The sequence below is a fragment of the Paenisporosarcina sp. genome, from assembly GCF_057785155.1.
Window position 1 is genome coordinate 115,343 of sequence record NZ_JBYNRN010000012.1, and the last position, 57,671, is coordinate 173,013.

57 protein-coding genes, 1 riboswitch and 2 other annotated features (2 of these 60 running past the window's edge) are annotated in these 57,671 nt (G+C 36.7%); of the genes, 53 read left to right on the plus strand and 4 right to left on the minus strand.

All coding sequences use genetic code 11. From position 1 onward, the window contains the following. The 23 genes from icd to AC3EA5_RS03930 all read left to right on the plus strand — a co-directional run. Positions 1–1,106: the 3' portion of an NADP-dependent isocitrate dehydrogenase gene (icd, locus tag AC3EA5_RS03820; RefSeq protein ID WP_394188430.1), read on the plus strand. It extends 163 nt beyond the left edge of the window; the window shows 1,106 of its 1,269 coding nt (coding positions 164–1,269); its start codon lies off the left edge, out of view; its stop codon occupies positions 1,104–1,106. A 161-nt stretch (positions 1,107–1,267) separates the two neighbouring features. Next, positions 1,268–2,206: a malate dehydrogenase gene (gene mdh, locus AC3EA5_RS03825; protein WP_488607141.1), complete on the plus strand. Its 939-nt coding sequence runs from the start codon at positions 1,268–1,270 to the stop codon at positions 2,204–2,206. 161 nt (positions 2,207–2,367) lie between these two features. Continuing rightward, positions 2,368–2,844 (plus strand): MaoC/PaaZ C-terminal domain-containing protein, encoded by a 477-nt coding sequence (locus tag AC3EA5_RS03830; protein WP_488607142.1) that lies wholly within the window; start codon positions 2,368–2,370, stop codon positions 2,842–2,844. Between the two features lie 54 nt (positions 2,845–2,898). After that, positions 2,899–3,612, plus strand: coding sequence for a response regulator transcription factor (locus AC3EA5_RS03835; protein ID WP_488607143.1), 714 nt, complete (start codon positions 2,899–2,901; stop codon positions 3,610–3,612). Next, positions 3,609–5,153 (plus strand): two-component system histidine kinase PnpS, encoded by a 1,545-nt coding sequence (gene pnpS / locus AC3EA5_RS03840; protein WP_488607144.1) that lies wholly within the window; start codon positions 3,609–3,611, stop codon positions 5,151–5,153. Before AC3EA5_RS03835 ends, pnpS begins: the two co-directional genes overlap by 4 nt. Before the next feature lie 396 nt (positions 5,154–5,549). Beyond that, positions 5,550–6,506, plus strand: coding sequence for an FtsH protease activity modulator HflK (gene hflK / locus AC3EA5_RS03845; RefSeq protein ID WP_488607145.1), 957 nt, complete (start codon positions 5,550–5,552; stop codon positions 6,504–6,506). Continuing rightward, positions 6,506–7,489: a protease modulator HflC gene (gene hflC / locus AC3EA5_RS03850; protein WP_488607146.1), complete on the plus strand. Its 984-nt coding sequence runs from the start codon at positions 6,506–6,508 to the stop codon at positions 7,487–7,489. Before hflK ends, hflC begins: the two co-directional genes overlap by 1 nt. Before the next feature lie 162 nt (positions 7,490–7,651). Next, positions 7,652–10,276, plus strand: coding sequence for a DNA polymerase I (polA, locus tag AC3EA5_RS03855; protein WP_488607147.1), 2,625 nt, complete (start codon positions 7,652–7,654; stop codon positions 10,274–10,276). Positions 10,277–10,289: 13 nt separating this feature from the next. Then, positions 10,290–11,162, plus strand: coding sequence for a bifunctional DNA-formamidopyrimidine glycosylase/DNA-(apurinic or apyrimidinic site) lyase (gene mutM / locus AC3EA5_RS03860; RefSeq protein ID WP_488607148.1), 873 nt, complete (start codon positions 10,290–10,292; stop codon positions 11,160–11,162). A 15-nt stretch (positions 11,163–11,177) separates the two neighbouring features. After that, entirely contained in the window at positions 11,178–11,789 is a 612-nt protein-coding gene (gene coaE / locus AC3EA5_RS03865; protein ID WP_488607149.1) for a dephospho-CoA kinase, read from the plus strand. Positions 11,790–11,894: 105 nt separating this feature from the next. Beyond that, positions 11,895–12,917, plus strand: coding sequence for a glyceraldehyde-3-phosphate dehydrogenase (locus AC3EA5_RS03870; RefSeq protein ID WP_488607150.1), 1,023 nt, complete (start codon positions 11,895–11,897; stop codon positions 12,915–12,917). Between the two features lie 771 nt (positions 12,918–13,688). Continuing rightward, positions 13,689–14,072: an adenosylmethionine decarboxylase gene (speD, locus tag AC3EA5_RS03875; protein WP_394188441.1), complete on the plus strand. Its 384-nt coding sequence runs from the start codon at positions 13,689–13,691 to the stop codon at positions 14,070–14,072. Between the two features lie 118 nt (positions 14,073–14,190). Then, positions 14,191–14,661, plus strand: coding sequence for a transcriptional regulator NrdR (gene nrdR, locus AC3EA5_RS03880; protein ID WP_488607151.1), 471 nt, complete (start codon positions 14,191–14,193; stop codon positions 14,659–14,661). Between the two features lie 20 nt (positions 14,662–14,681). Then, positions 14,682–16,061 (plus strand): replication initiation and membrane attachment family protein, encoded by a 1,380-nt coding sequence (locus tag AC3EA5_RS03885; RefSeq protein ID WP_488607152.1) that lies wholly within the window; start codon positions 14,682–14,684, stop codon positions 16,059–16,061. Between the two features lies 1 nt (position 16,062). Continuing rightward, complete coding sequence (gene dnaI, locus AC3EA5_RS03890; RefSeq protein WP_488607153.1) at positions 16,063–17,004, plus strand: primosomal protein DnaI; 942 nt, start codon at positions 16,063–16,065, stop codon at positions 17,002–17,004. Positions 17,005–17,284: 280 nt separating this feature from the next. Next, positions 17,285–18,352 carry a Fe(3+) ABC transporter substrate-binding protein gene (locus AC3EA5_RS03895; RefSeq protein WP_488607154.1) on the plus strand — a complete coding sequence of 356 codons (1,068 nt, stop codon included), beginning with the start codon at positions 17,285–17,287 and terminating at the stop codon, positions 18,350–18,352. Between the two features lie 152 nt (positions 18,353–18,504). Next, positions 18,505–20,136, plus strand: a complete 1,632-nt coding sequence (locus AC3EA5_RS03900; protein WP_488607155.1) for an ABC transporter permease — start codon at positions 18,505–18,507, stop codon at positions 20,134–20,136. Position 20,137: 1 nt separating this feature from the next. After that, on the plus strand, positions 20,138–20,881 hold the full coding sequence (locus tag AC3EA5_RS03905) for an ABC transporter ATP-binding protein (protein WP_488607156.1): 744 nt from the start codon (positions 20,138–20,140) through the stop codon (positions 20,879–20,881). A 58-nt stretch (positions 20,882–20,939) separates the two neighbouring features. After that, positions 20,940–21,173 (plus strand) — a binding site (T-box leader). 64 nt (positions 21,174–21,237) lie between these two features. Next, entirely contained in the window at positions 21,238–23,160 is a 1,923-nt protein-coding gene (gene thrS / locus AC3EA5_RS03910) for a threonine--tRNA ligase (protein ID WP_488607157.1), read from the plus strand. Between the two features lie 312 nt (positions 23,161–23,472). Then, positions 23,473–23,979, plus strand: coding sequence for a translation initiation factor IF-3 (gene infC, locus AC3EA5_RS03915; RefSeq protein ID WP_394188475.1), 507 nt, complete (start codon positions 23,473–23,475; stop codon positions 23,977–23,979). A 30-nt stretch (positions 23,980–24,009) separates the two neighbouring features. Continuing rightward, entirely contained in the window at positions 24,010–24,210 is a 201-nt protein-coding gene (gene rpmI, locus AC3EA5_RS03920; protein WP_024534254.1) for a 50S ribosomal protein L35, read from the plus strand. Between the two features lie 45 nt (positions 24,211–24,255). Continuing rightward, a complete protein-coding gene (rplT, locus tag AC3EA5_RS03925; protein WP_394188449.1) occupies positions 24,256–24,615 on the plus strand; it encodes a 50S ribosomal protein L20 in 360 nt (119 codons plus the stop codon). Between the two features lie 338 nt (positions 24,616–24,953). Next, the gene (locus AC3EA5_RS03930) at positions 24,954–25,232 is read left to right on the plus strand and encodes a DUF1294 domain-containing protein (RefSeq protein WP_488607158.1); all 279 of its coding nucleotides are present in this window, start codon (positions 24,954–24,956) and stop codon (positions 25,230–25,232) included. A 60-nt stretch (positions 25,233–25,292) separates the two neighbouring features. On the opposite strand, the gene AC3EA5_RS03935 is transcribed toward AC3EA5_RS03930, so the two are convergent. Continuing rightward, complete coding sequence (locus tag AC3EA5_RS03935) at positions 25,293–25,676, minus strand: sigma-w pathway protein ysdB (RefSeq protein ID WP_488607159.1); 384 nt, start codon at positions 25,674–25,676, stop codon at positions 25,293–25,295. A 98-nt stretch (positions 25,677–25,774) separates the two neighbouring features. On the opposite strand from AC3EA5_RS03935, the gene AC3EA5_RS03940 reads away from it, so the two are divergent. From AC3EA5_RS03940 to AC3EA5_RS03965, 6 genes are all read left to right on the plus strand, one after another. After that, positions 25,775–26,260, plus strand: a complete 486-nt coding sequence (locus AC3EA5_RS03940) for a dUTP diphosphatase (RefSeq protein ID WP_488607160.1) — start codon at positions 25,775–25,777, stop codon at positions 26,258–26,260. Positions 26,261–26,329: 69 nt separating this feature from the next. After that, entirely contained in the window at positions 26,330–27,418 is a 1,089-nt protein-coding gene (locus AC3EA5_RS03945; protein ID WP_488607161.1) for a M42 family metallopeptidase, read from the plus strand. Positions 27,419–27,676: 258 nt separating this feature from the next. Beyond that, a complete protein-coding gene (locus AC3EA5_RS03950; RefSeq protein WP_488607162.1) occupies positions 27,677–28,324 on the plus strand; it encodes a hypothetical protein in 648 nt (215 codons plus the stop codon). Positions 28,325–28,480: 156 nt separating this feature from the next. Continuing rightward, positions 28,481–28,690: a helix-turn-helix transcriptional regulator gene (locus AC3EA5_RS03955; RefSeq protein ID WP_488607163.1), complete on the plus strand. Its 210-nt coding sequence runs from the start codon at positions 28,481–28,483 to the stop codon at positions 28,688–28,690. Further along, complete coding sequence (locus AC3EA5_RS03960) at positions 28,687–29,187, plus strand: hypothetical protein (protein WP_488607164.1); 501 nt, start codon at positions 28,687–28,689, stop codon at positions 29,185–29,187. Before AC3EA5_RS03955 ends, AC3EA5_RS03960 begins: the two co-directional genes overlap by 4 nt. Next, positions 29,187–29,633 carry a small multi-drug export protein gene (locus AC3EA5_RS03965; RefSeq protein WP_488607165.1) on the plus strand — a complete coding sequence of 149 codons (447 nt, stop codon included), beginning with the start codon at positions 29,187–29,189 and terminating at the stop codon, positions 29,631–29,633. Before AC3EA5_RS03960 ends, AC3EA5_RS03965 begins: the two co-directional genes overlap by 1 nt. Positions 29,634–29,672: 39 nt before the next feature. Here AC3EA5_RS03965 and sspI read toward each other — a convergent pair whose 3' ends face one another. Further along, entirely contained in the window at positions 29,673–29,882 is a 210-nt protein-coding gene (sspI, locus tag AC3EA5_RS03970; protein WP_488607166.1) for a small acid-soluble spore protein SspI, read from the minus strand. A gap of 91 nt (positions 29,883–29,973) precedes the next feature. Here sspI and AC3EA5_RS03975 point away from each other — a divergent pair, with 91 nt between their 5' ends. From AC3EA5_RS03975 to pheT, 3 genes are all read left to right on the plus strand, one after another. Further along, complete coding sequence (locus AC3EA5_RS03975; protein WP_488607167.1) at positions 29,974–30,744, plus strand: TrmH family RNA methyltransferase; 771 nt, start codon at positions 29,974–29,976, stop codon at positions 30,742–30,744. 49 nt (positions 30,745–30,793) lie between these two features. Continuing rightward, positions 30,794–31,027: a binding site (T-box leader), on the plus strand. A gap of 43 nt (positions 31,028–31,070) precedes the next feature. Continuing rightward, complete coding sequence (pheS, locus tag AC3EA5_RS03980) at positions 31,071–32,108, plus strand: phenylalanine--tRNA ligase subunit alpha (protein WP_488607168.1); 1,038 nt, start codon at positions 31,071–31,073, stop codon at positions 32,106–32,108. Positions 32,109–32,120: 12 nt separating this feature from the next. Next, complete coding sequence (gene pheT / locus AC3EA5_RS03985; RefSeq protein WP_488607169.1) at positions 32,121–34,532, plus strand: phenylalanine--tRNA ligase subunit beta; 2,412 nt, start codon at positions 32,121–32,123, stop codon at positions 34,530–34,532. A 367-nt stretch (positions 34,533–34,899) separates the two neighbouring features. Here the strand turns inward: pheT and rnhC are convergent, their stop codons facing one another. After that, entirely contained in the window at positions 34,900–35,832 is a 933-nt protein-coding gene (gene rnhC, locus AC3EA5_RS03990) for a ribonuclease HIII (RefSeq protein ID WP_488607170.1), read from the minus strand. 88 nt (positions 35,833–35,920) lie between these two features. Here rnhC and zapA point away from each other — a divergent pair, with 88 nt between their 5' ends. The 14 genes from zapA (at position 35,921) to AC3EA5_RS04060 (ending at position 51,446) form a co-directional block, all read left to right on the plus strand. Further along, the gene (gene zapA / locus AC3EA5_RS03995; protein ID WP_488607171.1) at positions 35,921–36,181 is read left to right on the plus strand and encodes a cell division protein ZapA; all 261 of its coding nucleotides are present in this window, start codon (positions 35,921–35,923) and stop codon (positions 36,179–36,181) included. 4 nt (positions 36,182–36,185) lie between these two features. Further along, positions 36,186–36,728: a CvpA family protein gene (locus AC3EA5_RS04000; RefSeq protein WP_488607172.1), complete on the plus strand. Its 543-nt coding sequence runs from the start codon at positions 36,186–36,188 to the stop codon at positions 36,726–36,728. A 180-nt stretch (positions 36,729–36,908) separates the two neighbouring features. Then, complete coding sequence (gene polX, locus AC3EA5_RS04005) at positions 36,909–38,609, plus strand: DNA polymerase/3'-5' exonuclease PolX (RefSeq protein WP_488607528.1); 1,701 nt, start codon at positions 36,909–36,911, stop codon at positions 38,607–38,609. A gap of 108 nt (positions 38,610–38,717) precedes the next feature. Then, positions 38,718–41,081 carry an endonuclease MutS2 gene (locus AC3EA5_RS04010; protein ID WP_488607173.1) on the plus strand — a complete coding sequence of 788 codons (2,364 nt, stop codon included), beginning with the start codon at positions 38,718–38,720 and terminating at the stop codon, positions 41,079–41,081. 58 nt (positions 41,082–41,139) lie between these two features. Then, positions 41,140–41,553 (plus strand): DUF350 domain-containing protein, encoded by a 414-nt coding sequence (locus AC3EA5_RS04015; protein ID WP_394188466.1) that lies wholly within the window; start codon positions 41,140–41,142, stop codon positions 41,551–41,553. Positions 41,554–41,767: 214 nt separating this feature from the next. After that, entirely contained in the window at positions 41,768–43,465 is a 1,698-nt protein-coding gene (locus AC3EA5_RS04020; protein WP_488607174.1) for a long-chain-fatty-acid--CoA ligase, read from the plus strand. Between the two features lie 91 nt (positions 43,466–43,556). Then, positions 43,557–44,138 (plus strand): fatty acid metabolism transcriptional regulator FadR, encoded by a 582-nt coding sequence (gene fadR / locus AC3EA5_RS04025; protein WP_394188468.1) that lies wholly within the window; start codon positions 43,557–43,559, stop codon positions 44,136–44,138. Between the two features lie 17 nt (positions 44,139–44,155). Beyond that, the gene (locus AC3EA5_RS04030) at positions 44,156–44,929 is read left to right on the plus strand and encodes an enoyl-CoA hydratase (protein ID WP_488607175.1); all 774 of its coding nucleotides are present in this window, start codon (positions 44,156–44,158) and stop codon (positions 44,927–44,929) included. Positions 44,930–44,954: 25 nt separating this feature from the next. Continuing rightward, positions 44,955–45,728 (plus strand): electron transfer flavoprotein subunit beta/FixA family protein, encoded by a 774-nt coding sequence (locus tag AC3EA5_RS04035; RefSeq protein ID WP_394188470.1) that lies wholly within the window; start codon positions 44,955–44,957, stop codon positions 45,726–45,728. A 37-nt stretch (positions 45,729–45,765) separates the two neighbouring features. Next, positions 45,766–46,740: an electron transfer flavoprotein subunit alpha/FixB family protein gene (locus AC3EA5_RS04040; RefSeq protein WP_488607176.1), complete on the plus strand. Its 975-nt coding sequence runs from the start codon at positions 45,766–45,768 to the stop codon at positions 46,738–46,740. A gap of 572 nt (positions 46,741–47,312) precedes the next feature. Continuing rightward, entirely contained in the window at positions 47,313–47,627 is a 315-nt protein-coding gene (trxA, locus tag AC3EA5_RS04045) for a thioredoxin (RefSeq protein ID WP_394187558.1), read from the plus strand. Positions 47,628–47,680: 53 nt separating this feature from the next. Further along, positions 47,681–49,471, plus strand: coding sequence for an excinuclease ABC subunit UvrC (gene uvrC / locus AC3EA5_RS04050; protein ID WP_488607529.1), 1,791 nt, complete (start codon positions 47,681–47,683; stop codon positions 49,469–49,471). A gap of 42 nt (positions 49,472–49,513) precedes the next feature. After that, positions 49,514–49,695: riboswitch (Lysine riboswitch) on the plus strand. 102 nt (positions 49,696–49,797) lie between these two features. Next, on the plus strand, positions 49,798–51,021 hold the full coding sequence (locus AC3EA5_RS04055) for an aspartate kinase (RefSeq protein WP_488607177.1): 1,224 nt from the start codon (positions 49,798–49,800) through the stop codon (positions 51,019–51,021). Between the two features lie 47 nt (positions 51,022–51,068). Beyond that, positions 51,069–51,446 (plus strand): DnaJ family domain-containing protein, encoded by a 378-nt coding sequence (locus tag AC3EA5_RS04060; RefSeq protein WP_488607178.1) that lies wholly within the window; start codon positions 51,069–51,071, stop codon positions 51,444–51,446. Positions 51,447–51,486: 40 nt separating this feature from the next. Here AC3EA5_RS04060 and AC3EA5_RS04065 read toward each other — a convergent pair whose 3' ends face one another. Next, entirely contained in the window at positions 51,487–51,903 is a 417-nt protein-coding gene (locus tag AC3EA5_RS04065; RefSeq protein WP_488607179.1) for a YslB family protein, read from the minus strand. 274 nt (positions 51,904–52,177) lie between these two features. On the opposite strand from AC3EA5_RS04065, the gene AC3EA5_RS04070 reads away from it, so the two are divergent. The 7 genes from AC3EA5_RS04070 to racE all read left to right on the plus strand — a co-directional run. Then, a complete protein-coding gene (locus AC3EA5_RS04070; protein ID WP_394187563.1) occupies positions 52,178–52,789 on the plus strand; it encodes a succinate dehydrogenase cytochrome b558 subunit in 612 nt (203 codons plus the stop codon). A 57-nt stretch (positions 52,790–52,846) separates the two neighbouring features. Then, positions 52,847–54,604 carry a succinate dehydrogenase flavoprotein subunit gene (sdhA, locus tag AC3EA5_RS04075; RefSeq protein ID WP_488607180.1) on the plus strand — a complete coding sequence of 586 codons (1,758 nt, stop codon included), beginning with the start codon at positions 52,847–52,849 and terminating at the stop codon, positions 54,602–54,604. Between the two features lie 2 nt (positions 54,605–54,606). Next, a complete protein-coding gene (gene sdhB / locus AC3EA5_RS04080) occupies positions 54,607–55,380 on the plus strand; it encodes a succinate dehydrogenase iron-sulfur subunit (protein WP_394187565.1) in 774 nt (257 codons plus the stop codon). 452 nt (positions 55,381–55,832) lie between these two features. Beyond that, a complete protein-coding gene (locus AC3EA5_RS04085) occupies positions 55,833–56,276 on the plus strand; it encodes an acyl-CoA thioesterase (protein WP_394187566.1) in 444 nt (147 codons plus the stop codon). A gap of 59 nt (positions 56,277–56,335) precedes the next feature. Further along, positions 56,336–56,563: a helix-turn-helix domain-containing protein gene (locus AC3EA5_RS04090; protein ID WP_394187567.1), complete on the plus strand. Its 228-nt coding sequence runs from the start codon at positions 56,336–56,338 to the stop codon at positions 56,561–56,563. Between the two features lie 76 nt (positions 56,564–56,639). Then, positions 56,640–57,098 carry a MarR family winged helix-turn-helix transcriptional regulator gene (locus AC3EA5_RS04095; protein WP_488607181.1) on the plus strand — a complete coding sequence of 153 codons (459 nt, stop codon included), beginning with the start codon at positions 56,640–56,642 and terminating at the stop codon, positions 57,096–57,098. 10 nt (positions 57,099–57,108) lie between these two features. Further along, on the plus strand, positions 57,109–57,671 hold the 5' portion of the coding sequence (gene racE, locus AC3EA5_RS04100) for a glutamate racemase (protein ID WP_488607182.1). The gene runs 235 nt beyond the window's last position; the window shows 563 of its 798 coding nt (coding positions 1–563); the start codon lies at positions 57,109–57,111; its stop codon lies off the right edge, out of view.

The window sequence follows — 57,671 nt, forward strand, 5'->3', positions numbered from 1 at the left end:
CAATCGTATGGAAAGAAGTTTTAGCTGGACAAAAAGCATTCGACAAAACTGGCGAATGGTTACCAGAAGAAACTTTAGAAGTTATTCGTGAGTATTTGATTGCAATTAAAGGACCTTTAACAACTCCTGTTGGAGGCGGAATCCGTTCTTTAAATGTTGCATTACGTCAAGAATTAGATTTATACACTTGTGTACGCCCAGTTCGTTACTTTGACGGAGTACCTTCACCGGTAAAACGTCCTGAAGATACGGATATGGTTATCTTCCGTGAAAACACTGAAGATATTTATGCAGGTATTGAATTTGCTAAAGGTTCTGATGAAGTGAAAAAAATCATCGAATTCTTACAAAATGAAATGGGTACAAAAAACATCCGTTTCCCTGAAACTTCTGGTATTGGTATCAAACCAATCTCTGAAGAAGGAACAAAACGTTTAGTACGTGCTGCTTTAAATTACATTATTAAAGAAGGCCGTGAATCACTAACTTTAGTTCACAAAGGAAACATCATGAAGTTCACTGAAGGAGCTTTCAAAACTTGGGGTTACGAAGTAGCTGAACAAGAATTTGCTGAGCAAACTTTCACATGGAACCAATACGATCAAATTAAAGCTGATAAAGGTGCAGAAGCTGCTGATAAAGCACAAGCAGACGCTTTAGCAGCAGGTAAAATTTTAGTAAAAGATTCGATTGCTGATATCTTCTTACAACAAATTTTAACTCGCCCAAGCGAATTTGATGTTGTTGCTACAATGAACTTAAACGGAGATTATATTTCTGATGCATTAGCTGCTCAAGTTGGTGGTATCGGGATTGCTCCAGGAGCTAACATTAACTACTTAACTGGACATGCAATTTTTGAAGCTACTCATGGTACAGCTCCTAAATATGCTGGATTAGATAAAGTAAATCCTTCTTCTGTCATCCTTTCAGGTGTATTAATGCTTGAACACCTTGGATGGAACGAAGCGGCTAAATTAGTAATGGACTCTATGGAGAAAACGATTTCTTCTAAAGTAGTAACATATGACTTTGCACGTTTAATGGATGGTGCTACAGAAGTTAAATGTTCTGAGTTCGCAGACGAATTAATCAAAAACCTATAAGAGTTGTTTGAAGGCGTTGTGTCCCAGTGGCACAACGCCTTTATTTTTTATGGCAATAAACTTAGGCATGCTAAAAGTAGGTAGAATTTATAATAATTAGGTATACTTTGTTAGAAGGGATTCTGTTATTCTCTTTACCTAAGTAAAAGGAGTGTATTCTGATGACAATGAAACGTAAAAAGATTTCAGTAATCGGTTCAGGATTTACAGGAGCTACTACAGCATTTTTACTTGCTCAAAAAGAATTGGGAGATGTTGTCTTAGTTGATATTCCGCAAATGGAAAACCCAACGAAAGGTAAAGCTCTTGATATGTTAGAAGCTGGTCCTGTTCAAGGTTTTGATGCTAATATTATTGGTACTTCTAACTACGAAGATACAAAGGATTCAGATATCGTAATCATTACAGCTGGAATTGCACGTAAACCAGGAATGAGCCGTGACGATTTAGTTCAAACAAACCAAAAAGTGATGAAAATTGTGACAGGTGAAATTGTTAAGCACTCTCCAAATACAACTATTATTGTATTAACCAATCCCGTTGATGCAATGACTTATACAGTTTATAAAGAATCAGGATTCCCTAAAGAACGTGTAATTGGACAATCTGGTGTACTTGATTCAGCACGTTTTAGAACTTTCGTAGCTCAAGAATTAAACTTATCAGTAAAAGACATTACTGGATTTGTTCTGGGTGGACATGGGGACGACATGGTTCCACTAGTACGTTATTCATATGCAGGAGGAATTCCTTTAGAAACATTGATCCCATCTGATCGTTTAGCTGCTATCGTGGAAAGAACTCGAAAAGGTGGCGCTGAAATTGTGAATCTTCTTGGAAATGGTTCAGCCTACTACGCGCCAGCAGCTTCAATTGTTGAAATGGCTGAAGCAATTCTTAAAGACCAACGTCGAGTGTTACCATCTATCGCATACTTGGAAGGTGAATATGAGTTAGAAGGTATTTACCTAGGGGTACCAACAATTCTTGGTGCAGGCGGAATTGAACAAATTATTGAGCTAGAGTTAACAGAAGAAGAAAAAGCTCAGTTAGATAAATCTGCTGCATCAGTCCGTAATGTAATGGAGATTTTAACTTAATTTCGCTGAAATCCTCTGAATGAATTCCAATGTTATGTAGAATAAATTCAAAATCTATTCCCTTCTTATCAATGAAATATCAATCGAGTAGGCAATCCCTGCTCGATTTTTTTTATACTTATTGATACTATGAAAGTAGAACTACTCAAGGGGGATTAAGAATGTTACTTGGAAAGAAACGTAAATTAGGACGTAAAGTTGAAAGTATGTCAGTAGGAGAAAAGTTAAAGCTGACTGAAAAAATTGAAGATAAAGACTTACTATTATATTTAGGTTTAACAAATGACGGAAATCCCTTATATATTCAACATGATTTTGCTTCACAAACTTCATATGAAAAACCAATTGTACCGGCTATTATGTTAACAGGTATTGTAACATCTGCGATTTCAAAATATTTACCTGGGCCAGGTTCTCATATTGTCGATCAACATATCTCTTTCCCAAAACCGGTGTATCATTACGCAACGATTGATTTTTTATTAACAGTAGTAGCTGTTGATGTAGAAAAGAATTTTGTTGAAATTGAAGTGGAAGCTACCAATGAAGAGGGAGAGGTCGTTATTACAGGGAAACTTGTTGCAACACCACCTCGTCTTGAGAATAAATTAACTTCGCACGCAATGGATAATTTCTAATACAGCTAAATGGGTTTGAAATGGGGGTTTCAAATCGATTGTGGAGGCTAAATCATGTCAAATAAAATTCTAGTGGTAGACGACGAATCGTCTATCGTCACGTTACTTCAATACAATTTAGAACAAGCTGGATTTGAAGTCATTACTGCAGCAGATGGTCAACAAGCTTTTGATTCTGTCATCGCAAACAAACCTGATTTAATTGTGCTTGATTTAATGTTGCCAAAAATGGACGGTATGGAAGTGTGCAAGGCACTGCGCCTTCAAAAAATTAGCACACCTATCATTATGTTAACCGCTAAAGATGATGAATTTGATAAAGTTTTGGGACTCGAACTCGGGGCAGATGACTATATGACAAAACCTTTTAGTCCTCGGGAAGTAACGGCTAGAGTTAAAGCTGTACTTAGAAGAACAAACACCATTTCGGATGAAGTTCAACCGTCAAAATCCGAGAACTCTTATGAATTTAATCATTTGCGCGTATATCCTGAGCGTTATGAAGTTTTCTTACATGATGAACAGCTCGAATTCACTCCGAAGGAATTTGAATTGCTCGTCTATCTTATGGATAATAAAAATCGAGTACTAACTCGCGATCAATTATTAAGTGCTGTGTGGAATTATGACTTTGCAGGAGATACACGTATCGTCGATGTGCATATAAGTCATTTACGTGAAAAAATTGAAGAAAGTAGTCGGAAACCTTTATTCATAAAGACGATTAGAGGATTAGGTTACAAATTCGAGGAGCCTAAAAAAGGATGAAGTCACTCCAAAAAAACTTAATAATGTCCTTTTCGTTATTAATGGCGTCAATTCTTGCTGGCTTAGGTATTATTTTAAGTCAGCTTTTTCCTGTATACGTTGAAGATGCAGTTCGGTCGAATACCATAAATACGGGGGAAGAAATTGCCCAAGTTTTAGAGAATTCAGGAGATGGACTTAGTGACGATCAATTAATTGAAGTGAATAAAATTCTTACTGACGTCGAACATGGCAATGAATTTAATGAAATTCGTCAAAAGTTATGGTTAATCATTGGAATCGTTTTAGTAGGGGCATTTCTTATGATGCTTCTTTTCACAGTACGCATGGCAAAAAAACATGCACAACCGATTGATAATGTAACGGAAGTTGCCATTGAGCTTGCAAAAGGCAATTATCGAGCTCGCGCATTTGAAGATGAAACGAGTAATTCTGTCCATTTAAGTACTTCGATTAATATTTTAGCTAGAAACTTACAAGATATTTCAAAAACACGTGAAATAGAAAAAGAGCGTTTAAAGACACTAATTGAGAATATGGGAAGTGCATTATTAATGATTGGTCGAGATGGCCAAGTTACAATTGTAAATAAATCATTTCTCACGCAGTTTTCAAGAAAGTTAATGGATGTTCAAGACCATTCTTTTAAAGGTGTCGGATTGCCTAAGGAATTAGAAGACTTAATTGATTTCGTATTCTTAACGGAATCATCCATTCGAAAGCAACTTCGATTAACACTTAAGCAAGACCAGAGACATATGGAAGTGTATGGCGCTCCTGTTATTGGTGAGTATGGTAGATGGCTAGGGGTAGTTATCGTTATGCATGACATTACGGATTTAGTGCGGTTGGAGCAAATACGGAAAGATTTTGTAGCGAATGTATCTCACGAACTTCGCACACCTGTTACATCGATCAAAGGATTTACCGAAACATTATTAGATGGCGCTTCAAACGATAAAAATACACTGAACACATTTTTAGAAATTATTCATCAAGAAAGCAATCGATTACAAGATTTAATTGAAGATTTATTGGAATTATCCAAGATAGAGCAACACGGTTTTTCAGTTGAGCATACAATCATCAATTTGAAAGAAGTGATGATGAGGGCAGCTGAAATGACTGGACCAAGATTAGATGAAAAAAATATGGTTTTGAAATACGATTTTGAACAAGATATTTTTGTAGAAGGCGATTTTAACCGATTAATTCAAGTGTTGATGAATTTATTAACAAATGCTATTACGTATTCACCTGAAAACACCACCATAACAATGGATTTATCAGAAACAGAGTCAAGTGGAATCATGCTTATTCAAGATGAAGGAATAGGCATAGAAGAAAGCGAAATTCCTCGTATCTTTGAAAGATTTTATCGCGTAGATCGTGCAAGGAGCCGGAATTCTGGTGGGACAGGTCTTGGTCTAGCGATTGTGAAACATTTAATCGAAGCACATCAAGGGAAAATAACAGTGAAAAGTTCCATTGGTAAAGGGACAAGATTTGAAATTTCAATCCCAAAGAAACAATCAACTTAACATGTTATTTACAATTTCTTCATAGGGAATTCACAATGCTTTGATAAGATACTTATGAAACCCCCCAATACCGCATTTGGCAAAAGGAAAAGCTCTCAATTGAGGGCTTTTTCTTTGTTTTCGCCGTTAATTACATAATATTTTAGGTCTTCCTTATTTTCCGGGAAATAAATTAATATCATAAATCCATATTTCATCAATTAACCGAAATTCTAATTGTTTTTTATTGTGTATCTTTTGAAATTTGACAGCTATGAGTTAATTAAATCCTATGAATCGCTTTGCTAATGAAATTGACTCAAAAGCAAATCAAATAAAATAATGTGGGTAAGTTTTTGAAACCTTAGTAAAAGTTAATCGTAAAACTATAGAAGAATAGAAATGAGGGGAATTACGATGAGTGTTAAACGAATATTATCTATTGTGTCTTTATCAATACTAGGAATTATTGCATTAATAGCTATTTTTACATCTTGGTATACCGTAGATGAGTCTGAGCAAGCAGTTGTTATTACATTTGGTAAAGCAGAAGCACCAATCCTTGACTCAGGTTTACATTTTAAACTACCTTGGCCAATGCAAAAAGTGAAAGTTCTTTCCAAGGAAACATTTAGTCTCCAGTTTGGTTATAAACAATCAGCTGATGGAGAAATCGTCTCGTTTGATAACGAAACAAAAATGATTACTGGTGATGAAAACATTGTTTTAACTGATTTAGTTGTGCAATGGAAAATTACCGATCCGGCTAAATATTTATTTAACGCTGAATCACCACAAGTCATATTACATGATGCAACGTCAGCATCCATTCGTTCAATCATTGGTAGTTCATTAATCGATGAGGCGCTAACTTCTGGTAAAGCAGAGATAGAAGCGGAAACTCGTGATTTACTTGCATCATTAATTGAGAAATACGATATTGGTATTACGATTCTTGGAGTTAAATTGCAAGATGTTGAGTTGCCAAATGCAGAAGTTCGTGCTGCCTTTACCGCAGTAACAGATGCACGTGAAACGAAAAACACGAAAACAAATGAAGCTGATAAATATAAAAACCAACGTGAAAGTGAAGCGATTGGAGAAATTTCTGCGATTAAATCTCGTGCAGAGGGACAACGTACAGCTCGTATTGAACAAGCAAAAGGTGAAATTGCTGTATTTGATAAGCTTTATACCGAATATAAAGACAATCAAGAGATAACGAGACAACGTTTAGTCATTGAAACACTAGAATCTGTCTTGCCGAATGCGCAAATTTATATCATGAATGATTCAGGAGAGACGGTAAAATATTTACCATTGCAACAACCAACGCAAGTGCCACCTGTTGCAACTGAAGGAGGCGGAAATTAATGGACCAAAATAAACAAAATCCATTTAGTTCTTTGGAACAAAAATTTAATGAACAATTTAATAAAAACAATAAAGTTCCAAAGACAAATGAACCCATTAATTTTAAAAAGCATATGAAGACTATTATCATTCTTACACTAATATTTGCTTCGTTCGTTATCTTACTTGCCAATATCTATGTCGTAAAAGAGAGCGAGTACCGTGTGGTTCGTCAATTTGGTGAAGTAAAAGAAATTCGTCATACACCAGGTATTTATATAAAGGTTCCATTTTTACAAAGTGTCACCTCGTTGCCTCGTTACCAAATGACATATAACGTGTCAGAAGCAGAGATTAATACGATGGATAAAAAACGTATTATTATAGACAACTATGCTGTATGGCGTATTACGAATCCAAAAATGATGATTACGAATGCCGGTAATATGCTGAATGCTGAAGGACGTATGGAAGAATTCATTTATTCAGTGGTTCGTACAGAGTTGGGTCAACTAGCATATGACGAGATTATTAATGATGAAAATACTTCTCGAGGGAGTTTAAACGATCGAGTAACTGAGAGAGTAAATGAATTATTAGCAAAAGACAAATATGGGATTGAAGTAGTTGACGTACGTATGAAACGTACAGATCTTCCACCTGAAAATGAACAATCGGTTTATACACGTATGATTTCAGAGCGTCAATCAATTGCTCAAAAGTATCTTTCTGAAGGGGATGCTGATAAACGAACGATTGAGTCTACAACAGATAAAAAAGTTCAAGAAATGATTGCGGTCGCACAAAAAGAAGCTGCCCTTATTACTGCAGAAGGCGAATCAGAAGCAGCGAAAATTTATAACCAATCGTTTTCTAAAGACCCTGAGTTTTATGCATTATACCGCACACTTGAATCTTATAAGAAAACCATTGGGGAAGACACAATGATTATTCTTCCATCCGATTCACCCTATGCAAAAATTCTCACAGGTTATTTAGAATAGCTTTTATTCGAATTTAAATGCAAATGATCTTCTTTGAATTTGAAGCGTCATTTTCCTTTCATCTACCCATCATGGTAAAATGAAGGAAGATGGCGTCTTTTTGCTTGGAAAATATATAACGGATAAATTTTAGGATTTCAATACATAGAGGAGTGGAATAGCTTGAGCAAAAATAAAGTGTTATTACTCGACGGAAACAGTTTGGCGTACCGTGCTTTTTTCGCACTTCCTTTACTGACAAATGAAAGCGGAATTCATACGAATGCAGTTTATGGTTTTACGATGATGCTACAAAAGATTTTAGATGAAGAAAATCCGACGCATATGTTGGTAGCATTTGATGCAGGGAAAACGACATTTAGACATTCTACTTTTGGAGAATACAAGGGAGGACGTCAAAAGACTCCACCAGAACTTTCAGAGCAATTTCCTTACTTGCGAAAATTGTTAACTGCATATCAAATCCCTCAATATGAACTCGAAATGTATGAGGCAGATGATATTATCGGAACACTTAGCAAACAATCAGAGTTAGCTGGTGATGAAGTTGTAATCGTTTCTGGTGATAAGGATTTAACGCAATTGTCTTCTCCTACGACAACTGTGTACATTACAAGAAAAGGTATGACAGATATTGAGAAATACACACCAGAACATATTAAAGAGAAATATGGCTTAACACCTGATCAAATTATCGATATGAAAGGATTAATGGGCGATTCATCCGATAACATACCGGGTGTTCCTGGAGTCGGAGAAAAAACGGCTATTAAATTATTGCTTGAACACAAAACTGTAGACGGAGTTTACCAAGGTTTAGAAAGTGTTAAAGGGAAGTTGAAAGAAAAGCTAGAAGCCAATGAAGAGCAAGCGAAAATGAGTAAAGTACTTGCCACGATTGAGACAAATGCACCCATAACTATTGGCTTCAAAGATCTTCAGTATGAGGGGCCAAACATGGAAGAAGTGTTGAATATTTGGCAAGAGCTTTCCTTTAAATCGCTACTTGAGAAAACTACTTACACCCAAAAAGAAGTCGCTCAAGAAGACATTGTATTTGAACACCTTACAGAAATAACATCGGAACATTTATCAGATGAGATGGCCGTCCATTTAGAGTTGTATGATGAACAATATCATACAGCGGATATGTTAGGTCTTGCATTAGTAGATGAACACAATGCCTATTTCATAAAAGTGGATGATGCGTTTAAATCATCAGATTTCCGTGCTTGGTTAATTGATGACACAAAGAAAAAGCGATTAGTTGATGCAAAAGCTGCACTTGCAGCATTCCATCGTAAAGATGTCTTGCTAGATGGTGTGGAATTTGATTTTGTATTAGCAGCCTATATTGTGAATCCTGCCATTACCTCAGATGATGTAGCTGTTTTATCGAGAGAGTTTGGCTACATGGAAGTCTCGACTAATGAACAAGTATATGGAAAAGGTGCTAAAAAATCCGTACCGGAAGTTGACATCCTCAGTGATCATATTGTTCGAAAAGCAATGGCTGTTTGGAAATTACGAAATACAATGGATGACAAACTAAAAGAAAACGAACAATATGAGCTATACCATGACCTTGAACTACCTCTTGCCACTATTCTTGGGAAGATGGAATCAGATGGCGTTAAAGTTGACAAACAAACACTTTTAGACATCGGTGAAGATTTAGCTGGCAAACTTACTGAAATTGAACAAGCGATTTATCATGCATCTGGTGAAAGCTTCAATATTAACTCACCTAAACAATTAGGCGTTATCTTATTTGAGAAACTTGGTCTTCCACCTTTAAAGAAAACGAAGACGGGTTATTCTACTGCAGCAGATGTTTTAGAAAAACTTGAAGGAAAACATGCGATTATTTCTCATATTTTACTTTACCGACAATTAGGTAAGCTTCAATCTACTTATATTGAAGGTCTTTTAAAAGAAATTCATGAAGACGATGGAAAAATCCATACTCGTTACCAACAAGCTCTGACTCAAACGGGTAGACTGAGTTCTACGAATCCAAATTTACAAAATATACCCGTTCGATTAGAAGAAGGGCGTAAAATCCGAAAAGCCTTTGTTCCTTCTCAACCTGACTGGGTTTTATTTGCAGCCGATTATTCGCAAATTGAACTACGTGTATTGGCTCATATGTCAGATGACGCTGAATTAATTGACGCATTCCGAAACGATCTTGATATCCATACAAAAACAGCAATGGATGTTTTCCATGTGGAAGTAGATGCAGTGACGTCAGATATGCGCCGTGCCGCCAAAGCAGTTAATTTTGGGATAGTTTATGGAATTAGTGATTATGGTCTATCTCAAAACTTGTCGATCACGCGTAAAGAAGCAGCAGAATTTATTGATCGCTATTTACAAAGTTTCCCGGGCGTTAAAGAATATATGGACAATATCGTTTATGAAGCGAAGCAAAAAGGATTTGTTACGACGATTTTAAATAGAAGAAGATATTTGCCAGATATTACGAGCTCGAACTTTAATTTACGTGGCTTTGCTGAACGCACAGCAATGAATACACCAATACAAGGTAGTGCTGCGGATATTATTAAGAAAGCAATGATTGATATGGCTGATCGTTTAGAGAAAGAAAATCTCCAAACCCGTATGCTACTTCAAGTTCATGATGAATTAATCTTTGAAGCACCACCTGAAGAAATTGCCATTTTAGAAAAAATCGTGCCTGAAGTGATGGAGCATGCAATCGAATTGAAAGTTCCTTTAAAAGTTGATTATGCATATGGTTCCACTTGGTACGAAACGAAATAAGGGGGCTGACTAAGTGCCTGAATTGCCAGAGGTGGAAGGAGTAGTAAACTCTTTAAAACCAGTTGCAACTGGAAAGACAATCAATGAAGTTAAGGTTTCTTCAGTCATTACCCATGCACATTCACAAGGAAGACAAGCCATCGTCAAAGGAAGTTCACTTCAACAGTTTTGTAGTGGTCTAGCAGGTGCCAAAATTGAACAAGTGGTTAGAAGATCTAAATACATTTATTTTCATTTAATAAAAAACAATGAACAAAAGTTACTGGTCACTCACTTAGGTATGACTGGCGCATGGTTTTATGTTCAGCATACCGAAGATGTGACGGAAGAAAAATTCAGGAAACATATTCATGTTCATTTTCAATTAGATGACGACATGATTTTAGTTTATGCTGACATTCGAAGATTTGGGGAAATGAGATTGCTCGATATGGAATCACAATTTCCACCTCTTTTATTAATGGCTCCAGAACCCTTTGAAGAAATTGCGCTGAATCATTTTTTGCAGATGTCTTTATTGCCCAAATACCAACAAAAATCGATTAAAGAAACAATTATGGACGGACAAGTCATTTCAGGCTGTGGAAATATATATGCAACTGAAGCATTGTTTCGAATGAAGATACATCCTGGTAGGACGGTCAAACGCATTAGTGAGAAAAGAAAAGTACAGTTGTTTAAAGAGATTGTAGATGTATTGAATGAAAGTATTTCTGCAGGAGGCAGTTCAATCTCTGATTACCGGAATATAAATGGTGAAGCGGGTAATATGCAAGACCGCTTACAAATGTATGGGAAGAAAATTTGTCCAACATGTCAGCAACCAGTTAAGCAGCGAGTGCTCGGAGGACGAAATTCTTGGTATTGTTCAACATGTCAACGATAAAGGATGAAGAGTTACATGATTATTGGTTTAACAGGAAGTATAGCGAGTGGGAAAAGTACGGTTTCCAAAATGCTTCAAGATATGGGATTCTCCATTATTGATGCAGATATTGTGGCGAGAGAAGTTGTCGAGCTAGGAAGTGATACACTTCAAGAAATACAAAACCAGTTTGGAAATGATGTACTTCATTCAGACGGAACACTTAATCGAGAAGTTCTTGGCTCCATGATTTTTCACCAACCGGGTAAGCGCAAACTATTAAACGACATCATGCATCCCGCTATTCGAAAAGAAATGTTAAAACAGCGTGATGATTTGACCAAAAAGGGAATTGAAACATTTTTCATGGATATTCCATTGCTTTTTGAAAGTCGTCTTCAACATTTGGTTGAGAAAATATTAGTTGTTTCGGTGACTGAGGACGTCCAATTAGAGCGTCTCATGAGTCGCAATAACTTATCCAAAGAAGAAGCAGAAGCACGAATTAAATCTCAGTTACCTTTATCCGAAAAAGAAAAAGGGGCTGATGCGGTTATCTATAACAATGGATCAATTGAGGAGTCTAAAAAGCAATTGGAAGGCATTTTAAAAATTTGGGATGTATCACCTTATAATTCAGAAAAGTAGAACTTCTTTAGGTTTAGTTGAAAGTGTTTACCCAAATTTTATATGTGTTATACTAATTACGGATAAAAGTTCAACAGTATAACATACATGTAGGAGGATTTTTCAATGTCAGCTTCTATTGCTATTAATGGTTTTGGCCGTATTGGCCGTATGGTATTCCGACAAGCTATTCTTGAAGATAATCTAGACGTAGTGGCAATTAATGCCAGCTATCCCGCTGAAACGTTAGCACATTTGATTAAGTATGACACAAATCATGGTACATTCTCTGGAACAGTAGAAATTGAAGAAGATGCGTTAATCGTTAATGGTAAAAGAGTTCAACTAGTTAGTGACCGTGATCCTCTAAATTTACCATGGAAAGAAATGAATATTGATATTGTTATTGAAGCTACAGGTAAATTTAATGCACGTGAGAAAGCAGCCTTGCATTTAGACGCAGGTGCAAAAAAAGTAATTTTGACGGCTCCTGGTAAAAATGAAGATGTAACAATCGTTATGGGTGTTAATGATGACAAATTAGACATTGAGGCACATGATGTTATCTCAAATGCTAGTTGTACAACGAATTGTCTTGCTCCAGTAGCGAAAGTATTGAATGATACTTTTGGTATTGAAAATGGATTAATGACCACTGTTCACGCATATACAAATGATCAGAAAAATTTAGATAATCCACATAAAGATTTACGTAGAGCTCGTGCATGTGCACAATCTATCATCCCAACATCTACAGGAGCAGCTAAAGCATTATCGTTAGTGTTGCCTGAATTGCAAGGGAAACTTCATGGATTGTCATTACGTGTACCAACACCAAACGTATCACTTGTAGATTTAGTTGTAGATCTTCAACAAGACGTAACAGTTGAAGATGTGAACAATGCTTTTATTAAAGCGTCTGAAGGAAGTATGAAAGGTGTACTTGGTTTCACAACTGAACCTTTAGTTTCAATTGATTTTAATACAAATCCACATTCTGCAATTATTGACGGTTTAACAACGATGGTTATGGGTTCAAGAAAAGTAAAAGTTCTTGCTTGGTATGACAATGAATGGGGTTATTCTGCTCGTGTCGTTGACTTGACGAAAAAAGTTGGCGCAGCACTTAAAGAAAAAGTTCAAGCTTAATATAAACATTCATTCTATCTTTTGATAGAGTGGATGTTTTTTATATACAAAAGATAACAATTTTTATTTTGCAATTTGATTCCTAATATTATGTACTTAACTGAACATGGATGTGGTCGGCTATTTCTTTCGCTTTCCGCGGACGAAACGCAAGCCTCCTCGGCTCATCTATCTCTGATAGCTGAATCTGTGGGGTCTTGCGTGTTTTGTTTTTCCGCTGGAGTCTTCAGAAATAGTCAACCACTTTCCTAGAAAATAGTTTGAGGAGTTATGAAACGCCTTGAAAATTGCAACTCATATAACAAGGATCCTCTTTTCTTAAGGTGTAATAAAATTAAAAGTATTAATTCACCCTGGAACATGAATGGAATTTTTTTAAGGATTCATGTTGATTGGAATGGAAGCGGCGACTCCGAGGGGAGATAGCAGATGTTTTGTGCACCGAAAGCGAAGCGGCAGGTGCATGAGTTTTAGACCCTGGAGCGGAATCTAGAGGAACAAAGACTAAGAACGCCACATCACTTGGCAACGTCTTTTAAACCAACCAATCTCTAACAAAGAATTCCATTTATATAGTATTGTGAAATTATTTTAAGTTTTTATCTTGCATTGATATTTAAAACATCATATAATGACATTCGTGTACTTCGAATGTACATACGGACTGCTTAAAGGGTTAGGACCTCTCTGGACTAACTTTCCCCCGTGGTAGTCAAACTTTAAGAAGGTTACAAAATTCTTAAATTTTTTATTAGAGGGGGAAAACGAACCATGGAAACAATGGGACGTCATGTAATTGCAGAACTTTGGGAATGTGAATTTGACAAATTAAACGATGTGAATTTTATCGAAAGAACATTTGTTGATGCAGCACTAAAATCAGGAGCGGAAGTACGTGAAGTTGCATTCCACAAATTTGCACCACAGGGTGTAAGTGGAGTAGTAATTATTTCCGAGTCACATTTAACGATTCATAGCTTCCCAGAACACGGTTACGCAAGTATCGATGTATATACATGTGGCGATTTAGATCCAACGATAGCTGCAGAATACATTGCAGATGCACTTGGGTCAAAAACTCGTGAAACAATGGAACTGCCTCGTGGTATGGGTCCAGTTAAAGCGGGTAAAGCACTTGTAACAGCACATGCATAACATTTGAAATTATAAACGAGAGAGCAGAGGGAGAAATTCCTCTGCTTTTTCGATTTTAGGGACAAATGTTTGATATAATAAATGAAATAAAAGAATTACGAAATCAGGAGATTATCATATGAGATGCCCAAGCTGTCAATACAATGGAACAAGAGTTGTCGATTCAAGACCTGTCGATGATAATAAGGCGATACGCCGAAGAAGAGAGTGTGAGGATTGTGGTTCTCGTTTTACTACTTTTGAAAAAGTAGAAGAGATGCCATTAATCGTTGTGAAAAAAGATGGGTCACGAGAAGAATTCAGTCACGAAAAAGTTTTACGTGGTCTTATTCGTGCTTGTGAAAAACGTCCCGTTTCTTTAGATGTACTTGAGAACGTCGTCTTTTCAATTGAAAAAGATTTACGTCGTATTGGAAATTCTGAAGTGAAGTCAGAAGAAGTTGGTGAAATGGTAATGGACCGTTTAGCCAAAATTGATGAAGTAGCTTATGTGAGATTTGCATCTGTCTACCGCCAGTTTAAAGACATTAATGTATTTATCGATGAACTAAAAGATTTATTGAAAAAGACACCAGAAGACCCACGTTAAAGGTAAGGGAGGTATGATGTATGCAATTTTTGTTTAAAGAACTTCAACCCGTGGATAGCTGCATCATTCAAATGCCCTATCCATTAACGGATCAAGATCGTCAGTTAGTGACTCTTTTATATAAGCCCATTATCGGAATTGAAGCTATGAGTCTTTATTTTACATTATGGGCTGAATCTGAGTACCATCCTGCTGAACCCGTTAGTCATTATTTTTTAATGGACGTATTAGGTATGCCTTTAAAGAAAATATTTGATGCTCGTGTTTCATTAGAAGCAATCGGATTATTAAAAACATGGAAACAAGACAAGTCAGACCAGAGATTGTTTATTTATGAAGTATTAGCTCCTTTAACGGCTCACGCGTTTTTTAGTGAACCCATTTTAGCTACTTCACTATATAGCGTCATCCATGAAAAGGCCTATATAAAAGTACGAGATCGATTTATGAAAAAACAGCAAACACATCAAGATTTCGAAAATGTTTCTCGCGAACTTAAAGACGTCTACAAAAGTAATCATGACTATAATAAGCTAGGCCATATTTTTGATAACACCCCGACTGAGGAAGTGAGTCGACCTAGTAAATTGCCGTTTTATTCACTAGATTTCGATTTCGACTTATTAAAATCAGGGTTGTCTGAAGTGATGATTCCTTCGCATGTATTAACTTTACCCGTAAAAGAATTGATAGCGAAGGTAGCGTTTTTATATTCGTTTAATCCAATCGACATGCAAAAGGTTGTTATGCTCGCGATTGATGATCAAAATCGGATTACGGAAGACCGCTTAAAAAAATCAGCAGCAGATTTTTATAAATTGACGGTTTCTTCTAAACCACCTAAGTTAATGAAACAAGTGAAAAATACAACTGAGCCTGCTAGTCAACTTGCAAAATCATCAAAGGATGATTTGTTGATTAAATATCTCGAAGAAACACCTCCGCTTGAAGTGTTAAGAGATATTTCAAAAGGTAGAGAACCGATGCCGATTGAAGTAGAATTGGCTAACGAATTGGTCATGAAATATGAACTGCCACCACCCGTGGTAAATGTGTTACTTCAATTCGTTCTAATACGTGCAAAAATGAAATTAAATAAAAACTATGTCCATAAAATTGCGGCTCATTGGCAACGAGAAAATGTTCAAACAGCTAGAGAAGCAATCGATATTTCGAGAAAAGAACATGATCAATATCTGGATTGGCAAAATAGTGCATCAAAACCTGCAGCTTTCCGTAAAAAGGGAACTCGAGATGAAAAAGTTCCGGAATGGTTCTTTAAAGCCAAAGAAAGCCGAGCGACTAAACAAACAATTGAAAATGAAGTCACTGAAGACTTTGAAATTGAGAAACAAAAATTGCTTAAGAAACTCGGTGTAACAGAGGGGCAGGCGAAATAAAATGGAACCGATTAGCGAAACATTAAAACGAGTAGTAAACGCGCCAGAATTCTCTAAACGATATGATAATATGAAAGCCGAAATATTAGAGAATCCTGGAGTCCAACAGTTCTTATCTCAGCATGCTGATGAAGTGAATAAAGCGATGGTGGATAGAAGTTTAGGGAAACTATATGAATACACGACTCAAAATCATGATTGCGAAAATTGTGCAAACGTCGCTCAATGCTCGAACATGATGAAAGGATTCGTCCCAAACCTCGTAATTACAAGAGGTAGTATTGATATTGAATACACAAAGTGTAATCAGAGACTAGTTGAAGAAGAGCGTCGCCACGTATCGGAAATGATATCAAGCATGCATATGCCGAAAGATGTATTAAAGGCTAGACTTGCTACTGTCACATACGATCATAATACGCGAGTTAACCTGGGATCAGCCGCACAAACTTTCTTAGAAGAAGTGAAAACCGAAGGAAGTTTACCTGCAAAAGGTTTTTATATTTATGGTGAATTTGGTGTTGGTAAGTCATATGTTTTAGGTGCGCTTGCGAATGAACTAGCTGAATTACGAATAAAAACAGTTCTTGTCTATGTTCCTGAATTCCTTAGAGAAATGAAACATGCGATTCAAGATCAATCGTTACAAGAAAAAGTGGATTATGTGAAAAAAGCTCCTGTATTAATGTTAGACGATTTAGGTGCAGAAACACTTTCTAGCTGGACAAGAGATGAAATTTTAGGAACCGTATTACATTATCGAATGGCTGAAAACCTTCCTACTTTTATTACCTCGAATTTTGATTATGACGGATTAGAAGATCACTTAGCCTATTCAGGTAAAGGTGAAAGAGAATTAGTAAAAGCAGCAAGAATAATGGAAAGAATACGTTCCATAACAATTCCAATGAGATTAAGTGGGAAAAATAGAAGAGATGGCTAAAAAAAAGTGTCTAAAAAGTTGTGAAAATAACTTTTGGACACCTTTTTTATGTGAGTAGAAGTAGTCGGTGATTTTGAGGAAATAGATTTGATGTCACCAAGGCAAGTTGGATCTGAAGACTAAAGCAGATAAATAAATGAATTCTATTCGAAATTTAGTTTGAATATTGCGAATATCCTAAAGTCGTTTACGATTGGTTGACTTTTTCATAATCCGATTTATAATTGATATTGAGAATCGTTTTCAATAACAAATCATTTAATAAAGGGAGAGACAACAAGTGAAAAAAGCATTATTTCTATTATTATCATTTACCCTGTTAGTTTTAACTGCATGTGGTAATGACCAAGCAACAAAAACGACTGATACAAAAGAAGTAAAAGAAACAAACGAAAGTATGGAAGTGAACTTATATACAGCTCGTCATTATGATGTTGACGATGAATTATATGCTAAATTTACAGAAGAAACAGGAATTAAAGTAAATGTTATTAAAGGTGAGGCTGATGAATTACTTGAGCGTATTAAGCGTGAAGGTGATGCAACAGCAGCAGATTTATTTTTAACAGCAGATGCTGGACGATTATTCCGTGCGAAAGACGATGGTTTATTACAAGCAGTATCTAGTGATGTATTAGATGAGCAAATTCCAGCTAATTTCCAAGACGAAGATCAAATGTGGTATGGCTTAACTAAACGTGCTCGTGTCATTGTTTACAACAAAGAGACAGTAAAACCAGAAGATTTATCAACGTACGAAGCTTTAACAGAAGATCAATGGAAAAGTCGTGTTTTAATTCGTGGTTCTGAAAATATTTATAATCAATCTTTATTAGCATCATTTGTTGAAATTGAAGGGGAAGAAAAAGCGAAAGAGTGGGCTGCAGGACTTGTAGCAAACTTTGCACGTGACCCTGAAGGTGGAGATCGTGACCAAGCTAAGGCAATTGCTGCAGGTATTGGTGACGTGGCTATTATGAATACGTACTACCTTGGACAAATGCTGAACTCCGAAGATGCAGAAGAAGTTAAAGTTGCTGAAGGCTTAGGTGTTTTCTTCCCTAACCAAGAAACAACAGGAACTCATGTAAATGTAAGTGGAGCTGGAGTAGTTAAAACAGCTAAAAATAAACAGAACGCAATTAAGCTTTTAGAATTTTTATCAGCGCCTGAAGCTCAAGGTGAATTTGCAAAAGCAAATTATGAATACCCAGTGAATGAATCTGTAGAACCTACAGAATTATTAAAATCATGGGGCGAGTTTAAAGAACAAGACATCTCATTATCAGCTTTAGGTGATCATAATGCGAAGTCCATTTTAATCTTCAATGAAGTAGGCTGGAAATAAATAAATAAAATTCCCTTGTTACAATTTTCGTAACAAGGGTTTTCTTACATTAATTTCTGTTAACATGTATAAGGATAACAGAAAGGGATCACTTTCTTATTAATTAAGCATAGTATGGGTTTCTAATATTAGTTACGAGGTGTAGGGGCGTTATGCAAAGAAAATTTACAAATTTTAATAGTTGGACCGTGACGGCGGCAGTTATCATGCTCTTGTTGTTTTTGCCGAATTTAACGATCGTAACTGGCATATTCACACCTACAAATGAAAACTGGGAGCATATGAAAGAATTTGTTCTAAGTTCGTTCATTAAAACATCTCTAATACTAATAAGTGCTACTGCCATTCTAACCATAACGATTGGATTGAGTTTGGCATGGCTTATCGCACAATATCAATTTCCGCTAAGGAATTTTCTTAAATGGGCACTCATTTTACCTCTTTCAATTCCACCTTTCATCGGTGCGTATACGTATCATGGAATTGTGAATTATACAGGTATTATTCAATCGACGCTTCGAGATCACTTTGGTTTAAATTTGAGTCCAGCGTTTTTTGATATAATGAATTTACCTGGTGCCATTTTCATATACACGATGTTTTTATATCCATATGTATACACGATTACTCGGATATTTTTGTCGCAACAATCAGCTTCACTAATTGAAAGTGCACGAATGCTAGGTAAGGGACCTTGGCGTACCTTTTTTCAAGTAGTCATTCCTATTTCTCGCGTATCAATCATTGGTGGTGCAAGTTTAGTTGTTCTTGAAGTCTTAAATGATTATGGCGTGGTTAAATACTACGGAATTCAAACCTTTACGACTGCAATTTTTCAAACTTGGTTTGGATTAGGTGATATAGAATCTTCTATTAAGCTTGCTGCATCCTTAATGGGATTTGTAATCTTAATTTTAATGATCGAAAAGATTTTGCGTGGCAGAAGACAATATAGTTATTCCACTACAAAGGTCCGTCCATTACCTTTAATAAAATTAAATGGATGGCGTGCAGGAATAGCAACAGCATACGGTTTACTTATTTTAAGTTTAGGATTTTTTGTACCAATCGCTCAATTGATTGATTGGATGATTTTAACCATTGGCACGATTCCTATGGGTGAATTTTTAACTTATGTTAAAAATTCCGTACTCGTTGCTGGTATAAGTGCGACGGCAATTATTGTTTTTGCCTTGATTGTTGGTAACTTTAGTCGTCTTGTTCATGGTAAAATAGCAAAATTATTGCCTAAACTAACAATTCTCGGTTATTCTATACCGGGTGCGGTAATTGCAGTTGCAGTAGTTACTGCTTTTATAGCCCTTGATCGATTTTTAGTTCCACTGTATCGATTAATTGGTATGGAAACCACTTTATTTTTGAGTGTAAGTTTAGTCATGTTAATATCTGCTTATATTATTCGATTCTTTGCGATCGGCTATAATTCAATTGAATCTGGTTATGATAAAATTGGAACAGATTTCCGAGATGCATCGAGACTCTTAGGAGTAGGATTAACCAAAACATTTTTTAAAGTTGACGTGCCTATGTTAAAAGGAGCAATCATAAGTGGATTTATTATAGTATTTATAGATATTTTAAAAGAAATCCCACTGACATTAATTTTACGTCCATTTAACTTTGACACATTATCAACAAAAGCTTTTCAATATGCGAGTGATGAAAAAATTATGGAAGCCTCACAGGCTTCGTTATTAATTGTCGGTATTAGTGCCCTTGCCATTGTTGTTTTCTATAAGTTTCTTGAAAAGGAGCCGAATTGACATGTTTATTTCTATTAATAATGTTTGTTTTTCATATCCCAATTCAGAAAGTCCAGCACTTGATCATTTTTCAATGTCAATTGAAAAAGGGGAAGTCATTTCAATCTTAGGTCGGAGCGGAAGTGGGAAAAGTACTATTTTACGCCTACTTGCGGGGCTTGAGAAACCAACAACTGGTTCACTGACGATACAAAATGAAGTCTTGTTTGATGATAAAACATTCTTGCAACCTGAAAAGCGTGGAATAGGAATGGTCTTTCAGGATTATGCATTATTTCCACATATGACAGTTGCTGAAAATATTCTGTTTGGATTATTTCAATTAAACAGAGCAGAAAAGAAAAAGCGTCTCCAAGAAGTATTGGAATTAGTTGAATTGGAAGGTTTTGAAAAACGCTATCCTCATCAGTTGAGTGGCGGACAACAACAACGTGTGGCAATTGCAAGAGCGATTGCTCCGAATCCTCATTTAATCTTGTTGGACGAACCATTTAGTAACTTGGATGCTGAGTTGCAAGTGAAGATCCGAAAAGATTTACGTGAAATTTTGAAAAAAGCTAATATTACTTCCATTTTTGTTACACATGATGAAAATGATGCACATGCTTTAGCTGATCGTATCGTGAAATTGAAAGATGGATGCATAGATTTAATTGGGAGACCATGCGATTTACTTGGAATACATCCGCATCCAACACCTCAATTTGAACAAGTTGTTGAAACGAGAGAATTAGCAACTGTATAAATTAATTTAAGTATTGCAATTAATTTAAAGCAAGAGTAAAATGTCAACATAAGAATAATGAAATGCCAAGAAGAGGACAATATTTGTCTATACGACTTTAAGAGAGAGAAGCCATGGCTGGAAGCTTCTTAAGTACGATAGTCATTTAACCACCTCGGAGCAGCAACAGTGAAATTTTTAGTAATTGTTGACGGTAACGGCCCGTTAGCCGGCTCAAAGCTTCGTCTTTTTAGTCATGCGACTACTGAGAAGGAAGAAGGGTGGAACCACGAACTCAAACCTCGTCCCTTTCATAGGATGAGGTTTTTTTGCGTTCATTTTTATACTAATAAGAAAATTTATAAGGAGTGGTCAACATGTCAGAAAACATTAAATTAACATTTCCAGATGGTGCGATAAAGGAGTTCCCAATTGGAACAACGACAGAAGATGTGGCTGCTTCAATTAGCCCAGGCTTGCGTAAAAAAGCTTTAGCAGGTCAATTAAATGGTCAACTTGTCGATTTAAAAGCACCACTTAAACAAGATGGAACGATTGCGATTGTGATGCCAGGATCGAATGAAGGGCTAGAAGTATTGCGTCATAGCTCAGCTCATTTATTGGCACAAGCAGTTAAACGTTTGTTCAAAGATGTAAAACTTGGAGTAGGTCCTGTTATTGAAAACGGATTTTACTACGATATTGATTCCCCTGAACCAATAACTGCTGAGGATTTACAATCTATTGAAAAAGAAATGAAAAAAATCATCAATGAGAACATTGAAATTGTTCGTCATGATGTAAGTCGTGCTGAAGCATTTGAAAAGTTTAAAGAAGATGAATATAAGATTGAGTTATTAGAAGCCATCGCTGAAGACGATCAAGTATCAATTTATGAGCAAGGTGATTTCTTTGATTTATGTCGTGGAGTACATGTTCCTTCAACGGGCAAATTAAAAGAGTTTAAACTGTTAAGTATTGCTGGGGCTTACTGGCGTGGAAATAGTGACAATAAAATGCTTCAACGTATTTACGGAACAGCATTCTTCACGAAAGAAGAACTTGCCGCTCACATGCAAATGTTAGAAGAAGCAAAAGAGCGCGATCATCGTAAAATCGGTAAAGAATTAGATCTTTTCATGAATTCTCAAAAAGTGGGTCAAGGACTGCCGATGTGGTTGCCAAAAGGTGCGACAATCCGTCGTATTATTGAACGATACATTGTCGATAAAGAAGTGAAACTAGGATATGATCACGTTTATACTCCTGTAATGGGTAGTGTAGAACTTTATAAAACGAGTGGTCACTGGGATCACTATCAAGAAAATATGTTCCCAGTCATGAGCATGGATAATGAAGATTTAGTTCTTCGTCCAATGAACTGTCCTCATCATATGATGATTTTCAAAAATGGAATCCATTCATATCGAAACTTACCGATGCGTATTGCAGAATTAGGTACAATGCATCGTTATGAATTATCAGGTGCTTTAACAGGTCTACAACGTGTTCGTGGGATGACTTTAAATGATGCACATATTTTCGTTCGACCAGATCAAATCAAAGACGAGTTCAAACGCGTTGTCCAATTAGTAATCGATGTGTACAAGGATTTTGATTTGAATGATTATTCATTCCGTTTGTCATATCGTGATCCAGAAGACAAAGAAAAGTACTTTGATGATGATAACATGTGGAATAAAGCGCAAGGTATGATTAAAGAAGCAATGGATGAACTAGAATTAGAGTACTTTGAAGCTGAAGGTGAAGCTGCATTCTACGGTCCAAAACTTGATGTCATGGTGAAAACAGCTTTAGGGAAAGAAGAAACATTATCTACAGTTCAATTAGATTTCTTATTACCAGAACGCTTTGATCTTTCTTATATTGGTGAAGATGGAAAACAACATCGTCCAGTTGTTATTCACCGTGGGGTTGTATCAACAATGGAACGTTTCGTAGCTTTTTTAATCGAAGAATACAAAGGCGCATTCCCAACATGGTTAGCTCCAGTCCAAGTACAAGTGATTCCAGTTTCTAATGAAGTGCATTTTGAGTATGCAAAAGGAGTGATTGAAAAACTCCAAGCTGCTGGACTTCGTGTTGAAATGGATGATCGTGACGAAAAACTAGGATACAAAATACGCGAAGCTCAAATGCAAAAGATTCCGTACATGCTGGTTCTTGGCGATAAAGAACTAGAGAGCGGTTTCGTAAACGTTCGTAAATATGGAGAGCAAAATTCTGAAAGCATTGCTTTTGATGAATTCCTTTCTCGTATTTCAAAAGAAAACCAATAAACACTATTGACAGTCATAGTTCCAAGTGATATAGTTATTAAGGTTAATGAATACAAGTTTGTGGTATAAGTAGAGGCTGCCCGCTTCTCACCTGATCGACACATTATGTTGTTTACAGGTAGACACACGATTGAACGTAACGTACAGTGTTGTACGTAACATATATCGGCGGGCGGACATCTTATAAAATGTCCGCTCGTTTTTTTATTGTCCGGAACGGCGTAACTGACTCGTTAGGAATTCCTAATTAGCAATATGCCCAAACCACGTATTCGCGACACTACCTGGAGGTGGATTACTATTAGCAAAGACATGTATGTAAACGATGGCATTCGCGCACGTGAACTTCGAATTATAGACCAAAATGGTGAACAATTAGGAGTTAAAACGCGTAACGAAGCGCTTGAAATTGCCGCTAACGTTAATTTGGATCTTGTCCTTGTGGCCCCTCAAGCCAAGCCACCAGTCGCTCGTATCATGGACTATGGTAAATTCAAGTTTGAGAATCAAAAGAAAGATCGTGAAATTCGTAAAAATCAAAAGATTATTGTATTGAAAGAGGTTCGTTTGAGCCCAACAATCGATGAGCATGATTTCCAAACGAAATTACGTAACGCGATCAAGTTCCTTGAAAAAGGCGACAAAGTTAAAGCATCTATTCGTTTTAAAGGCCGTGCAATTACGCACAAAGAAATTGGTCAACGCGTATTAGATCGCTTTGCAGAAGCTTGTGCTGAAGTATCGACGGTTGAACAAAAACCGAAGATGGAAGGCCGTAGCATGTTCTTAGTGTTACAACCAAAGAACGAGAAAAAGTAAGATCTACGAACAGTTTAGGAGGAATTTGACATGCCAAAAATGAAAACTCACCGCGGCGCGGCTAAGCGTTTTAAAAAGACCGGTTCTGGAAAAATTAGACGTGCTAGTGCTTACCGCAGTCACTTATTCGCTAACAAGTCAACAAAAGCTAAACGTAAGTTACGTAAAGGTGGACTTGTATCAAAAGGTGATTACAAACGTATCAAATCACTTATCGCTTACATGAAATAAAACTCGAAATTTAATTGTTCGAAATAATAGCAGGAGGTAATTATTATGCCACGTGTAAAAAGCACACCAGTCACAAAAAGACGTCGTAATAAAGTTCTAAAATTAGCAAAAGGTTATTATGGTGCTAAAAAATTACTTTATAAAGTAGCAAACCAAGCAGTTATGAAATCAGGTATGTACGCATACCGTGACCGTCGTAACAAGAAACGTGACTTCCGTAGATTATGGATCACTCGTATCAATGCAGCGGCTCGCATGAATGGTCTTTCATATAGCCGTTTAATGCACGGTTTGAAATTAGCTGGTATCGAAGTTAACCGTAAAATGTTAGCTGAATTAGCTGTTTCTGACTCTGCAGCATTCACACAATTAGCAGACGCTGCTAAAAAAGCAATGAATAACTAATCTTAACTATTAAAAAGGCTGATGGATTTTCCGTCAGTCTTTTTTTTTGTACCGAAAAATTAAGATTACTTTTGTTTATGAATAAACATAGAGACCTCAACCAGCTAAAATGTTTTTAATACTGAAAAATAGATAGAGAGAATTGAGTGGAATTTCTATTCTTTATATGTTCGTGTCATATGAATGAAAAGTAGCTACTTATTTAATGTGGAAAAGGGTTATTTCAAATAGTCACATTTCAGAATTTAGGAACCATCACATAGTTATTAAATCGTTTTTATTAAACCAATACACATGGTATGCTTGCTTTATTGATTAAATCATCGAAGGAGAAGTATATGAATCTATTGCCAGTTCTATTGATTATCTTGATGTCGATTATTGCCTTCGTAGCAATGGGTGTAGACAAGCGGAAGGCTAAACAGCACAAGCATCGAATTTCGGAAAAAACATTGTGGATTTTAGCACTTCTAGGAGGGGCTATCGGTTCATACTTGGGTATGATTTTCTTTCGACACAAAACGAAGCACTTAAACTTTCGAATTGGATTTACTTTATTAGCAGTTGGTCAATTAACTTTGCTTTTTTGGCTTTATTTTATTCGTGATTATCGATAAATAGATCGATTTAGAATTCAAGTAAAAACCCGTTACGAAATTAATCGTGACGGGTTTTATTTATTCATTCATTAACTTTTCGATTGGGTTTTTCCAACTGATTTTGGCATCAGGATAATTCATGTGAATCTCATTCTCTAAAAAAAGAAAATCCTCTTTCGTCATTCCTTGTAAGGTCATTGTATCCTTTACCCACACAAAAATCGACACAACTTCAAATGAATCCTTTGTTGTTCCTAAATACTTTTCACCTTCGAATAATGCACCCTTGTAGGTGATGAAAAAATTTTTTCTCACATTTTTAATATCATCGTAAAAATAGTACGAATTTTTTTCAACTGCTTCATCTAATTTTCTTTTAGGATCCATTAAAAACGAAATTCCACGGTAAAATAAATAAATAATAAATGCAAGAACAACGAAACGTAATAAAACAATTATCATAATGAACCCCCTTTTGGGCAGACGTGTTACTATTATATACGGATTACCTAATAAAATGGTTTCAATTTTATTAAAAAGATTTGAGAGGGGACTTCAATGTGCAATTACAACCTTTATTTACAATGCAAAAGACTTTAGATGCTTATATACAAACTGAAAAAAACATCTCACATGATGTCTTTTTAGAAAAAGGATTAGCTCTTTTAGTAGAACTTGCAGAACTTGCAAATGAAACTCGTTGCTTTAAATTTTGGAGTGAAAAAGGACCTTCTGAAAAAGAAGTCATACTTGAGGAATATGTTGATTCAATTCATTTTCTATTGTCCCTTGGTATTGAAATGAACTTTAATACATTAGAAAACTGGCCAAAAAGCCACAAGGAAGAATCCCTCACCTTATTATTTTTGCACACACAATCTTCAATCAATCAATTCTTATTAGAACCTACTATGAATCAATACATGGATATTTGGTCGTGGTATGGGGCACTTGCAGAGAAATTAGGGTTTATTCATGAAGATGTGGTACAAGCATACAATGCTAAGAATGAAAAAAATTATGAACGACAACGCTCTGGTTATTAAAGAAAATTTTGAATACTGTACGCGTATACATTATAATAAAATTGACGGTATATTTAGGAGGGCGAAATAATGACGAAACTAGATCCAACGTTAACGATGTTAAAAGAATTAACTGACGCTAAAGCAATTCCAGGTAATGAACGTGAAGCTCGTGATGTTATGAGAAAATACATAGAACCATTTGCAGATAAAATGGATACAGATAATTTGGGGAGTCTTATTGCTGAAAAAGTAGGAGACCCTGATGGACCGAAAATTATGGTAGCTGGACATTTAGATGAAGTAGGATTCATGGTTTCACAAATTGATGAAAAGGGATTCTTGAAATTCCAAACCGTCGGTGGATGGTGGTCACAAGTGATGTTAGCTCAGCGTGTAACGATTGTTACTCGCAAAGGAGAATCAATTACTGGTGTAATAGGCTCGAAACCACCACATATTTTGCCAGCTGAAGTTCGTAACAAGCCAGTTGATATAAAAGATATGTTTATTGATATCGGTGCATCATCGAAAGAAGAAGCAATGGAGTGGGGCGTTTTACCAGGAGACATGGTAACTCCTTATTTCGAATTTACTGTCATGAACAACGAAAAACTATTATTAGCAAAAGCGTGGGATAACCGTATCGGTTGTGCGATTGCTATTGATGTTTTAAAAGCTCTAAAAGACGAAAAACATCCTAATATTGTATATGGTGTCGGAGCTGCGCAAGAAGAGATTGGTTTAAGAGGAGCCCGCACAGCGGCTGCTAAAATTAAACCTGATATTGGGTTCGCTGTAGATGTGGGTATTGCAGGAGACACGCCTGGAATTACACCGAAAGAATCTACTAGTAAAATGGGTGCTGGTCCACAGATTGTTCTATTTGATGCATCAATGGTGTCTCATAAAGGACTACGTGATTTAGTAGTAGATGTAGCAGATGAAAACAATATTCCGTATCAATTCGAAACGATTCCTGGTGGAGGAACAGATGCCGGAGCTATCCATTTAACAGCGAATGGTGTTCCTTCTCTAGCTATTGGTGTTGCTACACGTTATATTCATTCTCATGCCGGTATTTTACATCGTGATGACTATGAAAATGCTGTGAAATTAATAGTTGCAGTTATCAAAAAGCTAGATAAAAAAACAGTGAACGAAATTATTTTTAACTAAAGTAACTTTTCAAAGCATCGCTTAGGCGATGCTTTTTTCTTTAATCCTTTATATTGCTACTAAACAATTTAGGAGAATAGGTTATAGCAATTATTCATAGAAGTGAAATAAATAACAAAAATTTTCTATTAATCTTTCCATATTGCCTAGAGTCTTTTTCTATCTCTTAATATGTTAATTATGTAAGACAAAATACGGATTAAACGAAACAGAATATTTGTTTCTACTTAATCCATTGTAAAGGAGGTGTAATCAACTATGAGATCAAACAAGAAAAAATGGGAAAAGTTAGACCATTGTGATTGTTGGAAGTGTCGTGAAGTAGTAGATAACGTTCGATGTGAAGAGCACTATGAAGAAAAATGGGAAAAGAAAGAAGACTGTACTTGTTTCAAATGTAGTGATATCAACATCAAAGTAGATTGTAATAATGGTCAACACGATAAGAAAGAAAAAGATGATAAGAAATGTGACAAATGTAAAGGACCAACAGACAAAGTAGAATTCAAATCTGATAAATCATTTTTGGATGACGAAATCTTTGGAAGACCAATCCCTGTACTCGAAGTAACATTTAGTAAAATTTGTGAAAATGACAAAGTATGGTTTAGTGGTATTGTCGGTTTTGATAATGACACAGACAGACCTGGTGATGATGTTGCAGTCATCAAATTAACCATCGTACGTTCAACTGAATTTGGAAATGAGCGTACGATTTATCGACAAACTTTTGAAATTGATGAACCGGGACATGATGACCGTACTCAAGTGCCATTTATGCATGTTGAATACGAGCAGAATGAAACGAAAGATGTAACGTATACAGTTTTTGTGGAGCGTTTAAATGATAATCGAGATGTATTTTTGTTCGGACAAAACACGCTTGCAGCTTTACGAATTAACTAATTTAAAAAAGAGAGAAAGAAGAGAAGCGTCTTATGAAAATAAGGCGTTTTTCTGTGAGTAAAATTAAAAATTAAATAAATTTGTTAAATATATTTTACATTTTGTTAATAATAATGTACATTATGTATAGTATACATTACATAAGGGGTTGATAATATGCTCCAAAACCGAGTCAAGGAACTCCGAGCAAGGTATGGTTTTTCTCAAGGTGAATTAGGTGAAAGAGTTGGTGTCACGAGACAAACCATTGCATTTATTGAAAAAGGTGAATTCTCACCATCTGTAACATTAGCTCTAAAACTAGCTAGAGAATTTGAAATAAAAGTAGATGAATTATTTTGGTTAGAGGGGGAGAAACCATCATGAAGAAAGATTTTCGAGTCCAATATCCTTTATGGCAAATGGCATTCATTATTTTATTTGGATTTATTGCAATTAGCCTTACTGGAGCATCATCAGAAATGATTCACAATGATGTCGAATTTAGTTATTCATTACAGTTTCCAGCATGGGAATCTATTCTATTATTCATTACACTTGCAATGACATTTATTCTATTAATAATTTTTATCATGAAAATTACTAATCATAATAAACGACATCCTCAACAAAAATTATCATTCTGGCAGATCAAACCAATCGAATATTTAGAAGAAGATGAAGGTATGATTTTTATTACGAGACGCGCAGCTCAAAAAGTGTATACATTTTTTGTTTGGGCTTTGCCATTTGTTGCTATGATTTATCTTCTATTTAACTTGAGTCGCTTGTGGATCGTCATCGGTATTTTATTTTTAGCATTCATGCAATATCTCATTTTTTATATAGAAGTTCGCAAAAATTTAAGCAAGGATGAAGACTAATGTGGGAATATTTTTTAGTGTTTTTAGGTGCCGCAATACCTTGGCTTGAAATGGCCTTAGTTATTCCACTAGGAATCGTTACTGGGTTGAACCCATTTTGGGTTGTGATTATAGGGTTTATTGGTAATATGGTGACGGTTTTGATTTTAATAATAGGCTACGACAAATTTAAGCTATGGTTGGCTAAACGGCGTGAAGGACAAGAAGTAAAAGAATCTAAACGAAGTGAAAGAGCTAAACAATTATGGAATAAGTATGGTTTACCTGGCATGTTAATGCTCGGACCAATATTAATCGGAACACATATAGCGGCGTTTATTGGAATGACACTCGGAGCTAGTAAGAAACAAACGACGATTTGGTCAATTATCAGTATAGCGATATGGGCAATCGTGTTTGGGGTTTTAACTGCACTAGGGTTTGATTTATTCGTTAGGGATATATAAAACTGAAAACAGCTCATCCTTTTGGAATGAGCTGTTTTTTCATGATTGGAAAGATTGTTCTAAATGTTTTAATACGGATTCTTTTTCAGGTTCTGGAGCGGTATTCCACCATTTTTCAAAAAATACGCCCAAACCAGGAAGTAAGTGCTCTTCACCACGTTTGATGGCATCTTCTACCACTTCACGAATTTCGGAAGCATTGTTTCCAATCATGTTCGCAGTAATGGCGTCTCGAATTTGAAAGTTCATAATCTCTCCTCCTCAAAATTCATTTTGTCCGCTGACCTCGCCACTTATACATGTATTTGATACACTATAAAGAAAAAGGCGGTACAAATTAATGAAACGAATTGAATCCCTACAAAATACACAGGTTAAGCACTGGAAAAAACTTGTTACTGTTCGAAAAGAACGTGACAAATCAGGTGAGTTTTTAGTTGAAGGTTTTCATTTAGTTGAAGAGTCTTTAAAAAACAAACCCAATGTTTTAGCCATTATTATCAGAGAAGGCATGGAGATTCCAAGTAACTGGAATGTGGACGATATTGAAATTATTGAAGTAACAATGGAGATTGCGAAAGAAATGGCCGAAACGGAGCATTCACAAGGAATTTATGCACACTGTCTTCAACAAACCACTTCCAGTGATCAACAAAAATCGTGGAAACAAGTCCTTATGATCGATGCTGTTCAAGATCCAGGTAACGTTGGGACAATGATACGAACTGCTGATGCAGCTGGCATTGATGCTGTTATTTTAGGAAAAGGTTCAGCAGATGCATTTAATCCAAAAACAGTAAGATCAGGTCAAGGTTCACATTTCCATATTCCAATCGTTAAAAGTGATTTATCCGAATGGATTCAATCTTGTAAAGAACAAGGAATTCCTGTGTATGGAACTTCATTAGAAGAATCCATCGCATACCATGAGGTACAACCTCAAGCTAAATTTGCCTTAATCATGGGAAATGAAGGAAGTGGCTTAGCGCTAGAACATCTCGTACAAACTGATATGAATTTAAAAATCCCATTATATGGACAAGCTGAGTCGCTAAATGTGGCTGTCGCAGCGGGAATATTATTATATACGTTAATTCCTCAAACAAATTGAGCCTTGATGAATTGTAGATTCGAGCGTATAATAAAGACTAATTTAATAAAGAAAAGCAATGATCGGGAAGAGTACATGAAATTCTTTTATGAAGGGATTTTGCACCTTGACTGCAAGTGCAAATATAGAAGGTTCATCGAAGTTCACCCCGTTAGCTGCCATCAGGACCAGCATAGCTGTAAAGATGAGCCGGTGAAGAGCCGTTAATTCAATGAAGTGATTACGTCTGGAAAATCAGCGTAGTAATCAGGGTGGTACCGCGAAATAGTTCCTCGTCCCTTTTATAGGGGCGGGGTTTTTTGATTTTTTAGAGGGAGGATATAAAAATGGAAGCACAATTACAACAATTGAAACAAGAAGCGATCAGTAAAATAGAAGCTGCTTCAAGTGTGAAAGAACTACAAGAAGTACGAGTAGCTTACTTAGGTAAAAAAGGACCGATTACGGATTTGTTAAAAGGTATGGGGAAATTACCTGCTGAAGAACGACCTAAAATGGGGGCTTTAGTAAACGTAGTACGCGAGGAAGTTACAGTGGTACTTGATGAAAGACAAGTAATATTAGAGAACGCAGCTATTCAACAACAGCTTGAAAATGAAACGATTGATGTGACCTTACCAGGTCGTCCGGTAAGAACAGGGAATCATCATCCATTAACGCGTGTAGTTGAAGAAATCGAAGACCTATTCATAAACATGGGGTATGAAATTGCAGAAGGTCCTGAAGTTGAAAAAGATTATTACAACTTCGAAGCGTTGAATTTGCCTAAAGGACATCCTGCTCGAGATATGCAAGATTCATTCTACATTTCAGAAGATATTTTACTTCGCACACATACATCGCCAGTGCAAGCTCGTACGATGGAAGCTAAGGGCGGAGAACCGATCAAAATCATTTGTCCGGGGAAAGTGTATCGTCGAGATAGCGATGATGCAACCCACTCTCATCAATTTACTCAAATTGAAGGGCTTGTGATTGGCGAGAATATTCGTATGAGTGATCTAAAAGGAACTTTGTCTGTATTTGCGAAAAAAATGTTCGGGGACGATCGCGAAATTCGTTTGCGTCCAAGTTTCTTCCCGTTCACTGAACCATCTGTTGAGATGGACATTTCATGTTTTAAATGTGGTGGAGCAGGTTGTAATGTGTGTAAAAAAACAGGGTGGATTGAAATCCTTGGTGCCGGTATGGTGCATCCTAATGTATTAGAAATGGCAGGTTACGATTCAAAACGCCTGTCTGGATTTGCATTTGGTATGGGACCAGAACGCATTGCGATGTTGAAATATGGAGTGGAAGATATTCGTCATTTCTATACAAATGATGTGCGATTTGTTTCGCAATTTCACCGAACTGAAGTGTAAGGAGGAGATCACATGTTAGTTTCAACTAAATGGTTAGCAGATTATATAGATACAAAAGGATTACATCCCGCAGAACTTGCCGAAATGATTACTCGCTCAGGGATTGAAGTGGATGCAGTTATTGATCGGTCCCACGGAATGACAAATGTGGTTGTCGGTCATGTTTTAGAATGTGAAAAACATCCTGAAGCCGACAAATTATCCATTTGCCAAGTTGACGTAGGTGAAGAAGTAACACAAATTATTTGTGGTGCTCCTAACATCGCAAAAAATCAAAAAGTTATTGTGGCAAGACCTGGTGCAGTATTACCAGGCGGTATGAAAATTAAAAAAGCTAAACTTCGTGGTGAAGAATCGAACGGTATGATTTGCTCACTTCAAGAACTAGCGATAGAGGGAAAACTTGTACCAAAAGCTTATTCTGAAGGGATTTATGTTTTACCTTCTGATACAGAAGTAGGTGCTGATGCGCTTGAAGTTTTAGGCTTACAAGATACAGTCCTTGAACTTGGACTTACTCCTAACCGTGCGGATGCAATGAGTATGTTAGGTGTGGCATATGAAGTTGGAGCAATCCTTTCTGAAGATATGAAATATCCACAAATACAATACTCATCTTCAACTGATGTAGCTGAAAACGTTTTAAAACTAAGTATTGAAGACATGGATGCCACCCCAATGTATGTAGCCAAAGTCGTGAAAAATGTCTCTATTGGTGAGTCACCTTTATGGTTACAACAACGCTTAATGGCTGCTGGTGTTCGACCACATAATAATGTAGTAGATGTAACGAACTATGTACTAATGGAATATGGTCAACCACTTCATGCATTTGATTATGATCGTCTACAAACAGGCGAAATCGTTGTAAGAGCCGCTCAAGATGGTGAAAAAATCACGACTTTAGATGATCAAGAACGTGAATTGAAATCTCATCATTTAGTGATTACCAATGGTCAAGAGCCTGTAGCAATTGCAGGAGTTATGGGTGGGTTAAATTCCGAAGTACACGAAGGAACAACGACGGTAGTTATAGAATCAGCCTATTTCAAACCCGCTTCTGTCCGTCAAACATCAAAAGACCATAATTTGCGCAGTGATGCTAGTTCACGATTTGAAAAAGGGGTCGACCCTAATCGAGTGGAAGCGGCTGCTGAACGTGCTGCTCAATTAATTGCTGAATTAGCTGGTGGAGAAGTATTGCAAGGAAGTGTGAAAGTCGACGAGTTAGATAAATCTCAAAAAGAAGTTATCGTATCTCCTGATTTTATCAATAATCGTTTAGGCATGAAAATTTCTTTAGAAGAGATGAAGACGATCTTACAACGTCTAAAATTTGATTTTGAAGCAGCAAATGGTTTGCTTTATATTAAAGCGCCAACCCGCAGACAAGATATTCAAATTGAAGAAGACATTGTGGAAGAAATTGCTCGTATTTACGGCTACGATGAAATTCCTTTAACACTTCCAGAAGGAGAATCTACTCCTGGTGGTTTAACACCATACCAAGCACATCGAAGAATTGTTCGTAACTACTTGGAAGGGGCAGGCTTACATCAAGCGATTACGTATTCTTTAACATCAAAAGAACTTGCTCAAAGTTTTGCTCTTGAAACTGCTCCTGTAACAGAATTGTTAATGCCGATGAGCGAGGATCGTAGTATTTTACGTCAATCCTTGATTCCGCATTTATTAGAATCAGCAACTTACAATGTGGCACGTAAAGCAGATTCAGTTACTTTGTTCGAAACTGGTGCAGTATTCTTAGGTGAAACTGCAGAAGGTCTTCCACATGAAGAAGAACACGTAGCGGCTGTTATGACAGGTAAGTGGCTTGATCATAGCTGGCAGGGAGAGCGGAAAACAGTTGATTTCTTTGTATTAAAAGGAATCGTTGAAGGTCTTCTTGCAAAATTAGGTTTAGATAAGCAGGTTTCTTTTGAACAAACTCAAATGGATGGATTGCATCCTGGTCGTACAGCATCAGTTAAAGTAAATAATGAATCTATTGGGATTTTGGGTCAACTTCACCCGAGTGAACAAAAGAAACGTGATTTAAAAGAAACATACGTTATGGAATTAAATCTAGCAAAACTATTGTCAATTTCGTTAGATCCATTATTATACACACCAGTTCCACGATTCCCATCAATTTCACGCGATATCGCATTAGTCGTCAATCGCGATCAAGCAGCTGGTGAATTACAACAAATCATTCGCAATACTGGTGGTAAATTACTAAAAGATGTAAATGTATTCGATTTATATGAAGGTGAAAAAATGGAACCGGGTCAAAAATCGGTAGCATTCTCTCTCCTTTATGAAGATCCAGAACGTACATTAACAGATGAAGAAGTAGTTAAAGCCCATTCAAAAGTGTTAAAAGCACTTGAAGAACAAGCAAACGCACAACTTAGAGGATAAAAAGAAGAGCAGCGATAAGAAATTATCGACTGCTCTTTTTTATGTGAATTTTTTTTGGGAGGAATGTTGACGGCTAGCGTTTCTTGAAATGTCTTTGGCGGTGGTGAAAATCTGATGTTGGATAGTGAATTTTTGTCTAACGCCAATATAATGCCCGCAACCGCCATATTAATCGATTTTACCGCTATATTCTGAAGCACAAACGACATATTATTTAGTTCTACCGCTAGATTATACGAGTCTACCGCCATATTAACGAAACAAGAAAGTGAAAGACGCCATTAATGAAATTCCTGTCCTTCTACTATAAGAAAAAGGACTATCCATAAATGTCGTGTTTCGTGACGTAGTGGACAGTCCCACTTAGTTAGTTGTTTCTTTTCTTATTAACAATTGTTTTTGCTTTTCCAGTGTTCGCAAAATGTTTTTTCGTAATAGTTGATAAAAAATCTTCGCCTTTTGATAACATAATCTTAGCAGCCACTTCATCTACTTTTGAACCCGCTCCTTTAGGAAGAGTTACACCTGCATCCAAACTTAATCGATCCATCTCTTCTAAAAAGGCAACACGTGCTAATATGGAAGCTGCTGCAACAGCTACATGCAATTGTTCAGCTTTGGTTGAGAACAGTACATTTTCTCTAATTATTTCTTTTTCCATTTTGATGTGATTGTAATAAATGCCACGTTCAGCAAATTGATCAATTAAAATGTAATCTGGTTTTTGAGGTGTCATTTTGTTCAGTACATGTTTTAAAGCTTGGTTATGTAAAAGGGCTTTGATTTTTCCTTGTGACCAACCTTTAGCCTGTACTTTGTTATATTTTTCATTTCCTAACGTTAAAATACTGTAGGTCAATACTTCTTTTAAGTCAGGAGCAATCTTACGCATTAGGGGATCTGTCAGCATTTTAGAATCTTTCACACCAAGTTCTTGGATTAATTCGATTTGATCGGACGAGACGAAACATGCGGCAACCGTCATCGGACCAAAAAAGTCGCCAGTTCCTGTTTCATCTGATCCAATGACTGAAGATTGAGAAAAACCAGGTGGTAAAGTGTCACCTTTTGCAGCACTTACTTTTGGTTTTATCAAATCACTGCTCCAGCGATTTGCTTCTCTTTCTGCCCCAGCTCCCTGGAATAAAACCTTGCCTGACTTATATCCAGTAATGGATGTATCCGTTAGTTTGGCCGCGAAAACGACACCGGGAGCAGAACGGATAATCTTATGTGTATCATAGTAAGTGGCAACTTCAGATAACTTTTTTGCGTTTAATTGAATAACTTGATTGGTCATGACAGGATTCCTTTCGTGTCTCAGTATTCACATGTGTATCCATTTCATGGTATGATAATGACTAGTATTTTGTTGGGGAGGGTCGAATTTGACAGAACTACATAAAAATCGAATATCTGTTGATATATATGGCCAATCATATAAAATGATTGGATCTGAAACGTCAGGTCATATGCGACTAGTCGCATCCATGGTTGACGATAAAATGCGTGAAATCAATTCACATAACCCCTCACTAGACAGTGCTAAACTAGCGGTTCTTACAGCCGTAAATTCGGTCCATGAATATGTGAAATTGAAAGAGCAAGTAGAATTACTAGAAGAAGAAATTAAAAGGTTAAAGGGTTGAATTCATGTTAGATATACTCATTCTTGTCTTACTAATTGTAGGTTTAGTAGTTGGAGCTAAAAGAGGTTTAATTGTCCAATTGATTCATATGACTGGATTCATTATTGCTCTCATTGTTGCTTATACCTATTATAAACCACTAGCAGAAAAATTTGTTCTTTGGATTCCATATCCCACAGTGGATTCGGATTCAACATTAACATTAGCTATTGATCGTTTGGATTTAGATCAGACATTTTATCAACTAATTGCATTTGCCATTATTTTCTTTGTTATTAAATTCGCTCTTCAATTAGTAGCTTCGATGTTTGATTTCTTGAAATACTTACCCGTGTTAGGATTTGTAAGTAGAATCGCTGGTGCGATTTTAGGATTCATTGAGTTGTATATTATTCTCTTTATTATACTTTATGTAATCGCATTACTACCGATTGCTCCATTCCAAAATCTAATGAACAATTCGGTTTTAGCTACTTATCTATTAGAGAATACGCCATTTTTATCTGATACAGTTAAAGAATGGTGGTACATTTATGTGAAATCATGACTTCTCTCTTAGGAGAGAAGTTTTTTTAAACTGATAAATAACTATGATTGTACTTGTTGTTTTTTGAAAACTGATTGCTTATATACGCAACCTTATAAAAAAAATGAGAGTTTTATTGGATACACACTCATATTTCCGTAAGAATACAACGACTTTTTATCAAAGGAGTGGCTGTTTATGATCAATAAAAAACAAATTATTCGTACGTTCGAAAAAATTGCTCTTTATATGGAATTGAAAGGTGAAAACCCATTCAAAGTCTCCGCTTTTAGAAAGGCAGCTCAAGCACTCGAACTGGACCCAAGAAGTCTTTCGGAAATGGATGATGTAACGAAGCTTAAAGGAATTGGAAAAGGCACAGCATCTGTAATAGAAGAATTACTTGAGACTGGAAAATCAACCGTGTTAATTGAATTAGAGGAATCAGTTCCAAGTAGTCTTTTACCTCTATTAAAACTGTCTGGTTTAGGCGGCAAGAAAATCGCAAAGCTATATCAAGAACTTGGAATTGATTCAATGGAATCTTTAAAACAAGCTTGTTTAGATGGAAAAGTACAAAATTTAGCTGGATTTGCTGCGAAGACTGAAGAGAAAATTTTGAAAGAAATCGAACAATTTAATTCACGACCTGATCGATTACCGATTTGGCGTTTTGATCCAGTTGTCCTATTAGTTGAAGACATCGTAGGTAATATAAAACAAGTGGATCGCTTCTCAGTTGCAGGGAGCTTTCGGCGTGTAAAAGAAACGAGTAAGGATATGGATTTTATTATTTCGACTAAGCATCCTGTTGACGTGAAAGAAGCATTGTTAAAGCTCCTTCCAGTAAAAGAAATTATTGCTGCAGGAGAAACAAAAGTTTCCGTTACGATTGAACTGGAAGAGCTGATTGATGTGGATTTTCGAATTGTCGAGCCTGAGGCATATATTACAGCCCTTCACCATTTTACGGGGTCTAAAGATCATAATGTTAAATTGCGACAAATTGCCAAATCTCAAGGAAAGAAAATCAGTGAATATGGTGTGGAACAAGAAGACGGCACGAATCTAACGTTTGAATCCGAAGAGGCATTTTTTGGCCATTTCGGTCTACCTTATTTTCCGCCAGCCGTTCGAGAAGATTCAAAAGAGTTTGATCGAATAGATGACTTAAAAACCTTGATACACTTAGATGCGATAACATCTGATTTACATATGCATACCACATGGTCTGATGGGGCGCACTCACTTCGAGAAATGATAGAGGCGTGTATTGAAAAGAAATATACCCATATAGCCATAACTGATCATTCACATTATCTACGTGTAGCAAATGGTTTATCTGCAGAACGGTTAATGGAGCAGATAGAAGAAATCCATAAACTTCGAAAAGAGTATCCATCCATTCATATTCTAGCTGGAACAGAAATGGACATATTACCTGATGGATCTCTAGATTTTGACGATGAAATACTCGAACAACTTGATTTTGTTATTGCGTCAATACACTCAAGTTTCAGTCAACCACAAGAAAAGATAATGGAACGATTGTTAACCGCAATGAAAAATAAACACGTGGACATGATTGCTCATCCTACAGGTAGAATTGTAGGAGAAAGAGCAGGCTACAATCCAGATGTTCCACAATTAATTGAGTGGGCTGCTAAGTATGGCAAAATCCTTGAATTAAATGCAAATCCTCATCGATTAGATTTAGAGACAGCGTATTTAATACAAGCTCAGTCATTAGAGGTACCTATTGCGATTAATACAGATGCGCATAGCATTGATCAATTGCGGTTTATGAATACAGGTGTCAAATACGCACAAAAAGCTTGGTTAAAAGAATCTAATATCGTTAATACTTGGTCAATCGAAAAACTGGTTGACTATTTAAAGTAAAATAGCAATTTGTTTTTTTCCTTGCATTACAATTTGAGAGTCCTTTATAAAATACAGGACCAACAATTAAAATAACTACCAATAAAAGAGTAAATGGAGGTGTTTTGGATGATCGCTAAACGCGCATTGAAAACACTAGAATTTGATAAAATTAGAGAACAAGTCGCCTATTTTTGTACGTCCTCACTAGGTCGATCTCATCTTGATCAATTAGAGCCTTCGATTGATTTAGAAACAGTCACACGTCTATTAGATGAAATGGATGAAGGTCTTGCCCTACTAAGAATAAGAGGCAATGTGCCAATGGGTGGCATATTTGACGTGCGTGGTCACGCAAAGAGAGCTCAAATTGGTGGGATGTTAAGTCCAACGGAATTAATGGAAATCGCAAGTACAATTAGAGCGAGTCGTATTCTACGTCAATTTTTTGAAGGAGTAGAAGAATCGAAAGAAATTGCCATCCCATATTTCATTGAACATAAACAAGCATTACCAATATTAACAGCTTTAGAACATGAAATCGTTGCATGTATTGATGACAATGGTCATGTACTCGATAGTGCTAGTACGCAACTTCGAACGATTCGTCAATCGCTGAGAGCCCAAGAAAGTCGCGTACGGGAGAAACTTGAAAGCTATACGAGAGGTAAAAATGCCACTAAAATGTTATCCGATTCTATTGTGACGATTCGTAATGATCGGTATGTGATTCCTGTTAAACAAGAATATCGCAGTAATTATGGTGGTATTGTGCACGATCAATCATCTTCAGGTCAAACATTATTTATTGAACCAGATGCGGTAGTTCAAGCGAATAATGAAATTCGTAGATTGAAGATGAAAGAGCAAGAAGAGATTGAACGAATTTTAATCGCTCTGTCATTAGAAGTTCAGACCGTAGCTCATGATTTGTTTACGTTAGTTAACATATTAGGTGAAATCGATGTGATTCTGGCGAAAGCAAAATATGGACAAGCCAACAATTGTACAAAACCATCCGTTAATAACAATGGAATCATTCGCTTAATAAAAGCTCGACATCCATTGCTAGATAAAGATGAAGCTGTACCAAATAGTATTGAATTTGGCGGTGACATTACTGCAATCGTCATTACGGGACCAAATACTGGCGGTAAAACAGTCACCCTTAAAACAGTTGGATTATGTACATTAATGGGTCAAGCAGGAATACCAATCCCTGTCCTAGACGGCTCTGAAATTGCTGTATTTAATCAAGTGTTTGCGGATATAGGAGATGAGCAGTCGATCGAACAAAGCTTGAGTACTTTCTCGTCTCATATGGTTAATATCGTTGATATACTAGGGAAGTTTGATGAAAATAGTCTAGTATTATTCGATGAATTAGGAGCAGGCACAGACCCGCAAGAAGGTGCAGCCCTCGCTATTTCCTTATTGGATGAAGTACACGGTCGCGGAGCTCGGGTTATGGCAACAACCCATTATCCTGAGCTAAAGGCTTACGGATATAACCGGGCCGGCGTAGCAAATGCGAGTGTAGAGTTTGATGTAGAAACACTTAGTCCGACCTATAAACTATTGATAGGTGTACCTGGAAGAAGTAATGCTTTTGAAATTTCGAAACGGCTTGGCTTACCGAGTCACATCATTTCACATGCTCAATCCTTTACTGGCACAGATCGTCATGAAGTGGAATCGATGATTGCTTCATTAGAAACAAGTAGAAGACAGTCTGAAAAAGATGCGGAATTAGCAAAGATCAATCTTTCAGATTCAGAAAAGCTTAAATCAGATTTACATGAACAGCTGCAACAATTAGATGAGAAAAAAGAAACATTGGAACAAAAGGCGAAAGAAAAAGCTCGTAAAATTGTGGAAGAAGCGAAACGGGAAGCAGATGGAATAATTGCAGAATTACGTAAGATGCAAATGAATGCCAATCAAACCGTTAAAGAACATGAATTAATTGATGTGAGAAAACGACTGGAAAAAGCCGCTCCAGAAAACAAAGTTCTGAAGAAACAAAAACAACTGAATGAGCGACAGATGACTTTAACTCAAGGTGACGAAGTAAAAGTACTTAGTTATGGCCAAAAAGGAACGCTGCTAGACAAAGTCTCAAGTAACGAATGGATCGTTCAAATTGGTATCTTAAAAATGAAATGTCACGAATCCGATTTGGAATACATGAAGCCTGAGAAACAAAAACAAACAGTTGCTATGACAAATGTTAAAGGTCGTGATACGTATGTTAAACTCGAGCTCGATTTACGTGGTGAGAGGTACGAAGATGCGATTATGAGAGCTGAAAAATACATTGATGATGCTGTGCTGTCCAACTATCACCAAGTATCGATTATTCATGGCAAAGGGACAGGTGCTTTACGACAAGGTATACAGCAATTCTTGAAAAATCACTCCCGCGTGAAGAGTTATCGATTTGGTGAAGCGGGTGAAGGTGGTCATGGAGTGACGATGGTTGAATTGAAATAAATGAAACCATCTCTTTGCTCATCCGTATTAGCAAGAAAGATTTGAAGGAGCAATGTAAATGTTAGGTATTGATTTTTGGCAAAACCCCCTTGTTCAGACAGCAGGTTATTTTAGTGTAGCAATTTTATGCATTATATTAACGATGATTGTTTTTGAACTGGTTACCAAATACAACAACTGGGAAGAAATTCAAAAAGGAAATATTGCTGTAGCAATGGCAACAGGTGGTAAAATTTTTGGTGTGGCCAATATTTTCAAATATTCGATTGAAAATCACAATTCACTACCTGAAATTATGGGATGGGGACTTTATGGTTTTTTCCTTCTTGTTTTAGCCTATTTCTTATTTGAATTTTTCACCCCTAAATTTAATATTGATCGTGAAATTGAACAAGACAATCGGTCTGTCGGGTTTATTTCCTTATCGATTTCGGTAGGGCTGTCCTTTGTCATTGGAGCGAGCATATCTTAGGAGCGGATTAAGTGGAGCAGTTAGCGAAAATTTTATTAGGCGTTTGTGTACTTTTTATTGTAGTGGGCATAGTCTATTTATATCTTCAGTAAGTCGGTTGCATGGGATAAGAAAATTGTCCCATGTTTTTTTCTAGATTGAATTGAATGTCGGTTCATTTTTCTCTATAATAAAGAATAGGAATATTCAAACGATTTAAAAAGGGGGAAATACAATGACGGCAAGACCTTGGTTATCACAATATCCACCCGAAATTCCGCACACGCTTAACTATGATCCAATACCTGTTCAAGAATATTTGACGCGTGCTTATAAGAATTATCCCGAAAAAGTAGCCATTCATTTTCTTGGGAAAGATGTCACGTATAGCGAATTATATGAATCTGCTTTAAAGTTTGCTAACTACTTACGTACGATAGGAATTGAAAAAGGGGATCGAGTAGCAATTATGCTACCTAACTGTCCTCAAAATGTTATTGCTTACTACGGTATTTTGTATGCTGGTGCAATTGTAGTACAAACAAATCCTTTATATACGGAAAGGGAAATTTCTTATCAAATGAAGGACTCTGGAGCTAAAGCGATTTTGTCTCTTGATATTTTATTCCCACGTATATCTAAGGTTTTAAAAGAAACGAATCTTGAAAACGTTATCATTACGGGTATTAAAGACTATTTACCATTCCCGAAAAATTTGGTGTATCCGTTTATTCAGAAAAAGCAATATGGATTTAGTGTTAAAGTAGAGCATCGTGGAATGAATCACCTATTCCCTGAAATTATGAAAGTAGCTAAGGCTGAACCTTTAGAAAATGCTTTCGATTTTGAAGAAGATATTGCAATTTTGCAGTATACTGGTGGTACAACTGGTTTCCCTAAAGGTGTTATGTTGACGCACAAAAATCTAATCTCAAATGCTTCTATGTGTGATGCTTGGCTTTACAAGTGTAAAAAAGGGGAAGAAACGATTTTAGGGATTTTACCATTCTTCCATGTGTATGGTATGACCACTGTTTTAATCCTTTCTGTTATGTTAGGAAATCGTATGGTTTTATTACCGAAATTTGATGTGGACTCTGCATTGAAAACGATTGATAAACAAAAACCAACATTGTTCCCTGGTGCACCAACAATTTATATTGGACTATTAAATCATCCGGATATTGCGAAGTATGATTTGTCGTCAATTGAAGCTTGTTTAAGTGGTTCTGCACCGCTACCAGTAGAAGTTCAAGACAAGTTTGAACAAGTTACAGGTGGTAAGCTAGTCGAGGGATATGGCTTAACGGAATCTTCTCCTGTTACTCATGCCAACTTTGTGTGGGACGTTGAGAGAATTAAAGGCTCTGTAGGAGTTCCTTGGCCAGATACAGAAGCTGCGATTTTCCAAATGGATTCGACTGAACCATTGCCAGCTGGAGAAATTGGAGAAATTTGTGTGCGAGGTCCACAAATTATGAAAGGTTATTGGAATCGACCAGAAGAAACAGCTGCAACAATGCGTGATGGTTGGTTATTAACCGGAGATTTAGGTTACATGGATGAAAAAGGTTTCTTCTATGTTGTTGATCGTAAGAAAGATATGATTATTGCAGGTGGATTTAATATTTATCCTCGTGAAATAGAAGAAGTTTTATATGAACATCCTGCGATTCAAGAATGTGTGGTTGCTGGAATACCAGATCCATATAGAGGCGAAACAGTAAAAGCTTATATCGTGTTAAAAGAAGAAGAAAATATATCTGAAGAAGAATTAAACACATTCTGTCGCGAACATTTAGCATCTTATAAAGTACCGAGAATTTATGAGTTCAGAAAAGAATTACCGAAAACGGCGGTCGGAAAAATTTTACGTCGCTCATTAGTTGATGAAGAAAAAGAAAAAGTAAAACAAGCTTCCGAGATTTCTTAGAAAGATTTCTTGACACGCACAGCTTGTTCATAATAATATGAAAATATGAATGAATAGTCATTCATATTTTCTTTTTTTGGTGGTGAATTTATTGAAACGAGACAAACCGAAATATAAACAAATAATTGATGCTGCCGTTATTGTTATTGCTGAAAACGGGTACCACCAAGCACAAGTTTCTAAAATCGCGAAACAAGCAAGTGTCGCTGACGGAACCATTTATTTGTATTTTAAAAACAAGGAAGATATCCTCATATCGGTTTTCACCGAAAAAATGGGCGTGTTCGTCGAAAATTTAAAACAGATTATTAAAGATGAATCAACAGCTTGTGAAAAGCTTTTGAAGATGATTGATAATCATTTCCGTGTACTAGCAACTGATCACCATTTAGCAATCGTCACTCAGTTAGAGCTACGCCAGTCAAATAAGGATATTCGATTAAAGATTAACGATGTATTAAAAGAATATCTTGTCTTGCTGGATCACATTTTGATTGAGGGATTGGAAAATGGAGAATTTAACAAAGATTTGGACATACGACTTGCTCGTCACATGGTGTTTGGTACAATTGATGAGACCATTACAACGTGGGTCATGAATGATCAAAAATACGATCTAATGAAATTAGCTCCAAAAGTGCAAAAGTTACTTCTTAGTGGTATGAGAGCATAACTGAAAGGGTGAAGTGAGTGGAGTTTTTAAGTTGGACAATCGAAGATTATGTTGCGGTTGTAAAAATTAGCCGACCACCTGCAAATGCATTATCAAGAGCATTGATTCTTGAAGTCAATGAATTGTTAAACGCAGTTGAACACGATAAAGATGTGCGTGTTGTTGTTTTACAAGGAGAAGGACGTTTCTTTTCTGCAGGAGCAGATATTAAAGAGTTTACATCTATTCAAACTGGGGAAGAGTTCTCTGCACTAGCTGCAAGTGGACAAGAAATTTTCGAACGTGTTGAACGTTTCTCTAAACCAGTTATTGCTTCAATTCACGGTGCTGCTCTTGGTGGGGGATTAGAGCTCGCTATGAGCTGTCACCTGCGAATCGTATCTGAAAATGCTAAACTAGGATTGCCAGAACTTCAATTAGGGTTAATACCTGGTTTTGCTGGCACTCAAAGACTTCCTCGACTAGTAGGTGTTCCAAAAGCAGCAGAAATGCTATTTACAAGTGAACCAATCACTGGCTTAGAGGCTGTTCAATGGGGATTAGCAAATCGTGCATTTGCTGAAGAGGAACTTGAAGCTAAGACGATGGAATTAGCAAAAAAAGTAGCTAAAAAGAGTCCTGTTGCAGTAAAAGCAGCCATCGAAATGTTGCAATTTGCAAAAACTTACTCGTATGATGAAGGTGTAAAAGCTGAAGCACAATCTTTTGGAACCGTTTTCGTTTCAGAAAACGCAAAAGAAGGCATTCAAGCTTTCCTAGAAAAGCGAGAGCCCGTGTTTAAAGGAAACTAATTACAAGTATTGGGAGGTCTGTCACATGAATATTTATGTGTTGGTAAAACGTACATTCGATACAGAAGAAAGAATCGTTGTTTCAGGTGGGAAAATTCAAGAAGATGGTGCAGAATTCATTATTAATCCTTATGATGAATATGCAATTGAAGAAGCAATTCAAGTACGCGATGCTCATGGCGGTGAAGTAACCGTATTAACTATGGGTGGCGAGGAAGCTGAAAAACAGCTTCGAACTGCATTAGCAATGGGTGCTGATAAAGCTGTGTTAATAAATGTTGAAGACGATATTGATGAACTTGATCAGTTCACTTCAGCACAGATTTTAGCTGACTACCTAAAAGATAAAAATCCAGACTTAATCTTAGCAGGTAATGTAGCAATCGATGGCGGATCAGGACAAGTAGGACCACGAGTTGCTGATTTACTTGATATTAACTATGTTACAACAATTACTAAGTTAGAAATTAACGGAACTCAAGTTAGCATTGTTAGAGATGTTGAAGGGGATTCAGAAGTTATTGAAACTTCTTTACCACTTTTAGTAACAGCTCAACAAGGTTTAAATGAACCACGTTATCCTTCACTTCCAGGGATTATGAAAGCTAAAAAGAAACCATTGGATGAAGTGGAACTAGACGATTTAGATATTGATGAAGACGATGTTGTTGCAAAAACGGAGACAATCGACATTTACTTGCCTCCTAAAAAAGAAGCAGGTCGCGTATTAGAAGGCGACATTTCTGCTCAAGTAACAGAATTAGTACAGTTACTTCGTACAGAAGCAAAAGTCATATAATCGGATCTGAACATTTGTATTGGAGGGAAAACACATCATGACAAAAAAAGTTATCGTTTTAGGTGAAGCGCGTGAAGGCGTTTTACGTAATGTATCGTTTGAAGCAATTGCAGCTGCTAAAAAAATATCTGGTGGCGGAGAAGTTGTCGCTATTTTACTAGGAGATTCTGTACAAGCTTTAGGAAATGAAATGATTCATTATGGGGCAGATCGTGTTGTTACGGTTGAACATCCTCATTTAAAAACATATACATCTGACGGCTATAGCCAAGCATTCATGGCTGTCGTTGAAAATGAAAAACCAGATGCTGTTGTCTTTGGGCATACTGCATTAGGTAAAGACCTATCTCCAAAAGTAGCAAGTAAATTGCAATCAGGATTAATTTCTGATGTTACTGATATTGAAGGAGAAGGAGATGGTGCAGTATTCATTCGCCCAATCTTCTCTGGTAAAGCTTTTGAGAAAGTAAAAATCAAGGAAGGAATCGTCTTTGTAACGATTCGTCCAAACAATATCCAACCTCTTGCACATGATGAAAGCCGTTCTGGTGACGTGTCATCTGTGAGTGTAGATATTACGAACCTTCGAACGATTATTAAAGAAGTAGTGCGTAAATCAACTGAAGGCGTTGATTTATCAGAAGCGAAAGTAATCGTTGCTGGTGGTCGTGGAGTGAAGAGTGAAGATGGTTTTGAGCCATTAAAAGAACTTGCTGACCTATTAGGTGGTGCAGTAGGAGCTTCTCGTGGTGCCTGTGACGCTGATTACTGTGATTATTCACTTCAAATCGGTCAGACTGGTAAAGTTGTAACACCAGATTTATATATTGCAGCAGGTATTTCGGGAGCGATTCAACATTTGGCTGGTATGTCAAACTCGAAAATCATCGTTGCCATTAATAAAGACCCAGAAGCGAATATCTTCAAGGTAGCTGACTATGGTATTGTTGGAGATCTTTTCGAAGTAATCCCAATGCTTACTGAAGAATTCAAAAAAATGAAATCAAATTAATGAACTAAACTCCGTGCATTATGTACGGAGTTTTCTTTTTTTATATATTACTTTTTAATTGAAGAATTTGATCTTATTTCTTATATACTAACTAGTTCTTGATACAACAGATATTCCAGTATGCAATCTTACCCTTAGAAGCTCAAAGTCACACCCATTCGTTGTGATTTTTTAATATCAAATGTGACATATTAACGTTTTATAAACACTCATTATTACATTTAGAATCTTTTCTATTGATTGAAATGGAGGCGGCGACTCCTGGGGGAATGGCACGAGCTTTAGACCCTGGACTGAGCATCGCGAAGGAAGCGGCTAAAGCCGTGCCCCCCGGAAAGCGACCGCTGCAATGGAAATCAACAGTTTTCATGTGTACTACTAAACCTCTTATGAATATCTCTAGGGATTTAGAATTGCTTCTAAAATGAAAATTAAATCCGGAAGAATATAATATTTGTATGGTAACATTACGGAATTTTACACTCATTCAATTTCAAGCAAAAAATTCGCATGGATATTTGACGCATGATATACTACGTCTAGAGTTTGTATTTTTAAGGAGGAATTTTATTATGGCAATTGTACACGGAACAGATCAGAGTTTTTCAAATGAAATTTCAAACGGTTTAGTATTAGTAGATTTTTGGGCACCTTGGTGTGGGCCATGTAAAATGATCGCTCCAGTATTAGAAGAATTAGATGGTGAAATGAGCGAAACAGTGAAAATTGTCAAAGTAGACGTTGATGAAAATCAAGAAACAGCAAGCAACTTTGGAATTATGTCAATTCCTACATTAGTACTTTTTAAAGATGGGCAACCAGTTGATAAAGTAGTAGGTTTCCAACCAAAAGAAGCATTAGCTCAATTAGTACAAAAACACGCATAATACAAAAACCGGGAACCCTAAGGGCCCGGTTTTTTTTACAGGTGATGATAATGATAAATGAATTAATCGAACAAAAATGTTCTATCCTACCAGATCAACCAGGCTGTTATTTAATGAAAGACCGTCAAGGGACGATTATTTACGTTGGTAAAGCCAAAGTATTAAAAAATCGAGTCCGTTCTTATTTTACTGGGAGTCATGATGGTAAAACACAAAGACTAGTCAATGAAATAACTGATTTTGAATATATTGTGACTTCTTCTGATATCGAAGCACTGATTCTCGAATTAAATTTAATTAAAAAACATGATCCTAAATACAACATCATGTTAAAAGATGATAAAACGTATCCATATATTAAAATTACAGGCGAAAAACATCCGAAGCTAATCACTACAAGACAAGTTAAGAAAGACAAAGGTAAGTACTTCGGTCCTTATCCTAATGCCTATGCAGCAAGTGCTACTAAAAAGTTACTTGATCGCCTGTATCCGTTAAGAAAATGTCCAACACTACCCGATCGTGTATGTTTATATTATCACCTTGGGCAATGTTTAGCTCCTTGTGTTAAACCGATTGAGCAGGATTCTTATCGAGAAATTATCGATCAAATAACCAAGTTTTTAAATGGTGGATACCAACAAGTGAAAAAAGAGTTGACGGAGAAAATGTCCTCAGCTGCAGAAAACTTGGAATTTGAGCGGGCAAAAGAATATCGAGATCAAATTATGCATATCGAAACGGTAATGGAAAAACAAAAAATCACGACGAATGATTTTACGGATCGAGATATCTTTGGTTTTTCTGTCAATAAAGGATGGATGTGTGTTCAAGTTTTCTTTGTAAGACAAGGAAAGCTGATTGAACGTGATGTTTCCCTTTTTCCTTTGTACCAAGATCCAGATGATGAATTCCTAACGTTTTTAGGCCAGTTTTATGATAAACCACATCATATTTTGCCAAGAGAAATTTACGTTCCACAAAGTGTGGATTTAAATATGGTCAATCAACTTTTGAATGTGAAAGTGGCTTCACCAAGCCGAGGAAAGAAAAAAGAAATGATTGATTTAGCTACTAAAAATGCTGAAATTGCGCTAAAAGAAAAATTCCATTTAATCGAGCGTCAGGATCAGCGAACGATCGGTGCATGTGAGGAACTTGGAACAGCTATGAACATAGCGACACCTCTAAGAATCGAAGCTTTTGATAATTCACATATATATGGTGCTGACGCTGTATCAGCCATGGTTACATTTGTAGATGGTAGACCTTACAAAAAGGACTATCGAAAATACAAAACCAAAACGGCAGCCCGTCATGATGACTACGGCGCTATGCGTGAAGTCGTAAGAAGAAGATATACTCGAGTATTACAAGAGGGATTACCTCTTCCTGACTTAATCATTATCGATGGTGGGAAGGGACAAATGGAAATCGCCAGGGAAGTCATTGAAGACGAGCTTGGTTTGTCAATTCCTATTGCGGGTTTAGCAAAAGACACAAAACACCAAACTGCTTCGTTGTTGTATGGCAATCCAATTGAAATTATTCAATTGAAGCGAACAAGTGAAGCCTTTTATTTATTACAACGCATTCAAGATGAAGTTCATCGATTTGCGATTACTTTCCATAGACAACAACGTGGGAAAAACACCATTGCCTCTGCTCTTGATGGATTTGAAGGCATAGGTCCAAAACGCAAAAAAATGTTATTAAAACATTTTGGATCTGTTAAACGAATTAAAGAAGCATCAATTGAAGAACTTAAAGCGTCTGGCTTACCACAACAAATTGCAGAATCAGTATCGTCCTATTTTAAAAACGAGTCATTGTCAAATGAGTAATATTATGATATTGTAAACACACTGAAATTGAATCACTTGAAAAGTGATGATAGAGGCGCGAAAATCATTAGTACCCTGCTGGAGGATAGAACAGATCCTATGATTGCAGATGAAAGGGAAATTCGCCGAAGTTCGACAATCCTGTTTAAATTGTCGCGCTGGTTTTGCATTGAATAAATGCAAGATTGTCAGAATCTAATCGATTCTGGAGGGCTATCTCACATGGACGCTTCTTATGAACGTACATGATTAGAGACAGCTTTCTACGAAAAATCGTGGATAAGCTGTCTTTTTTTAGCTTCTTTGGATATAAGGGAGAGTTACTATTGAGTCGAATTGTTATGAAATTTGGTGGAACATCAGTAGGGAATACAGAAAGAATTCGAAATGTAGCACAACGTGTCATTCGTGAGACAGCTAAAGGACATGAGATAATAGTCGTCGTATCTGCTATGGGTAAAACAACGGATGAATTAGTTAAGTTAGCAAAGGATTTAGCATCTGAACCATCCAAGAGGGAAATGGATATGCTTCTTTCTACTGGAGAACAGGTAACGATATCATTATTAACGATGGCACTTAAACATATGGGGCAGGACGCGATTTCATATACAGGTTGGCAAGCTGGAATCGGTACGGAATCTATTCATTCGAATGCTCGAATTGAACATATCGATTCTACACGCATTGAACAATCGTTGCGTGATGGAAAAGTTGTAGTGGTTGCTGGTTTCCAAGGGATGGATTCATTTGGAGAGTTAACAACCTTAGGCAGAGGAGGATCTGATACAACTGCAGTAGCATTAGCTGCTTCTTTGAATGCTAAACAATGCGATATTTATACGGACGTTGATGGAATTTATACTTCCGATCCTCGTTATGTTGATCAAGCACGCAAATTATCCGAATTATCCTATGATGAAATGTTGGAACTAGCTAACTTAGGAGCGGGTGTTTTACACCCTCGCGCAGTTGAATTCGCGAAAAATTATGGTATTCCGCTTAGCGTCCGCTCAAGTTTATCTGACGAAGAAGGCACAATATTATTGGAGGAACCAACAATGGAAAAAAATCTAATTGTTCGTGGAGTTGCATTTGAAACAGAGATTGTGCGATTAACAATCGGTTATGAGATTCCTTTTAATGGATCACTGGCAAAGATATTTACGACGTTAGCAAAAAACCATATTAACGTAGATATTATTGTACAAAGTATCATGGAAGGGACACAACCAAGTGTTTCATTTTCCATCAAAAAAGAAGATTTCGCTGAATGTATTCAAGTGTTAGAAACAAATAAAGAAAACTTGGGATACCAATCTTCAAATTTTGAAATTGGATTAGCTAAAGTATCGATTGTTGGGTCCGGAATGGTTTCCAATCCAGGTGTAGCTGCCCAAATGTTTGATCGATTACGAATTGAAGGTATCCCAGTTAAAATGGTAAGCACGTCAGAGATTAAGGTATCTGTTGTAGTGCCAGAAGTGGATATGATTCGAGCAACTAAAGCTTTACATGATGAATTTGGTTTAGCTGCAATTCCTGTTTAATGGAATTTCATGGTATAATCAGTCCATATAGATCATGAGAGGCTGTGGTGAATTTGAACTGGCATATCGTGGAGGACTTAATAAAAAAAGCACAACGTGACGGTCAATTTGAAAATCTCCCTGGTGCAGGGAAACCCTTACCACCAGATGAGTTTGCTCATTATCCAGAGGATATTCGAGTGGTCATGCGCATTCTTAAAAATTCGGGGCATGATGATGAAGCTCAGTTCGTTAAAGAAGAAATGGGCGAATTACAACTACAAATGAAACGTGCAACTCATCAAGAGAAAACGGAGCTTGAGAAACAGTATAATCAAAAATTGACACAGATGAACCAGCTTTTATCGAAAAAAGGCATTCAAACAAATAGCAATGCATTTAAACAATATCAATCCCAAATTGATGCGAAGTTGAAGTGGGATTAAAAAACTGGCAAGACACCTTAAACGCGTGTCTTGCCAGTTTTTATATTGCTTCTTTTAAATCCCACTTCACATGGAAAAGAATCTGGTTTTTCTTTAGAGCCTTTTCTTCGTAACATTCAGTTAAGAATCCACCTAGTTTTTGTTGTTGCTGTGCGAGAAAGCCGGCTTCTAATTTAAAACAACGTTGTTGCATATTCAATAATTCAGCATCACCAGTTAATTCATAAAAAGCTTCGTCTTTATCCAATTTAACGAGACGAAGATCACCCCAACCAGCTTCCTTAAAAAAGCTAATCGCTTCATCCATAGAGAACATTTGAAATTTTCGAGCTAGTTCTTTACCCGACCAATATAATATATCCTCTTCATGTTTGCCTAAGATAGAAGCTAAAACATGATCTCTAATTAATTCGTACCCAAACGTAGGCATAGTTGTTTTTTCTTCATTTTCTGTCATAATCAATCCCGCTTTCATTGAATTTTCATTGGAAAAAATAATCGATTTTAGAATTTTCATTGAACAAGGCAGGATTTATTGTCAAAATTGAGCATATTTCTGCTTTTTTGAGTCGTGATTGTTCACGCACCTTGTCTTGACGCTCCTTTGTGTGAAGAGTACAATGGACATGTCATAATATTGTACCATGATGAAATATGCAGTCAATCTGCTTTCATAAATATGAAGGCAAATATTGGTCTGCCTATTTTAAGTACTAAGGGGGGTAACAGTCTTGTCGAAAGATCGTGAATTTTATTTGCGTCGATTGCATTCACTTGTTGGGATAATTCCAGTTGGTTTGTTTTTGGCACAACATTTAGTTGTTAACCATTTCGCAACTAAAGGAGCAGAATCATTTAACACAGCAGTTCACTTTATGGAAAGTTTACCATTCGTATTATTCTTGGAATGGTTTGTCATTTACATTCCACTAATGTTCCATGCGTTTTATGGTCTGTACATAGCTTTTACAGCGAAAAACAATCCACAACGTTATGGAACATTCCGAAACTGGATGTTTGTTTTACAACGAATTACCGGAATCATTCTTGTTGTGTTTATCGCATGGCATATATTTGAAACTAGATTCCAAAAGGCAATTGGTGCTCAAGAAGTTAACTTTAACATGATGGCTGATATTTTAGCGAGTCCATTAATGTTTGCATTTTACGTGATAGGTGTTGTATCTGCAACATTCCACTTAGCAAACGGAATATGGTCATTCTTAGTAAGCTGGGGTATCACTCAATCACCTACTTCACAACGAATTTCAACATATGTGACAATAGGTATCTTCTTAGCATTAACTGTAGTCGGCGTTCGAGCACTTCTTGCATTCGTGTAAAAAGTTAAATGAATTGAAAGCGCTTGACTACTACTAGAAAGAGGAGTGAGAAAAATCATGGCAAAAAGTAAATTGATTGTTGTCGGTGGCGGTTTAGCCGGTTTAATGGCAACAATTAAAGCGGCCGAAGAAGGCACGCCTGTAGAATTATTTTCTCTAGTTCCTGTTAAACGCTCACACTCTGTTTGTGCACAGGGCGGGATTAACGGAGCTGTAAATACAAAAGGGGAAGGTGACTCACCTGCAATTCACTTTGACGATACAGTATATGGTGGGGATTTCTTAGCAAACCAACCGCCTGTACAAGCAATGGCTGAAGCAGCACCTGGTATTATTCGTCTATTAGATCGTATGGGTGTAATGTTTAACCGTACACCTGAAGGTTTACTAGATTTCCGTCGTTTTGGTGGTACTATGCACCATCGTACGGCTTTTGCTGGAGCAACAACAGGTCAACAATTATTGTACGCACTTGACGAACAAGTTCGTCGTTATGAAGTAGATGGTCTTGTAACGAAGTATGAAGGATGGGAATTCCTTGGAGCTATTTTAGACGACGAAGGTGTTTGTCGTGGTGTAATGGCTCAAAACTTAACTTCTATGGAAATTCGTGCATTCCGCGGTGACGCTGTGATTATGGCTACTGGTGGACCTGGAATTATCTTTGGAAAATCAACGAACTCTGTAATCAATACAGGTTCTGCAGCATCAATCGTTTATCAACAAGGAGCTCATTATGCAAATGGTGAGTTCATTCAAATACATCCTACTGCTATCCCTGGTGATGACAAGCTTCGCTTAATGTCAGAATCAGCACGTGGTGAAGGTGGACGTATTTGGACATATAAAGACGGCAAACCATGGTATTTCTTAGAAGAAAAATATCCAGCGTATGGAAACTTAGTACCACGTGATATTGCGACTCGTGAAATTTTTGATGTTTGTGTTAATCAAAAACTTGGTGTAAACGGTGAAAACATGGTGTACTTGGATCTTTCACATAAAGATCCAAAAGAATTGGATATTAAACTTGGTGGAATCATTGAGATTTACGAGAAGTTCACAGGTGAAGATCCACGTAAACTTCCGATGAAAATTTTCCCGGCTGTTCACTATTCAATGGGTGGATTATGGGTTGATTATGATCAAATGACAAGCATTCCAGGATTATTTGCTGCTGGTGAATGTGATTACTCTCAGCATGGCGCAAACCGTCTTGGAGCAAACTCATTATTGTCTGCTATTTATGGCGGTATGGTCGCAGGACCAAATGCAGTTCACTACATGAGTGGTCTTAAAACTCGTGCAGAAGATATGCCTTCAACTATTTTTGATGCACATATTGCATCTGAACAACAAAAATGGGATGAAACAATGGCTTTAAATGGTACTGAAAATGCTTACGTCTTGCATAAAGAGCTTGGCGAATGGATGACAGATAACGTAACAGTTGTTCGTTATAACGACCGTTTAAAAGCAACAGATGAAAAAATTCAAGAATTACTTGAGCGTTATAATAATATCAATATCAATGACACGCAAAAATGGTCTAACCAAGGTGCTACATTTACGCGTCAGTTGAAAAATATGCTATACTTGGCTCGCGTAATTACATTGGGAGCTTTAAACCGTGATGAGAGTCGTGGTGCTCATTACAAACCAGATTTCCCAGAACGTAATGACGAGCAATTTATGAAGACTACAATGGCGAAATTCGACCCTGCGACAGGTGCTCCAATTTTCCATTATGAAGAGATCGATGTTTCCTTAATTCCACCACGTAAACGTGACTATTCAGCGAAAGGGGATCATTAATAATGGACGCAACAGCAACTAAGACCGTCGTTCTTGAGATCCTTCGCCAAGATTCTACTGATTCAACACCATATTGGGAAAAATTCGAGTTAAACTATCGTCCAAATATGAATGTCATTTCTGCATTAATGGAAATTCGTCGTAATCCAGTCAACGTTGATGGAAAACAAACGACTCCAGTTAACTGGGATATGAACTGTTTGGAAGAAGTTTGTGGTGCGTGTTCTATGGTCATTAATGGCCGTCCACGCCAATCATGTACGGCTCTTATCGACCAATTAGAGCAACCCGTTCGTTTAGAACCGATGAAAACATTCCCTGTAGTACGTGACTTAATCGTTGATCGTACAAGAATGTTCGATTCATTGAAACAAGTTAAAGCATGGGTTCCAATAGATGGTACGTATGATCTAGGTGAAGGTCCACGTATGCCAGAACGCAAACGTCAGTGGGCATATGAATTATCTAAATGTATGACTTGTGGTGTATGTTTGGAAGCTTGTCCAAATGTAAATAGTGGTTCTGATTTCATGGGACCAGCTCCATTATCACAAGTTCGTCTAATGAATGCACATCCAACTGGTGCTATGAATAAAGACGAACGATTGAATGCAATCATGGGTGAAGGTGGACTTGCTAACTGTGGTAACTCTCAAAACTGTGTAGTAGCTTGTCCAAAAGGAATTCCTTTAACAACTTCTATTGCAGCTCTTAACCGTGATACAACAGTTCAAATGTTTAAAAACTTCTTCGGAAGCGACCATATGGTTGACTAATATTCTAGCCTGCGAATTTAATCGCAGGCTTTTTTTTATGGGTTTGTTAATTGAGTCAATTTCAATATAATTTATTGAATCCGAACAAAGGTATATTTTGCTCCAAGCGGACGCTTTCCGTGAGCACTCCGTTATTCGAGAGAGTTATGTAAAATAACATTTGATACTTAATTTAAGCACGAACAATTAAATTGATTTTTTATGTTTTGTGTAGCGGAAGGTGGCGACTCCAGCGGGAATAGCAGGTCCATGTGAGACCCCGCAGAGAGCAAAGCGAATGAGGAGGCTCACGGACCGCCCGCGGAAAGCGTCCAACTGTAGCGAACCAATAGTAAGTAATTTATAAATATTTAAAAATTATTCTTATTAATTTCAGAAACTTGGAAGCTTTGATACAATAATAAAAACGAATGAATATTCATTCATATTATTAATCAAAGGGGTAATGAAAAATGAGAGCAACATATATCGAGGATTTCGAGCAATGGTCAAAAGAATTTACTTTTTCAGTGCCAGTTACGGTTAGATTTTCAGAAACAGATATGTATGGTCATTTAAATAATACCGTTAATTTTTCCTACTTTGAATATGCCAGAATTGAATATTTAAAACATGTTGGTTTAATGAATGATTGGTTGAATCCAAAAGGTTCGACAATACCTGTGGTTGCCGACTTGCAATGTGATTATGTGAGACAAGTGTTTTTTGATGAACAATTAAACATCCATGTAAAAGCAGCTTCTGTTGGATCATCTTCAGTAGATATTCACTATCATGCAACAAATTCAAAAGGGGAAACCTGTTTTGTTGGTAGAGGGACAATTGTTCAAATTAATAAGTCCACTGGGAAGGGTACCCCATGGTCAGAAGAAGAAAAAGTTCTTTTTACTAATTAGCCGTCACCGCTCACATCCTTTTTACATACGTTACAAGGAAGAGCGGATAGGAGGGGCGTATGTTGTCAGAAAGAGCGCATCATCGTTCATTGTTAACTGGTAGAGAACGTGAAATATTTCAATTGTTAGTGCGCGATTATTCAACCAAGGATATCTCTATTCAGTTGAAAATCAGCGAAAAAACGGTACGAAACCATATTTCGAATACGATTCAAAAACTCGGCGTCTCCGGCCGAGCACAAGCGATTTTAGAATTACTAAGACTTGGCGAGCTTGCTCTTGAATGAGTAAGTCTTGCCATTTTCACAAAAAGAAGTCACAATAAACATGTAACCAATCGTTTTCGGGGAGTGGACCATTTACATGACAGAACATATGACAAATACTGCACCAAATTCAGAACAAGTGGCTTTCTTAGAGAAAGAACTCCGTTATATATCAGGAATCATAAAGCAAAAAGGTCGAGAAATTCTTAGTAATTATACAATTACACCACCTCAGTTCATTGCACTGCAATGGCTGTTTGAACATGGAGATATGACGATCGGTGATTTATCGAATAAAATGTATTTAGCATTTAGCACAACAACTGATTTAGTAGATCGCATGGAAAAAAATCAACTGGTTCAACGAGTTCGTAATGAACAAGATCGCCGAGTTGTTCAAATTCACCTTTTAAAAGAAGGCGAACGAATTATTGAAGAAGTAATTGTTAAACGCCAAAATTATTTGCGTGAAGTTTTATCAGACTTTGACGAGCAAGAAGTGACACAATTATCAGCGTCGTTGAAAAAATTGCACCGTGAAATGAAAGAGGATTGAGGCGAATCGAGTGAATGCACCAATAGGTGTAATCGATTCAGGTGTAGGTGGTTTGACAGTTCTAAAAGAACTCATACATCGTTTGCCCAATGAACAATTCATTTATATTGGCGATACGGCAAGATGCCCATATGGTCCTCGTACTGCTCATGAAGTGAGAAAATTCACCTGGCAAATGGCAGAGGCCTTACAAAACCAATCTATTAAAATGCTTGTAGTTGCGTGCAATACTGCAACCGCTGTTGCACTTGAATCATTACAAAAAAACTGTCCTTTTCCTGTAGTAGGTGTTATTTTTCCTGGTGCCAGAGCCGCTATTAAAGCGACAACTCGTTCCGAAATTTGTATTTTAGGTACGACTGGTACGATTCGAAGTGGAGCTTATGAAGAGGCTATTAAATCATTATCATCCTCAAGTTCGATTGTTCCATTTGCATGCCCTGCATTTGTGCCATTAGTTGAAAGTGATGAATATGAAGGTGAATTTGCAAGGGATTTAGTGGCAAAGACACTTGAACCTTTAAAAAAAGCCTCCTTTGACACGTTGATATTAGGTTGTACGCATTATCCTTT

What these genes read in the sequence shown, in the direction of transcription:
- pnpS (WP_488607144.1), top strand. Translation starts at nt 3,609, where the DNA reads ATGAAGTCACTCCAAAAAAACTTAATAATGTCCTTTTCGTTATTAATG.
- AC3EA5_RS04065 (WP_488607179.1), bottom strand. Translation starts at nt 51,903, where the DNA reads ATGACAGAAAATGAAGAAAAAACAACTATGCCTACGTTTGGGTACGAA.
- coaE (WP_488607149.1), top strand. Translation starts at nt 11,178, where the DNA reads ATGATTATTGGTTTAACAGGAAGTATAGCGAGTGGGAAAAGTACGGTT.
- AC3EA5_RS04010 (WP_488607173.1), top strand. Translation starts at nt 38,718, where the DNA reads ATGATCGCTAAACGCGCATTGAAAACACTAGAATTTGATAAAATTAGA.
- rnhC (WP_488607170.1), bottom strand. Translation starts at nt 35,832, where the DNA reads ATGACCAATCAAGTTATTCAATTAAACGCAAAAAAGTTATCTGAAGTT.
- trxA (WP_394187558.1), top strand. Translation starts at nt 47,313, where the DNA reads ATGGCAATTGTACACGGAACAGATCAGAGTTTTTCAAATGAAATTTCA.
- AC3EA5_RS03900 (WP_488607155.1), top strand. Translation starts at nt 18,505, where the DNA reads ATGCAAAGAAAATTTACAAATTTTAATAGTTGGACCGTGACGGCGGCA.
- dnaI (WP_488607153.1), top strand. Translation starts at nt 16,063, where the DNA reads ATGGAACCGATTAGCGAAACATTAAAACGAGTAGTAAACGCGCCAGAA.
- AC3EA5_RS04095 (WP_488607181.1), top strand. Translation starts at nt 56,640, where the DNA reads ATGACAGAACATATGACAAATACTGCACCAAATTCAGAACAAGTGGCT.
- AC3EA5_RS03835 (WP_488607143.1), top strand. Translation starts at nt 2,899, where the DNA reads ATGTCAAATAAAATTCTAGTGGTAGACGACGAATCGTCTATCGTCACG.
- sspI (WP_488607166.1), bottom strand. Translation starts at nt 29,882, where the DNA reads ATGAACTTTCAAATTCGAGACGCCATTACTGCGAACATGATTGGAAAC.
- sdhA (WP_488607180.1), top strand. Translation starts at nt 52,847, where the DNA reads ATGGCAAAAAGTAAATTGATTGTTGTCGGTGGCGGTTTAGCCGGTTTA.
- nrdR (WP_488607151.1), top strand. Translation starts at nt 14,191, where the DNA reads ATGAGATGCCCAAGCTGTCAATACAATGGAACAAGAGTTGTCGATTCA.
- AC3EA5_RS03965 (WP_488607165.1), top strand. Translation starts at nt 29,187, where the DNA reads ATGTGGGAATATTTTTTAGTGTTTTTAGGTGCCGCAATACCTTGGCTT.
- thrS (WP_488607157.1), top strand. Translation starts at nt 21,238, where the DNA reads ATGTCAGAAAACATTAAATTAACATTTCCAGATGGTGCGATAAAGGAG.
- AC3EA5_RS03955 (WP_488607163.1), top strand. Translation starts at nt 28,481, where the DNA reads ATGCTCCAAAACCGAGTCAAGGAACTCCGAGCAAGGTATGGTTTTTCT.
- infC (WP_394188475.1), top strand. Translation starts at nt 23,473, where the DNA reads ATGTATGTAAACGATGGCATTCGCGCACGTGAACTTCGAATTATAGAC.
- AC3EA5_RS03975 (WP_488607167.1), top strand. Translation starts at nt 29,974, where the DNA reads ATGAAACGAATTGAATCCCTACAAAATACACAGGTTAAGCACTGGAAA.
- AC3EA5_RS04090 (WP_394187567.1), top strand. Translation starts at nt 56,336, where the DNA reads ATGTTGTCAGAAAGAGCGCATCATCGTTCATTGTTAACTGGTAGAGAA.
- AC3EA5_RS04015 (WP_394188466.1), top strand. Translation starts at nt 41,140, where the DNA reads ATGTTAGGTATTGATTTTTGGCAAAACCCCCTTGTTCAGACAGCAGGT.
- sdhB (WP_394187565.1), top strand. Translation starts at nt 54,607, where the DNA reads ATGGACGCAACAGCAACTAAGACCGTCGTTCTTGAGATCCTTCGCCAA.
- speD (WP_394188441.1), top strand. Translation starts at nt 13,689, where the DNA reads ATGGAAACAATGGGACGTCATGTAATTGCAGAACTTTGGGAATGTGAA.
- AC3EA5_RS04040 (WP_488607176.1), top strand. Translation starts at nt 45,766, where the DNA reads ATGACAAAAAAAGTTATCGTTTTAGGTGAAGCGCGTGAAGGCGTTTTA.
- AC3EA5_RS03930 (WP_488607158.1), top strand. Translation starts at nt 24,954, where the DNA reads ATGAATCTATTGCCAGTTCTATTGATTATCTTGATGTCGATTATTGCC.
- pheT (WP_488607169.1), top strand. Translation starts at nt 32,121, where the DNA reads ATGTTAGTTTCAACTAAATGGTTAGCAGATTATATAGATACAAAAGGA.
- AC3EA5_RS03935 (WP_488607159.1), bottom strand. Translation starts at nt 25,676, where the DNA reads ATGATAATTGTTTTATTACGTTTCGTTGTTCTTGCATTTATTATTTAT.
- AC3EA5_RS04035 (WP_394188470.1), top strand. Translation starts at nt 44,955, where the DNA reads ATGAATATTTATGTGTTGGTAAAACGTACATTCGATACAGAAGAAAGA.
- AC3EA5_RS03960 (WP_488607164.1), top strand. Translation starts at nt 28,687, where the DNA reads ATGAAGAAAGATTTTCGAGTCCAATATCCTTTATGGCAAATGGCATTC.
- AC3EA5_RS04000 (WP_488607172.1), top strand. Translation starts at nt 36,186, where the DNA reads ATGTTAGATATACTCATTCTTGTCTTACTAATTGTAGGTTTAGTAGTT.
- AC3EA5_RS03905 (WP_488607156.1), top strand. Translation starts at nt 20,138, where the DNA reads ATGTTTATTTCTATTAATAATGTTTGTTTTTCATATCCCAATTCAGAA.
- AC3EA5_RS04020 (WP_488607174.1), top strand. Translation starts at nt 41,768, where the DNA reads ATGACGGCAAGACCTTGGTTATCACAATATCCACCCGAAATTCCGCAC.
- hflC (WP_488607146.1), top strand. Translation starts at nt 6,506, where the DNA reads ATGGACCAAAATAAACAAAATCCATTTAGTTCTTTGGAACAAAAATTT.
- pheS (WP_488607168.1), top strand. Translation starts at nt 31,071, where the DNA reads ATGGAAGCACAATTACAACAATTGAAACAAGAAGCGATCAGTAAAATA.
- AC3EA5_RS03870 (WP_488607150.1), top strand. Translation starts at nt 11,895, where the DNA reads ATGTCAGCTTCTATTGCTATTAATGGTTTTGGCCGTATTGGCCGTATG.
- AC3EA5_RS03830 (WP_488607142.1), top strand. Translation starts at nt 2,368, where the DNA reads ATGTTACTTGGAAAGAAACGTAAATTAGGACGTAAAGTTGAAAGTATG.
- AC3EA5_RS03950 (WP_488607162.1), top strand. Translation starts at nt 27,677, where the DNA reads ATGAGATCAAACAAGAAAAAATGGGAAAAGTTAGACCATTGTGATTGT.
- AC3EA5_RS04085 (WP_394187566.1), top strand. Translation starts at nt 55,833, where the DNA reads ATGAGAGCAACATATATCGAGGATTTCGAGCAATGGTCAAAAGAATTT.
- hflK (WP_488607145.1), top strand. Translation starts at nt 5,550, where the DNA reads ATGAGTGTTAAACGAATATTATCTATTGTGTCTTTATCAATACTAGGA.
- AC3EA5_RS03945 (WP_488607161.1), top strand. Translation starts at nt 26,330, where the DNA reads ATGACGAAACTAGATCCAACGTTAACGATGTTAAAAGAATTAACTGAC.
- rplT (WP_394188449.1), top strand. Translation starts at nt 24,256, where the DNA reads ATGCCACGTGTAAAAAGCACACCAGTCACAAAAAGACGTCGTAATAAA.
- AC3EA5_RS03885 (WP_488607152.1), top strand. Translation starts at nt 14,682, where the DNA reads ATGCAATTTTTGTTTAAAGAACTTCAACCCGTGGATAGCTGCATCATT.
- rpmI (WP_024534254.1), top strand. Translation starts at nt 24,010, where the DNA reads ATGCCAAAAATGAAAACTCACCGCGGCGCGGCTAAGCGTTTTAAAAAG.
- mdh (WP_488607141.1), top strand. Translation starts at nt 1,268, where the DNA reads ATGACAATGAAACGTAAAAAGATTTCAGTAATCGGTTCAGGATTTACA.